This is a genomic window from Streptomyces tubbatahanensis, from assembly GCF_022699385.1.
Taxonomy (GTDB): domain Bacteria; phylum Actinomycetota; class Actinomycetes; order Streptomycetales; family Streptomycetaceae; genus Streptomyces; species Streptomyces diacarni.
Window position 1 is genome coordinate 7,653,546 of record NZ_CP093846.1, and the last position, 57,319, is coordinate 7,710,864.

A 57,319-nucleotide genomic window follows, 5' to 3' on the forward strand; every position below is an offset into this window, starting at 1 on the left:
GCGGGCACGACGGCGAGGCCGAGCATCCACCGCCACGCGCCCGCGCCCGACAGCGCGTACGAGGTCAGGTACGAGACGAAGATGCCTATCGCGATCATCATCTGGTTGAGCGTGGACACCCGGCCGCGGATCCGCGTCGGAGCCAGCTCGGAGAGGTAGCTGGGGATCACGGCGGAGGCGGCGCCGACACCGACACCTGTCGCGACCCGGAAAGCGATCAATGTCCATGGGTCGGTGGCCAGGGCCATCCCCAGCGCACCCGCGCCGAAGAGGACCGCGGTCGCCAGCATCACCGGCCGGCGCCCCAGGCGGTCGGTGGCCGGTCCTGCGCCGAAGCAGCCGGCGATGGCGCCGACCATCAGCGAACTGACGAAGGCCCCCTGCATCCAGGAGCTCAGGCCGAGATCGCGGGTGAGGAACAGCTGGGCCCCGGCGACGATGCCCATGTCGTATCCGGACAGCAGTCCGCCGAACGCCCCGCACAGGTACAGCAGGAAGGTGCGGCGGGACCGGGCGCGTGCGTCGGGTGCGGTGTGCGTCGTGGCCGGGACGGCGGCAGGCATGACGGGCTCCCTTGCTTGACGACTGCGCCTCATTAGCGTCAAGTCTTCGTCGAAAATCAAGACGTCGGTGCCCAGTTCACAGGCTTGTGTCGAAGTGTTGACGAAAATAGCGGCCGTGGGCAGCATGGTCGCCATGGCAGTGGTCAAGAACCCCACCGTGCTGCGCCAGTTGCGCTACGGAAACATGGAGCGCGTACTGGAGGTTCTCCGGCGTAAGGGCCCCAGCAGCCGGGCCGACGTGGCCACGGCCACCGGACTCTCCCGTACCACCCTGTCCGGCATCGTGGGCCGGCTCCTCGCCGACAACGTGCTGCTGGAGGAGCCCGCCCCCCTGGACGGTGCTCGCGCGGGCCGTGGCCGACCCGTGCACCGGCTCACGCTCAACCCGAGCTCGGCGCAGGCTGTCGGCATCGAGATGGGCCGCGAACGTCTCAGGGTCGCGATCGCCAACGCGGCGCACGAGGTCACCGCGTCCGGCGGTGTCCACCGGCCGAAGCGCGGCAGCGCCCGCGAACAGGCCGACGCCGCCCTCGCGCTGCTTTGTGGCCTCGCCGAGCGTGAGGGCATCGACCTCGCGGGTCTCAGCGGTGTCGGTATCGGCACACCGGGCCCCGGGGAGACGACCGGCGGGGGCAGGGGGCCGGTCGGCGACGCTGGGGTGCCCCGGCACCGGCAGTCCGTCGCGGACCGCCTCGCCGCATCCCTCGACGTCCCCGTGCTCGCCGACAACAACACGCGCCTGGCCGCACTCGGCGAGGCCATCTGGGGCGCGGCGCGAGGCGCGGGTGACGCCCTGCACGTGACGTTGTCGTACGGCGTCGGCGGCGGGCTCGTCGCGCAGGGACGGCTGTTCAGGGGAGCTCAGGGGGCGGCGGGCGAGATCGGCCACATCAGCGTTGACCCCGAGGGCGCCCGCTGCTGGTGCGGAGGCCACGGCTGCCTGGAGCAGGCCGCGTCCGTGCCCGCGCTGCTGCGGGCCGCGGGCCGGCGCAGCTGGAGCCGGTTCACCGAGGCGCTGGCCGCCGGCGAGGAGCGCGAGTGCGCGGCCCTCGAACACGCCGCCTGGGCCGTTGGCCGGGCCCTCGCGGCCGCGTGCAGCACGGCGAACCCGCAGCGCGTCGTCCTGGGCGGTGAGATCGCGGAACTGGGCCCCCTCTTTCTCGACCCGGCCGAAGCCGCCTTCCGCCGCTACACGGCCGCGCGGGTCAACCGCGGTGTGCGCTTCGTCCCCGCGGCCCTGGCCGACCGGGCGGGGGCCCTCGGGGCGCTCGCCCTCGTCTTCCACGAATCGCCCCTGCTCGCCGGCTATGCGACACGAGGCGCAGCGGCCCCGGGCGTGGCGGGCGCAGCCTCGGCCGTCGTCGCGTCGTGATCCCGGCTCCGGCCAAAGGGCACTCGAACGACCGGAAAGGCACCGCCGTGCGCACCAACATGCTCTTCCTCATGACCGACCAGCACCGGGTCGACACCCTCGGCGCCTACGGCAACCCGCACGTGCGTACGCCGAACCTGGACCGCCTCGCCGCGGAAGGCACCCGTTTCGACAGCTGTTACACCCCCACGGCCATCTGCACGCCGGCCCGGGCCAGCCTGCTCACCGGAGCCGCGCCCTTCCGGCACAAACTCCTCGCCAACTACGAGCGCAACGTGGGGTATCTGGAAGACCTCGCCGACGACCAGTTCACCTTCGCCGGGCACCTACGGAGCCAGGGCTACCACCTGGGCCTGCTGGGCAAGTGGCACGGCGGCGTGCGGCGCACCGCGGCCGACTACGGCTTCGAGGGCCCTGACCTCGCGGGCTGGCACAACCCCGTCGACCACCCCGACTACCTCGCCTATCTCGAAGAACACGGCCTTCCCGGTTACGCCATCAGCGACCGGATGCGCGGCACCACCCCCAACGGGAGCCCCGGGAACCTCCTCGCGGCCCGGCTCCACCAGCCCGTCGAAGCGACCTTCGAGTACTACCTGGCCAGCCGCACCATCGAGATGCTCCACCGGTTCACCGAGGACGAGCGCGGCGGAGAAGGCGACCCCTTCTTCCTCGCCACCCACTTCTTCGGCCCCCACCTGCCGTACATCCTCCCCGACGCGTACTTCGACCTGTACGACCCGGACGTGGTCGACCTGCCGGCATCCGTGGGGGAGACGTTCGGGGGCAAGCCGCCCGTCCAGAGCAACTACAGCAAGCTGTGGGCGTTCGACACCATGCCGATCGAGGAAAGCCGCAAACTGATCGCCGTCTACTGGGGCTACGTCACCCTCATCGACGAGCAGATCGGCCGCATCCTCGACTGCGTACGGGAGCTGGGCCTGGATGAGCGCACAGCGGTGTGCTTCACCGCTGACCACGGCGAGTTCACCGGCGCCCACCGGCTGCACGACAAGGGCCCGGCCATGTACGAGGACATCTACCGCATCCCCGGGCTGCTGCGGGTGCCGGGCGGGCCGACGGGACAGGTACGCGACGAGTTCGTCTCGCTGACCGACTTCACGGCGACGATCCTGGAGCTCGCCGGCAGCGACCCCGCCCCGGCCGTCGACAGCCGCAGCCTCCTGCCGCTGGCGCGTGGTGAGCACCCCGAATGGGACGAGCACCACCTGGCCGAATACCACGGCCACCACTTCCCGTACCCGCAGCGTATGCTGCGCACGCGGCGCTACAAGCTCGTCGTCAACCCCGAGTCGCACAACGAGCTCTACGATCTCCACACCGACCCGGACGAACTCCTCAACCGCTACGAGCACCCGGAACTACGCGGCGTACGCCGAGAGTTGACCCACCGCCTGTATCACCTGCTGCGCGAGCGGGGCGACAACTTCTTCCACTGGATGACGCCCATGTACGACGTCCCGACCGACTACGACACCACCCTGTCCTCCTTCGAGAAGGAGGACACCGACCCGCCGCGGCCGGCAGGCGAGACCCGATGAGCGGGTTCACCAACGGAGGCCACTTTCCGTCGCTTGAGGTTCCCGAGTTCTTCGTCGAGGACCTGCGAGAGGGCCTCGCGGCGGTGCTGGCCGCTCGCCGGTGAACGCGGGCCGGGCACGGCGCTCGGTCAGCGGCGGCCCGTACCGCACAGAGCGCCGGTCACCCGTGCCTGCCACCTCCGTCTGCGTCAGGGGCAGGGTCAGGGTCAGGCCGTGGTGCCGGGGAGCTTGTCGATCAGAGCCGAGAGTTCGTCGCACTCCTGCGGGGTGAGATCGGTGAGCGGGGGCCGGACCGGGCCCGCGGTGTGTCCGGTGGCGGTCATGCCGGCCTTGACGATGCTGACCGCGTAACCGGCCTGGCGATTGCGGATCTCCGTGTAGGGCAGGACGAAGTCGGACAGCATGCGGGTCACGTCGGCCTGGCGCAGTTCGCGCACGGCGGCGTGGAAGTCGAGGGCGAACTCGGGCAGGAAGTTGAAGATGGCCGAGGAGTAGGTCGTCACACCCAGCTGAAGGTACGGCAGCGCGTACGTTTCCGCGGTCGGCAGCCCGCCGATGCAGGTGAGGCGTTCGCCGAGGCGGGCGTGGATGCGGGTCACGGTGTCGATGTCGCCGACGCCGTCCTTGTAGCCGATCAGGTTGGGGCACGTGTCGGCGAGACGGGCGACGGTCTCCGCGGAGTACACCGCGTTGGCGCGGCTGTAGATGACGACACCCAGCGACGTGGCGCGACACACCGCCTCGACGTGCTGGGCCAGCCCTTCCTGGCCGACTTCGGTCAGGTAGGGAGGGAAGAGGAGGATGCCGTCGGCGCCGCAGCGTTCGGCGGCAGCCGCGAACTCGACCGCGGTGGCCGTCCCGTAGCCGGCCGGGGCCAGGATCGGGGTGGTGCCGGGGGCGCTGTCGGTGGCGGCGGCGACGACCCGCTCGACCTCCGCCGGCGTGAGGGAGAAGAACTCGCCTGTGCCGCCTGCGGCGAAGAGCCCGCCGACGTCGTACCGGCCGAGACGGACGATGTTCCGGCGGTAGGTGTCCTCGTCGAAGGACAGGTCGTCCTTGAAGTGGGTCACGGGGAAGGACAGCAGCCCTGAGCCGATACGGCGGCCGAGTTCTGCCGGGGTGAAGGACGTCATGGGACTGCTTCTCCTGTAGTTGACGAGTGTGTGTCTGCTGGTCTGACGTGTCCGGGCGGGGCTCAGCGCCGCCCACCGCCGGCCGGCGCGCCCCGGGCCGGCAGTGTCACGTCAGGGACGTGTGCCGGCCTCGTGGGAGGTGACGGTCCAGGCGCGGGCCTGCTCGCTGAGGGTGAAGCCGAGGCCGGGCCGGGAGGAGACGTGCATCCGGCCGTCGCGGATCTCCAGTTGCTCGTTGAACAGCGGCTCCAGCCAGTCGAAGTGCTCCACCCAGGGCTCGATGGGGTAGGCCGCGGCGAGATGGAGGTGGATCTCCATGGCGAAGTGGGGCGCGAGCTGCAACTGGTGATGTTCGGCCAGGGCGGCCAGCTTGAGGAACTGGGTGATGCCGCCGATGCGGGGCGCGTCGGGCTGGATGATGTCGGCGGCGTCGTGGCGGATGAGCTCGACGTGCTCGGCGACGCTGGCGAGCATCTCGCCGGTGGCGACCGGGGTGTCGAGAGAGGCCGCCAGGGCGGCGTGCCCCTTGGCGTCGTAGGCGTCGAGGGGCTCCTCGATCCACACGAGGCCGTACTCCTCCATGGCACGGCCCATGCGCTGGGCGGTGGGCCGGTCCCACTGCTGGTTGGCGTCGACCATCAGCGCCACCTCGTCACCGATGTGCTCGCGCACCGCGGTCAGGCGGGCGAGGTCGTACTTCCCGTCCGGGTGGCCGACCTTGAGTTTGATTCCGCCGATCCCGCTGGCCAGGGCGGCCTCGGCGTTGTCCAGCACCTGCTCGGTCGGAGTGTGCAGGAAGCCACCGGAGGTGTTGTAGCAGCGCACCGAGTCACGGTGGGCGCCCAACAGCTTCGCCAACGGCAGTCCCGCCCGCTTGGCCTTGAGGTCCCACAGGGCGACGTCGAAGGCCGCGATGGCCTGGGTGGCCAGACCGCTGCGGCCCACGGAGGCGCCGGCCCACACGAGCTTGGTCCAGATCTTCCCGATGTCGCTGGGGTCCTCGCCGATCACCGTCTCGGCGATCTCCTTGGCGTGGGCGAACTGACCTGGTCCACCGGCCCGCTTGGAATAGCTGAAGCCTATGCCTTCGTGTCCCTGCTCGGTCGCCAGCTCCACGAACAGGAAGGCCACCTCGGTCATCGGCTTCTGTCGACCGGTGAAGACCTTCGCGTCGCTGATCGGAGCCGCCAGCGGCAGCGTCACCGAGGACAGACGCAACCAGGCGATCCGATCGAGTGTCGCCTCGCCCTCGGTGCGCGCGGCATGGCAGGTCGTGTGCGTCGTGGTCACCACTTCGTGTCCCTGGGGTCGGCGGCGGGTGCGGAATCGTCGGGGGCGGGAAATCGTGCGGGCCGGTGCGGATCGTGGCAGCGCGGTGCCGGATGACGCATGGTGGGCGTGTACTCCTGTGGCTCTCCCACCGCCGCGTGAAGCGGTGCGCGGCCGTGGAGCGCTCCGTGCGATGAGTTCGACGCTAGGCGCGGTCACGATTTACGTCCAACATAAGTTTTGGATGCGCTCATTCAGGAAGAGCATCGTGCCGCACTCGTGTGGCTCCCACGAGCGGGCCCGGAACAGCCCCGTCCGACATGTGCCCGGCATACGCGCGTCACGAAGGCGTCATTCAAGCACTGTATTGCAACCAACAAAATTGGACATGGACGTGCATCGTGCGGGTCCCTACGGTCAACTCAGCCACCGGTTCTGTGGCTCGGACCACACGCGGCAGCGCAGCCGCATCACCCAGGTCTAGGAGTTGTGACCATGCCCGCTGTCGACCGGCAGGACGAGCCGACGACCGCCGTCCCCACCGCAACCCCCAGGACAGGCCGCGTCAGACACCTGATCCTGGCCATGCTCTTCGTCGTCACCACAATCAACTACGCGGACCGCTCCACCCTCTCCATCGCCGGCGACTCCATGCAGGAGGACCTGCACATCAGCTCCGGCGAGCTGGGTGTCCTCTTCTCCGCCTTCTCCTGGTCCTACCTCATCGCCCAGATACCCGGCGGCTGGCTGCTGGACCGATTCGGATCGAAGAAGGTCTACGGCCTGGCCATCTTCGTCTGGTCTGTCTTCACCATGCTTCAGGGCGCCATCGGCTTCTTCGCCGGAGCCGCGGTCGTCCTGCTGTTCATCCTCCGCTTCGCTGTCGGCTTCGCCGAAGCACCCTCGTTCCCCGGCAACTCGCGCATCGTCGCCGCCTGGTTCCCCACCAAAGAGCGGGGCTTCGCCTCCGCCCTGTTCAACTCCGCCCAGTACTTCGCCACCGTCGCCTTCGCCCCGCTGATGGGTTGGCTCGTCACCGCCATGGGCTGGGAGCACGTCTTCACCGTCATCGGCGGCATCGGTGTGGTCCTCGCCCTGGTGTGGACGAAGGTCATCTACGCTCCCCGCAGCCACCCCCGTCTCCACAAGAGCGAACTCGACCACATCTCCTCCGGCGGCGCACTGGTCGACCTGGACGCCCCCACCCTCGAGGAGGGGGCGCAGGCCGAGGAGTCCAAGGGAGCCAAGGAGGCCAGGGAAACCGCGGCCGGCAAGGAGAATCTGCGGCACATCGGGACGCTGCTGAGGAACCGCATCACACTCGGTGTCTTCATCGGCCAGTACTTCATCAACACCATCACCTGGTTCTTCCTGACCTGGTTCCCCGTGTACCTGGTGCAGGAGCGCGGCATGAGCATCCTCGAAGCCGGGTTCGTCTCCTCGCTGCCGGCCCTGTGCGGGTTCGTCGGCGGCGTTTTGGGCGGCTGGCTATCCGACCGCCTGGCCCGGCGGGGCATCAGCCTGACCGCCGCCCGCAAGATACCCATCGTCACCGGCTTGCTGCTGTCGACCAGCATCATCATCTGCAACTACGTGACCGCCTCCTGGCTGGTCGTCCTGATCATGTCTCTGTCCTTCTTCGGCAAGGGGATGGGCGCCCTCGGCTGGGCCGTCATGTCCGACGTCGCACCCAAGCAGATCGCGGGCCTCGCCGGCGGTGTCTTCAACACCTTCGGTGCCGTCGCCGGCATCGTCACGCCGCTCGTCATCGGCTGGCTCCTCGACGCCACCGGCTCCTTCGACCTGGCCCTGGCCTTCGTCAGCGCCTGCGCGGCCATGGCCGTGGTCAGCTACCTCGTCATCGTCCGCGAGATCAAGCGCGTCGAGCTGCCCGGGCACCCACGCGCCACCGCATAAGCCGGCAGCCGATCACGTGCTCCACCTGACGTGCCTTCGAGCCACCTGGTTCGAAGGTCTCGTCATTTCCACCGCGCCGCACACGACCCCCGTGCCGCACACGACCCCCGTGCCGCACACGACCCCGGTGAGGGGATCACCGCCTGTTGCGCCGTGCGCGCTTCGTGAGGCGCAGGGCGTTCGCCAGCAGGGCGACGAGTCGGTGACCGGTAAGAAAGAGCAGTGCGATGCCGGCAACCACGGCAGAGGCGATCCACGAACCGGCGGACCAGCCGCGTGCGCCTCCCGAGCCGCTGCCGGAGCCCTCGCCGGTAGCACCGCTCGTACTGCTCGCGCTGCTCGTTCCGCCCATGCCGTTCATACCGCCCACGCTGCTCGTGGTGGTCATCCCGCTCGGGCCGCTCACGCCGTTCATCCCGCTCGTGACGTAGCGGCCCCCCGCGCTGCTCATGCTGCCCACACTGCCGCTCGATGCCCCGGACGCCCCCGAGACGGCGAAAGTACGGGCCGGAGCGAGCGCGTCCGCTCCGGCGGGGCCTCCCGCGGCGTCGGACGCGTACGCGGGGCCGCGTACGGCAGCCGCAGCGGTGGCATACGCGGCGATGAACGTACCCCCGAGCAGGGCGACGAGTAAGGCGAGGACGGTCGTGATGCGCATGGTTCCCCTGTGGAGCGCAAGTGGTTCCCCTTGTGGAGCGCAAGGAAGCGGAGTGCAACGGCTGCGAACAGACGACAGCCGTACCAGCACCCGACAAAACCCGAGCCCCGCCTTCTTCCTTCTTCCCGCCGGAGAGGGGATTCCCACAAGGTCGAGCCACCTACCCGCTGCCTTCCCCGGCAAGCAGCGCACGGTCCGGTGTCTGTCGTGCCGCGCGCATCCCTTGGCGCCGGTCGAGCCGGCTGGATGAGGGGGAGGGGAGCGCGGGGGCGGCTACGCGCGCACGCCCCCGGGACCCGAGACCCGACGCAGTGAGACAGCCCTCCCGCGGCGGTGCTCCGAGCCGGAGCCGCACCTTGGTGGACGTCGCCCTCGTGGACATCGCAGCGCGCTGTGGCCATGATGACGGCCGTGTACGAGCCGAGTGGCATTGCGTAGCCGACCACGACCCGAGCCCGGTACGCGAACCTCAAGCGGGCGGTCGTCGACGCCGGTACGCCACCGGCTGGGTACGCGCGAGCGAAGACGGCGCTGGTGCAGGAGCTCACCGACCGCGCTCGCGCGCAACTCGGTCTGCCCCCAGTGCCTGTGTGGGAGAAGCGGTGAGTCTGTTGAACTCGGTGCCTCCGGCCCGGCGAAGCGCCACCGGCCCGGCCCGGGTGCGGCCGGGGCCTGCGGAGGCCGTCGAGTGTGCTCGGCGGCCTCCTCCCCCTCCAGCTCAGTCGCCCGGCAGCGCAAGGGTGTTGAACGAGATCCAGACGTCGGGAGGCACGTCGGGCCGGCCTGGCACCGGTCTGCGTTCCTCTGTCCATGCGTCGTCGGCGATCTCCGTGGCGACGCGTCGCCAGAAGCGCACAGCGGAGCTGTTGGCATCCTGGAACGCGACTTCCCATGGTCCCGGGTGCTTGGCCACGATCTCCTGAACAGCGTGCAGCCCGATGCCCGTCCGCCGTGCGCCGCGCACCACGAAGAAGCTGTTCAGCACGCGTGTCGGGGCGCTCACGCCGCGGACGAACGCGAACCCGGCAGGACTCTCACCACTCGTGAGGAGGTAGGGCGCCCAGCCGGATTCGGAGAAGGCCGTCTGGAGCCGGTCACTGCGGAAGGTTCCGTCGGCGTTGGGCAACCGACCGTCGAATTCCGAGATGTCGTGGCTGAACATCAGCCAGAGCCGCTCCACGACGGCACGGTCGGCATCGCCTGCGAGGCGAACGGATACGTCTGGCATGAGACTCATTGTGCCGCGTGCGCTCAGCCCACGCGGCCCGCGGGCGCCGGCCCCGCGTTCGCTCACACCTCGCAGGGGTTGCGCGTCACGTCGGCGGGCACGTGAGTTTGGCCGCCACGGAGTCGAGGACCCAGTCCAGACCCGTTGCGAAGGACGTCTCGGCGTCCACGTCCGTGCCGTCGTACACGGCCTTGGCCAGTGCCGGGAAGCGGCCCGTGGCGAGCATCCTCGTCACATGCGGGCCGTGGGCGCGCTGCCAGTCGCGCTTGGACAGGCCCGTGGCGCGCTCGGCACGCGCATGCGTGATCTCGCGCCTGATCGCGCCGTTGAGGTAGGCGCTGTAGGTTTCCGCGGCGCGCATGACGGTGTCGAGATCGGCGAGGCCGTCGAGTGCGGCCAGCGTAGCCTCGGTCACGGCGAGGCCGTTGGGGCCCAGGGTCGGGCGTCCGCCGAGCAGGTCGGCCAGCCACTCGTGCCGGAGGGCGGCCTGCCTGGTGCGGTGGGCGAGGACGCGCAGCGCCTCCCGCCAGTCGCCGGGCGGCTCCTCGGGGAGGATCTCGGCGTGGACCTCGTCCACCAAGAGGTCGAGCAGTTCCTCCTTGGTGGAGATGTAGCCGTACAGCCGCATCGGCCCCGCGCCCAGCCGAGCGGCGACCTTGCGCAAGGACACCGCTTCCAGCCCGCCCTCGTCGGCCAGCGCGATCGCGGCGGCGACGATCCGCTCCCGGTCGAGCGGCACGGGGCGAGCAGGCGGCTCCGGACGGTCCCAGACAGTCATGGATCACACCGTACTGTTGCGATGCGTCGTCCCGTGAAAATACAGTGTATCGCTATGAGACACCGCATCGCCGTGGTCGGAAGCGGCCCCGCCGGCCTGAGCCTCGCCCGCGTCCTGCACCGTCACGACCATCCCGTCGCGGTCCTCGAACGCGATCCCGCCCCGGACGCCCGGCCTCCGGGCGGCACGCTGGACCTGCACGAAGGGCTGGGCCAACTCGCGCTGGACAAGGCCGGGCTGCTGGCTCGGTTCCGGGCGCTGGCCCGTCCCGAGGGGCAGGCCATGCGCATCCTGGACACGGACGGGATCGTCCTGCGCGACTGGCAACCCCGTCCGGATGACACGGCCAATCCCGAGATCGACCGCGGGCAACTCCGCGACCTGCTGCTCGGTCCTCTCGACGTCCGGTGGGGGCAGGGCGTCACGCAGGTGGTGCCGGGGGCCGGGGGCGGCGTCCTGGTTCGTTTCGCGGACGGGCGGCAGGAGACGTTCGACCTCGTGGTCGGTGCGGACGGCGCCTGGTCGCGGGTCCGCCAGGCGGTCTCCTCGGTGACACCGCACTACGCCGGCGTCACCCTGGTCGAGACCTCCCTGGACGACGTCGACACCCGCCACCCCGACCTCGCCCGATTGGTCGGCGACGGTTCCCTGGCGGTGTACGGCGTGAACCGCGCGCTCGTCGCCCAGCGCAACAGCGGCGGCCACGTCAAGGTCTACGCCCAGTTCCGCGCGCCACTGGACTGGCACAGGAACCTGGACCTGGCCGACGCAGAGGCCGTGCGATCACGCCTGCTGGCTCTGTTCGAGGGCTGGGCCGCTCCCGCCCTCGACCTCCTCCGCCACGGCACCGCCTTCGTCCACCGTCCCCTCCACGTCCTGCCCGTGTCCCACACCTGGACGCATGTTCCCGGAGTGACGCTGCTGGGCGACGCCGCCCATCTGATGCCCCCGCTGGGGGCGGGCGCGAACTTGGCGATGCTCGAAGGCGCCGAACTCGCCGAGTCCCTCGCCGCCGCGCGGCCTGCGGATACGGACGAGGTCGTCCGCGTCTTCGAGGAAAAGATGTGGGCGCGCGCCGGCAGGTGGGCGGAGATCACCACGGCCGGTCTGGAACGCCTGGTGAGCCCGGACCCCGCCGAAGCCCTCGCCCTCTTCGACGAACTCCAGCCGTCCTGACCGTCGCCTGGAGACGCACGGCTGTCACCGCGAGGGCGTCACGGGCAGGCCGTTCGGCGGGGCGAGGGGCCGGGCGGGTGACGACACGAACGGATGCGCTGGGGATCCACGCCCAGGACACGTAGACAAGAGGGGGCGCTCGACCCACGCCCGCCTGTGGGGATGTCCTGATGCGGGAGCGAACCGACTCCGCGCGGCGCCTGCCGCCACGCGCCGGCCTGCGAGCGCGTGGTAACGCTCCGACCAGCTTTGACCAGCAGGGAGAACGACCATTGACTGTGGGGGTATGCAGGACGCGGACCGTCGCGCAGGTCCGGAGGGTCCACGCCGTCCGCACCTGCACAGTGCGCCGGCCGCCGCGTGGTGAGACCGCACCCGGGGTGAGAGCGCCGGAGTCGGCGGCGGCCGCCCCATGACGGCCCGCCTCCGCCAGGGAGTCGCCGACCTGCACCCGGCCTACGCCGCCTTGGTGATGGCGACCGGCATCGTCTCCACCGGGCTCGCCTCCTTCGACTGGCAGGTGCTCTCCGACATCCTCCTGGCGGTGGCCGCCCTCGCCTTCGTTCTGCTCCTGGTGGCCTATGTCTGGCGTGCGGTCGCCTTTCCCGGGCGGGTGCGGGCGGATTGCCGGGACCCGGGGCGGGCGTTCGGCTATTTCTCTCTCGTAGCGGCTCCCAACGTGCTGGCCAGCCGACTGGCTCTCGACGGTCACACGCCGGCCACCGCAGCTCTCGCCGCGGCGAGTGTTCCGGTCTGGTTGCTCCTCACCTACGCGATCCCGGGCGCCATGGTGGTCGGACGCCGCCGGGGACCGGTGCTGCCGAGAACGAACGGCAGCTGGTTCATGTGGGTGGTCGGCACCCAGTCGATGGCCGGCGTGACAGCCGCCCTCGCCGCGGCAGAGCCCGGCCTGACGGCGGCCTTCGCCCCGCTGGCCGTTGCGTTCTGGGGGATCGGGGTGGTGCTGTACCTGATGTTGGTCGGCCTCGTCACCGTCCGCCTCCTCGACGACCCGGTCACCCCGCACGCGCTGAGCCCGACCTACTGGGTCTACATGGGCGCCACGGCCATCAGCGTGCTCGCCGCTGCCGGCCTCCTCGCCCTGCCCGCCTCCCTGCCTGTCATGGCACAGACCCGGCAGGTGATCTCCGGGCTGGCGTTCCTGCTGTGGGCCTTCGGCACCTGGTGGATTCCGTTCCTGCTGTCGTTCGGCGTGCGGCGCCACCTGATCGAGCGGGAGCGGGTGGGGTACGAGCCCACGCTGTGGAGCATGGTCTTCCCCCTCGGCATGTACGGCGCGGCGAGCGCGGGTTACGGCCGTGTGACGGGCTTGGGCTTCATGGTCGACATCGCCCGGGTGGAGGTGTGGATCGGCTTCGCCGCATGGGCTGCCGTGGCTATCGCCATGGGCAAGACACTCCTGTTCCCGGGGAAGGGAGACGCTGCCCCCGCACAGTACGAGGCACACGAGGCCCGGTGAGGTGCGGGCAGAGCCGTCGAAAGGCGATACGAAGGGGGCGCTGCGCGGTAGGCGGGCGGTCGCCGGTACCCCTCCGCAGCAGCGAGACAAACGGTGGTGACCCTCCGCAGCAGTGGGATGAAAGGGACGGTGGAACATGAGCGGCGAGCGTGTCGCGGACATCTGGGGGCCGCGTACCCCCTTCGCCACAGGGGCCTCGTGGCCCAGGCGAGTGGACCAGTACCTCGTCGACGGAGTCGCCGAGGCCGACGTGCAGGAGTGGGTGCGGGGCGCCTGCCTGCTGTGCTCGAACGGGTGCGGGCTCGAAGTGGCCGTCAGCGACGGGCGGATGGTCGGTGTGCGGGGGCGGGCCGAGGACCGCGTCAACCACGGACGGCTCGGCCCGAAGGGACTGTACGGGTGGCAGGGCCAGCAGCACGACCGGCTGGCCACCCCGCTGATCCGCGAGGGCGGCCGGCTGGTGGAGACCGACTGGGACACGGCCATGGCAGCGGTGGTGGAGCGCTCCCGGTCCCTGCTGAAGAGCAAGGGGCCGCTCAGCCACGCCTTCTACACCTCAGGGCAGTTGATGCTCGAGGAGTACTACACGCTCTGCGTCATCGGGAAGGCCGGGATCGGCACCCCGCACATGGACGGCAACACCCGCCTGTGCACCGCCACCGCTGCCTCCGCTTTCCAGGAGTCCTTCGGCTCCGACGGCCAGCCCGGTTCCTACACCGACGTCGACAGCTGCGACGCCCTGTTCCTGTTCGGGCACAACGTCGCCGAGACGCAGACCGTGCTGTGGACCCGCATGCTCGACCGCCTCGACGCGGGAGACCCGCCACGGCTGGTGTGTGTGGACCCGCGGCGCACCAAGGTGGCCGAACGTGCCACGGTGCACCTGCCTGTCCGCAACGGCACCAACCTCGCGGTGATGAACGCTCTGGTGCACGAGCTGATCGCTCGCGGCTGGGTGAACGAGGACTACGTGCGGGCGCACACCGTGGGCTTCGACGAACTCGACCGGCTCACCCGTGAGACAACCCCTGAATGGGCGGCGGAGATCTGCGGGGTGCCCGCGCGCGACATCCGGGCGGCAGCAGAGATCTTCGGCACCAGTGAGCGGGTGGTCTCCACCTGCTCGATGGGCTTCTACCAGTCCCATCAGGCCACCGCGGCCTCCTGCCAGGTCAACAACCTCCACCTGTTGCGGGGCATGCTCGGCCGCCCCGGTGCCGGGATCCTGCAGATGAACGGCCAGCCCTCGGCGGAGAACAACCGGGAGGCCGGCTGCGGGCCCGCCCTGCCGGGCTTCCGCAACTGGGACAACCCCGACCACGTGCGCGAGTTGGCCGAACTGTGGAACGTGGACCCGCTGGTGATCCCGCACTGGTCCGCACCCACCGACGCCAACGCCATCCTCCGCTTCGCCGAGCAGGGCTCGATCGGTTTCCTGTGGATCGCCGGCACGAACCCGGCCGTCTCCCAGACCGACCTCGCCCGCATCCGCCGCATCCTCTCCGGCGACCAGTGCTTCGTCGTGGTCTCCGACGGCTACCGCACGGAGACCACCGAGCTGGCGGACGTGGTACTGCCGGCGGCGCTGTGGGCGGAGAAGACGGGCACGTTCACCAACGTCGACCGCACGGTGCACCTCCAGGAGAAGGCCGTCGAACCGCCCGGCCAGGCCCGCGGCGACCAGGCCATCTGGACCGACTACGCCCGCCGTATGGGATTCGCCGACAAGGACGGACACCCGCTTCCCGCCTGGGACACCTCCGAGCAGGCCTTCGAGGCGTGGAAGGCGGCGAGCGCGGGGCGGCCCTGCGACTACTCGGGCCTCACGTACCAGAAACTCCACGACGTCGGCGGCGTGCAGTGGCCGTGCACGAGCGAGGCGCCCAACGGCACCGAACGCCTCTTCACCGACGGCGTCTTCAACACCGCCGTGGAGACGTGTGAGACCTATGGACACCATCTGGCGACCGGAGCCCCAATCGGCGAGACGGCCTACCGGGCCCGCGGGGTCGACGGCCGGGCCATCCTCAAGACCACCGCCTACGATCACCCCTACGAGGAGCCCGACGCGACCTACCCGATGCGGCTGACCACCGGCCGCACCGTCTACCACTGGCACACCCGCACCAAGACGAAGCGGAGCCGCCGGCTGAACGAGGCAGCCCCCGCCATGTGGGTCGAGATCTCCGCCCCCGACGCGCAGCGGCTCGGCATCGCCGAGGGCGACATCGTGCGGGTCGCCTCTCGCCGCGGCAGCATCGAGGCACCCGCCCGGATCTCCCACGTGCGCGAGGGCGTGGTCTTCGCTCCCTGGCACTACGGGGAGCCCGAAACCGCCGCCAACGAACTCACGCTCAACGGCTGGGACCCGGTCTCCAAACAGCCCGAACTCAAAGTCGCCGCGGTCTCCGTCACTCGGATCCGGCCCGGAGACGGGCCCGCGCCCGCCCCCATCACCACGGCCTCCGCGCCCGTGCGTCCTTTCGCCGACACCGGCAGGGAGTGAGAACAACCCCATGCACCTGGTCACCTACCTGCACTTCCTCCACGCGACGGAAGAAGCGCTCAGCGCCGGCTACCGGACGGTCTCCGACGGACACGTCGCAGACGGAGACGTGCACTGGACCACCGCACGCTTCGCCCGCCAGTGCACCGCACACGCCCAAGCGCTGGCACCCGTCCTGGAACGCTGCGCACCAGCGGACGAACCCGTCCCGGACCGGCTGCACGCCCAGGGACTGTCCTCGGCCCGCAACGGTCCTGCCGGCCTGCTGCGCGACCTGCTGGACCTCTATCAGCTCACCAACCTGGTCGACATCACCTGGACACTCATCCGGCAAGCAGCCAGTGCCGCCCGCGACCGCGACCTGATCCACCTCACCCAGCAGTACGGCGAGGAGACGGGGGACCAGCTCGACTGGCTCCGCATGCGTATGAAAGCCGTGGCACCGCAGACCCTGATTGTCGCCCCCTGAGCCGACGTCGGCACGAAGCGGCGGGAGAGCGCGGAGGCTGCCTGTTGGCCTGCTCTCGGCGGTCTCTGAACCGAGGCTGGAGGGTGCCCCATGGTTCACCGAGTTCTCAGATCCTTGGCCGAGGACGTGTGGGACGTCGTCCGTGCGGCGAGCCCGACACACCTGAGCCTGCGTACCAGGCTCGTGAAGGCCTTCGTACTCACCGTGATCGTCGACGTCCTCGCCGGTGTCTGCATCTACTTCGCGGAGCGGCACGCCCCCACGACCGGGGTGCACAACTTCGGCGACGCCCTGTTCTGGACGACGGCACAGATGACGACGCTCTCCTCGTCGCTGACGAACCCACTCACCGGCGTCGGCAAAGCGATCTCCGTCCTCGTCGACATCTATGCCATCACGGTGGTCAGCACTCTGGCAGGCATCTTCAGCGCCTTCTTCTACCACCGCGGAGAGGAAAGCGAACAGCGCGACCACCGCGACTGACCACCCGGCCCGCGCGCAACGCGGTGTGCTTCAGCGGGGCCCGCCGATGAGTCCCGCACATACGCGTCACCTCGCCTCGCTCCGCCGGGCAGGCGAGGGCTGGGGGGCTCGACCGAACCGCGCCGGACAGCGGCGAGGGGCACACCGGTGTACGTGGCGAAGGCCGGGAACTTGGTGATGCCGTGTACCCAGCCGGGCAACGTCGGGTCCGCCGTCCCCTGGCTGCCGATCGGGTTCCCCACATGCGGGTCGGCGACGAAGACGCCTTGAAGGATCAGGCAGACGCCGAGAAGCCCGGTGAGCAGGAGAATGGCGGCAGACTGGGAGCGCCGCGCCCACGCAGCACGCGTCGCAGGCCGACGGCGAAGACGGGGTCATCACGCCCGACGGGATTCGCCTGGAGGAGCAGGCCCCGCACAGGCGGCACGGCGAGCACGTTCCGGCGACGCCGCCCCCCGCGTGTCCGGCCGCGGCGCGGCCGGACACCTCGCCGAGACCCGGTCAGTCCCGTTGCACCGCAGCCGCCTTGGGCAGCGCGAGCATCAAGGCAGCAGCCAGCAGAGAGGCGCCGATCTGCCAGGGCATGACCTCGGCCAGTGCGTGCCCGAACACCGTGTGCGGGTTTTCCGAGGAGGTGGGGGAGGAGGGCAGCGCGTTGAAGAAGACGGTGCCCAGCGAGGCGACGCCGACCGCGCCGCCGATCTGGTTCACCGTGGACAGGACGCCGCCGGCCGCGCCGGCCTGCCGCCGGGGAACGCCCGCGAGAACGACGTTGACCAGGATCGGAGCCCCGAGCCCGAGCCCGAGTCCGCCGACGAACATCGCCGCAGCGAGGGGCCAGGCGCCGGGAGCGGCTCCGTCACGGACGAGGAAGAACAGCAGCGCCTGTGAGGCGGCAAGCGTCAGCGCCCCGGTGACCAGCAGCGCCCGGCCGGCCTTGCCCGCCAACGCGACGCCCGCACCGGACGTGAGCATCGACCCGATCGCGTACGGCAGGATGACCACACCCGTCTCCCACGCCGAACGTCCCGTACCGGCCTGTAGGTAGAGGGACAGGACCAGGAAGAACGGCGCGAGGGCCCCGAAGAACAGCAACGAAGCCCCCAGCCCGGCGCTGAACGAACGGATCGACAGCAGCCCCGGGTCCAGAACGGGATGCCCACCGCGTGCCGCGAGGGAACGCTCATGAGCGACGAACGCGCCCAGCAGGGCGAACCCGGCCGCGAGCAGTGCCCAGCCCCACCAGGGCCAGCCCCAGTCCCGGCCCTGCGTCAGGGGCACCAGGATCAGCAGCACCGCGACCGCCGCCACAAAGGCGCCTGTCACGTCGAGACGGGACCGCCCGACGCCGACGGACTCGGGCAGTACCCGTACCCCCGCGACCAGCGCGACGACGGCCACAGGCACGTTGATCCAGAAGATCGTCCGCCAGCCCAGTCCCCATAGGTCCGCGTCCACCAGCACGCCACCCAGCAGGGGACCGGCGACCGATGCCAGGCCCTGGACCGCGCCGTACGCGCCGAAGGCCTTGGCCCGGGCCCTCGGCGCGAAAGACGAGCGGATGATGCCGAAGACCTGCGGAACCATGAAACCGCCTGCCAGGCCCTGCACGGACCGAACCGCGATCAGCGCCCCGGCGGTGGGCGCCAACGCGCACGCCGCGGAGGCCACCGCGAAGCATGCCAGGCTTACGAGGAACACCCGACGGCGGCCGTGGTCGTCGCCCACCCGTCCACCGGTGACCAGGCCGGAGCCCAGGGCGAGGGTGTATGCCGCGAGCATCCACTGCAGTTGCGCCTCGCCGGCGTGCAGGTCGCCCGCGATGTCGGGGGCGGCGACAGTGACGATCGTGACATCCAGCAGATCCATAAACGACGCGAACAAGACGATCAGAAGCACGAACGAAGCGTGACGGCCCGCGACCGCCGACTCACCGGCAGAGGACCGGGCCGATGGCGCGGAAGCTGACGTGTTGGTGTCCATGCACGCACCGTGACACTGGTGACGGCCGTCAAATGACCGCTATTTCTGGGACTGTAGAAGCCATGCCTGACACGTCCGCCCGGATCCTGCGCTTGCTTTCCCTGCTCGAGGCGCGCGTCGCGTGGCCCGGCGCGGAACTCGCGAACCGCCTCGAGGTGAGCGCCCGGACCCTGCGCCGCGACATCGACACCCTCCGCGAGCTCGGTTACCCCGTGGACGCGCTCAAGGGCCCGGGCGGGGGCTACCGCCTCGGCGCGGGCGGCAAGCTGCCGCCTCTCGTGCTGGACGACGACCAGGCCATCGCGATCGCCCTCGCCCTGCAGACCGCTCCCGCGACCGTCACCGGCATCGACGACGCCGTCGCCAGGGCGTTCACCACCCTCCGGCAGGTGATGCCTGCTCGGCTGCGGGCCGCAACCGAATCCTTCGATGTGACGGTGTTGCGCAACTACTGGGAGTTCGCCGCCCCGCCCGTCGATGTCACCATCCTGCAAGCCGTCGGGTCGGCCATCCGTACCACGCGCGTGCTGCGGTTCGACTACCGCACACACGACGGCAGGATTCCCGCACCCGGGGCACCCGACTTCCACCCACCGCGCGAGGTCGAGCCTCATCACCTGGTCGTCTGGGCCGGCCGTTGGTACCTCGTCGCCCGCGAGCACCACCACGACGCGTGGCACACCTACCGCATCGACCGCATCGCCCCCCGGACACCCGCAGGAGCAGTCTTCCGCCCCCGGCCACTCACTCAGGAAGACCTCACCCGGCTCGTCGTGCAGAACCCCCAACGCGGTGACACCGCAGGGCAGTGGCAATGCGTCGGATCGGCCACCATCGAGCTGCCCGCACATCTCGTGGCACGCTGGGCCCCCGGCGGATCCCACGTGGAACCCGTCGACTCCCACCGCTGCAGGTTCACTATCGGCGGCTGGTCCTGGGCCGGCATCGCTGGCCTGTTCGTCACCTTCGACGCGGACCTGAGCGACGTGCGGCCGGCCGAACTCCGCGACGCCATGGCGCGGATCACCTCGCGCCTGCACCGAGCACAACAGGTCGCCGAAGCGGACGGGCCTCGCTCGTCCTCCAACGCCTGAGCGCACCCTGACCAGTTGATTCCGCCACTGCGAACCGAAACTCACCATCGGTCGGCCGCCGCCGGTGTCGGGGATTCGTTTCCGCGACGGAGGAGCCCGGCTCGGGCTCATCGCGACGCCCGCGTCGGGAACGTGGCCACAGAAGCTCCGGTGCCACGGTTGCGGCCGGGGGGAGTCGTGAACAGGGCTATCCCGGCCAGGAACAGGTGGCGTCGGCCCTCTCGGGCGCGCGCATGTGCGTCCCGTGGAGGCCGCACGTCAGTGGTCGCCCTTGGCGGCAGACCGAGGCAATGGTCTGCGACGCGCAGTGTCCCTACCGGACGACGTCGTCCGCGTCGCGCCGTGTGACGAGACGCCATGCGCGTCTCCCGGTCAGGGCGTCGCAGAAGGGCGGCTCTTCCGGAGCTCGTCGGAGTAGCGGCCCTCTTTATATGCGGCCCTGCGACCACGTGGCCCTGCGGCCTGCGGCCGCTTCTTCGCCGCCATACCTCTCGCCTGTTCTGGGCCGGGGCTCCGCGGACGGCGGCCTACCTCTGAGCAAGCCCAACTGTGGAGTTCCGCCAGTGTCCACCAAGCGCCAGAGGGAGTCAGCACGAAACGCGAGCGCGGGTGTCGGCATGCGAGATGGCCAAGTGGTACGAACCAATATCCCGAACGAGGTTGGTAGTTCCTGCGCAAGGCTCTTGACTGGCCGAATTGGAGCGGACCAAAATCGGCCGCCTGCCTTCTCGCCGCCCAGGAGAAACCGTGCACATCGCTTTGTTGCCTCTCGACGAGCGCCCCGTCAACACGCATCTGCCTCAACTGGTGGGGGCTCTCGCGGGGGCACACGTCCACCTGCCACCGGCCGGGGACCTCAGCCGCAAGAAGTACCCCGCCGCGACCGGTGCTCTCGTCCGATGGCTGGAGGCCGCCGTCGACGGCCGGACCCCGCTGGACGCCCTCGTCGTCTCGCTCGACATGCTCGGATACGGAGGCCTGATCGCCTCACGCACGACGCAGGAACCCGCCGTGGCCGTGCTGGAGCGCTGGGAAGTGCTCCGACACATCCGTCGGGTCTCACCCGCCAGCGCCGTCCACGCCGTCTCTTTGGTCACCCGCGCGCCCAACTCCTACAACCGCGACGAGGAACCGGACTACTGGGCGGACATCGGTGCGGACCTGCACCGCTACGGGGCAGCCCTGCACCGCGCCTACCTCGAGGAGCCGCAAGCCGACGACGAGTCCGTCGACGCCTTCCGAGAGCGCCTGCCCGCGACACACGTGGCCGACTTCAGCAGGCGGCGCCTCCGCAACCACACCGTGAACCTCGGCGCGCTCTCCCTCGCTGCCGACGGCGTCCTCGACACTCTCCTGGTCACGGCCGATGACACCGCGGAGCGTTCAGCGGGAAGCCTCGAACAGCACTGGCTCGCGCACTGGAAACAGACGGCCCTCCCGGCCGCGTCCGGGGTCTCGATGCACCCCGGTGCCGACGAGGTGGGCGCAGTCCTGGTGGCGAGGGCGGTGCTGGCGCAACTGCGCTCGGAGCCGCTGTCCGTCGCCGTCACGTGCGGTGTCGAGCACGGCCTGGAGCGGGTGGCCCCGTACGAGAACCTCCCGATCGGCCAAGGCGCGGACGGCCACCTGCGCGGTGTCGGAGGCCGTAAGGTGCCGGCCGAGGAAGCCGAACTGATCGTGGTCGTGCACCCGCCCGACCCGGCCGGTGGTGACTGGGCCCACCAGCATCCGACGGTCCGCGACCCCGAGCACCCTGAAGTGCGCGCCACCGCGGAGACGGTGGCCGGCCACGTTTGGGCCGGTACCCCCGTCGTGGTGGCCGACTGCGCCTACCCCAACGGGTCCGATCCCGCGCTGGTGTCCGCCCTCGCACGTCGGATGCCGCTCACCGGCCTCGCCGGATACGCCGGATGGAACACCGCGGGCAACACCGTGGGCAGCGCCCTGGCACACGGAGCGGTCCACACGGCCGCCCGCGAACACGGCGTGGCGGACACGGCCGCACATCATCGTCTGCTCCTGCACCGCCTCGTGGAGGACTGCGCCTACATGACCGACATCCGGGGCGCGGCACTCGCACGCTTCACCGATCAGGTGCGGCACAGCACGCTGCCCGAGGAGAAGGTCGAGACGGTCCGGGCCTGGATCGCCGAGCAACTGGCCTCCGCGGCAGGCCGGTTCCTCGGCTTCGAGGGGTGGGCCGTCGAGCCCCGCTCCCTGCTGCTGCCGTGGGAGCGCACCTTCGAGATCGACTTCGAACTGCTCCGCCCTCAGGAGAGATGAGATCGGTATGCGCCCGCCCCACAACCTGCTGCGCCGTCTTCTTCTGCCCGTACTCCTGTGCTGCGCCCTCCTCACCGGCTGCGGCGTGGCAGCCCCTGACGTCCCCTTGGACCAGCCGGGCCGCGAGCCGGTGACGATCACCGTGTGGAGCGCCTACAGCGGCCGGGAACTCGACGTCTTCAACAAGGTCCTGCAACGCTTCGAGCAGGAACACCCTTGGATCACCGTGCGCAGCGTCGGTTCGCAGAACAACGACCGCATGGTGGCCGCCCTCCGCGGTGGCCCCGCCCCCGATGTGCAGTGGGCGCCGCAGAGCGATCTGGCCGGGGTGTACTGTCCGAGCGGCGGCTGGCGCGACCTGTCGCACTACATCGAGCGCGACGGCCTCGATCCCGGGGTGTTCGTCCCCGCAGCGTGGAAAGCCACCTCCGCGGGCGGCAAGCGATGTGCTCTGCCGGTGCTGGGAGACATCTACGGCCTCTACTACAACAAGAAGAAGCTCGCCGAGGCAGGTTTCACCGAGCCGCCCCGCACCATGAGCCAACTCGACGCCTACGCACGCAAGCTGACCCGACGCGACGGTCAGGGCGACATCCGCGTCGCCGGCTACGCGCCACTGACCCTGTTCTACGCCAACCGCCCCACGTACGAGGCCCAGCTGTGGGGCGCCGAGTGGTTCGACAAGGACGGTGGCTCCGCGGTCGCCGCCGACCCCGACTGGCGCCGGCTGCTGGCCTGGCGCAAGAAGCTCATCGACTGGTACGGCTACGACAAGCTGCGCGCCTTCACCGCGGGAGCGGGCGCCCAGTACAGCGCCTCGAACGCCTTCCAGACGGGGCAACTGGCCATGATGCTGGACGGGGAGTTCCGCACGGCCTTCGTCGAGAACGAGGCGAAGGACCTCGACTACGGCACAGCGCCCTTCCCCGCTCCGGACGACCGCCCCCAGCAGTACGGCGCGGGCGCCTGGACCGTGCATCTCGCCGGAGTGACGCACCGCAGCGCCCACCCGGACGCGGCATGGCGTCTGGTCAGATGGCTCGCCACCAGCCCGAGGGCGCAGGTCGCCCTCGCCGAAGGACTGCACAACGTTCCCACGACGAAGGCGGCTTTGCGGTCACCGAAGCTGGCGGCGATACCGCACTTCAAGCCGTTCCTCGACATGGCGGCCGACCCGCACAGCAAGGTGCCGCCCAGCACACCTGCCGGAGTCAGCTACCAGGACTCGATGGCCGCCTTCTTCCAGCAGTGGGAATCCGGCGAAGTCCAGGACGCGGACAAGGGCCTGGCCGAGCAGGCACGCACGATCGACAGCTTTCTTGACCAGGTCACCATCGGGATGGAGCGCTGATGACGACACTCCCTCCGCGCCCCCGGAACCGTACGAGACCGTCGACGAGGAGCGCCGGCCGACCGAGACGCGTCAACTGGGCCGTCGTCGGCCTCATGGCCCCCTGGGCCCTCGGCTTCACCGTCTTCTTCGCCTACCCCCTGCTCGCGAATGTCTACCTCTCCCTGACGCGCTACGACCTCATCTCCCCGGCCACGTACATCGGTCTGGACAACTGGGCGTTCCTCCTCCACGACGAGGCCCTTCTCACCGGGGTCCGCAACAGCGCGTGGATCCTGCTGATCGGAGTCCCCGTCAAGCTGATGTTCGCCTTCTTCGTCGCCCTGCTCATCTCCCGGGCGAGGCGCGGCGGCGGGCTGCTGCGCACCGTCTTCTACCTTCCGCACCTCATGCCGCTGGTGGCCGCGGCCCTCGCCTTCGTCGTGCTGCTCAACCCGTCCTCGGGCCCGGTCAACACGCTGCTCTCGTCGGTGGGCATCGACGGCCCCCTGTGGTTCGACGACCCGCGGTGGGCCAAGCCGTCCTTGCTGATGCTCGACTCCTGGATGGTGGGCAACCTCATGGTCATCTTCCTGGCGGCGGTGCTCGACGTGCCGCAGCAGCTCTACGAGGCGGCCGACCTGGACGGCGCGGGCAAGCTGCGCAAGCTGTGGCACGTGACTCTGCCCGCCGTCCGCCCGGTCCTCGTCTTCGCGGCCGTCACAGCCGCCATCGACGCGCTGCAGTACTTCACACAGGCCTACGTCGTGGCGACCTCACTCTCCGGAGGCGCCACGACCGGGGCCGAGTCACTGGGATACCCGAACGACTCCACGCTGTTCTTCCCCGTCCTGCTGTACAAGCAGGGGTTCCGCTACTTCAACATGGGCTACGCCTCGGTGCTGGCGCTCTTGTTGTTCGCGGTGTCCTTCTGCGTCGCATTCGTCACGCTCCGGCGGGCCAGCCGCTGGGCCTCGGACATGTGAGGAGCCGGCCGATGTCCGTACTCGCCCCTTCCCGCCGCCCCACCGCCGTCGCCCCCGAAACCCGGCCGCGGAAGCCGCGCGGCCGCGGTCGCCGCCGACGGTGGCTGGAGAGCGTGGCCGAACGCTCGCTGCTGATCGCGCTGGCCTTCATCGTGCTGATGCCGTTCGCCCTGATCCTGCTCACCTCGCTGATGACCAACGCACAGACACTCTCGCCCCGCCTGTGGCCCGAGGACTTCCAGTGGCACAACTTCGCTGACGTCTTCACCCGCATCCCCCTGGCGCGGTACGCCGCGAACACCTTCCTGTACGCGGGGCTCGGCACCGTGGGCACGTTGCTCTCCAGCGTCCCGGCCGCGTACGCCATGGCCAAGCTGCGATGGCGGGGACGTCACGTGTGGCTGCTGCTGACCGTCGCCGTCATGATGTTGCCGGCTCAGGTCACGCTCGTACCGCTGTACTCCATGTGGGCCTCCCTCGGCCTGGTGGGCACACTGGCGCCGCTGATCGTGCCCTTCTTCTTCGGCCACGCGTTCTCCATCTTCCTGCTGCGCCAGTTCTTCCTCACCATCCCCCAGGAGTACCTGGAAGCGGCACGTATCGACGGCTGCGGGGAGCTGCGCACGCTGCTGCGCGTGGTGCTTCCGCTCACCCGCCCCGCGCTCGCGGCGGTCGCCGTCTTCCAGTTCACCTTCTGCTGGAACGACTTCATGGGCCCCCTGCTGTACGTCGGCAACAACGACAGCAACTGGACCATCCCCGTGGGCCTGGCCCAGTTCCGCTCCACCTACCAGGTCGAATGGAACCTGACCATGGCCGCGTCCCTCCTGGCCGCCGTCCCGGTGGTCGTGCTGTTCTTCTTCGCCCAGAAGACCTTCGTGCGGGGCATCGCGCTGACCGGAGTCAAGGGATGACGCCCGCACCCGGCAGCCCAGGGGAGAGGACGGGCGAGCGTCGGCCGGTCGACGAGTACGGCCGGCTGTCTAAACACGAGGTCCTGCGCCGGCGGCTGAGGAGGGAGATCGGCCACCGCGAACCCCACTCCCTGCTCCCGACGGAGAGGGAGTTGGCCGCGCGGTACCAGGTCAGCCGCTCCACCGTCCGCCAGGCCCTCGACGCACTGGCGGAGGCGGGAGCCGTCTACCGGGTGCACGGCGCGGGCACCTTCGTCGCGGCACCCACCATCTCCAAGTCGCACATGCTCACCTCCTTCACCGAGGACATGCAGGCCAGGGGCCTGCAAGCCAGCACCCGGGTCCTGGCTTCCGACGAGACGGAGGCAGGCCGCCGGACGGCCGAGGATCTCGGGACGGAACCGACGGAGAAGGTCACCCGGCTCGTCCGGCTGCGGATGGCCGACGCGCGCCCCATGTGCCTGGAGACAGCGCACCTGCGCAGCGCGCGCGTCCCCGGGCTGCTTGCCCGCGACGACCTCGACGGGTCGCTCTACCGCGTCCTCGAACGCGACTACGGGCTCCACCTGGTGCGCGCTGAACAAGCATGGAGCGCCGTCACTCTGGACGAGCGCAGCGCCGCGCTCCTGGGCGTTCCCTCCGGCTCCGCGGCCTTTCACGTACGCAGGGTCGGGATGAACGAGCGGGACCGGCCCCAGGAAGCCACGACGAGCCTGTACCGCGCCGACCGCTACGACGTCCGCCTGACCGTCCGGCGAACCCACTCCCGAGACCGGAGCGGCCCTCCGCGAAGCCCGCGGGTCTGAGGTGACCCCTCCGCTTGTGGGGGTGCTCCACACAAGGACGAGCCGAGGAACCGGCGAAGCCCGACCGAGCTCAGGGCGACCAGACATACGGTGTCGTCGCGGTGACGGCGTGCAGGCCAAGGCGGGTGAGGATCGGGGCGCTGTCGACGGAGGCATCGACGTAGACGTAGGGGACACGGCGGGCAGCCGCGAGTTGGGCCCGGCGCGCGACCAGGGCCCGGTAGATGCCCTGTCCGCGCCATTCCTTGAGCGTCGAGCCGCCCCAGAGGCCTCCGAAGTCGACACCGTCGTTGAGCACCAGCCAGGCCGCACTGACGACCTCACTGCGTGCCTCGGCGATGAGGACGATGGTGTTTTCCGAGGCATTCTCGACCCGGGCGGCCAGGTCGTCGGCGAGCCAACTCCAGTCCTCGCCCCAGACAGCGCTCTCCATGGTGGCGATGCGTCGCAGGTCTGATCTGGCGGTGACACGGCGGAGGGTCACGCCGTCGGGCAGTACGGGATCGACGACGAGGTCCGCGGACTTGAATACAAACGCGGCAGGACCGGCCCCGCCCAGACGGCGTTCTCGGGGCAACGTCCTGCGTGTAGGGGGCGGAGCCGGAGAGGCACGGCAGCGGCGGTCACGATGCGGTGAGAAGCGCTGATCCGGTTTCAGGGCTACTGAGCGGGGCTCGTCGGCCGATCCGGGCTTGTCGATTATCGATATGGTCCTCTACCGTGGTCATATCGAAAGTCGATAGGGGGAGATGTGATGCACACCCGACTCACCAAGAACCTGGCCTCGGTGGCCTTCGCGCTGGCAGTGCTCTGCGGGCTCGCCTTCCTCGGCACGGGAGTCACGCACATGTTCGACGACGGGGACGTCTGCGTGGAGACGGACTTCTGGCAGAACGCCAGGCTGGCGGACCGTCTGCCGGAGGACGCGGCAGTGAAGGCGGCCAGCAGCGCCACGCGTATGTGCCAGGAGGGCCCTTCCGCGGGGCAGCGCGCTGCCGACCTCGGGGGCCAACTGCCCTGGCTGCTGTTCGGCGCGCTCGCACTCCTGCTGTTCTCCCGTATGCTCAAGGCCGTCTGGCTGCAGGGGCCGTTCACCGAGGCGGTGGCGCGACGGCTCTCGGTTCTGGGCTGGTGCGTCACCGTGGGCACGCCGCTGGCCGGCCTCATCGTCGGATGGTCGCACTCCTGGCTCGTCGGGAGCATGGCGCCGATCGTGGGTTCCGGCCCGACGGTCACCGGACCCATGGTGCTCATCCTCGCCGGGCTCGCAGCGGTGATCATGGGGAAGATCATGCGTGAGGGTGTGCGCATGCGGGAGGACGTCGAAGGGACGATCTGATGGCCGAAGAGGAACCTCACGGCATCAGGATTCACCTCGACCATCTTCTCGCCGCGCGCGGTATGACACTGACCGAGCTGTCCGCGCAGGTGGGGATCACCGTCGTCAACCTGTCCGTACTGAAGAACGGGCGGGCCAAGGCCATCCGATTCTCCACCCTCTCCAGGATCTGCGAGGTCCTGGAGTGTCAGCCGGGAGACTTGATCACCCACCACCCCACCGAGCCGGCCCAGGGGTGACCGGCCTGAGCGGTGACCTGCCCCGCGGAGTGCGCAGGGTGCACACCGCGCTGCGGTGCGCGGCCCACCCGCTCGGGCCCGCTACGCCTCGCGGTCGTCGCCGAGGTTCCGCAAAGCCTCCTCGACCTGCGCTCGAGTGAGGTGGTCCGCGGGCAAGGAACTGCGGGCCGCCTCGGTGCGCAGACCGTCGAGGAGGAAGGCGGCTTGGCGCCGCCAGGCGTCCGGGGCCGCCTCGGCGGTCGCCCGGGCCAGCAGCGCGTTGGCGGCGAAGGCGAACACCAGGTCCGCGTTGGTGAAGTCGGGACGGAGGGCGCCGGCCTCATGGGCCCGCCGGACGATCTGCTGTGCGGCGTCCATCGTGCGGTCGCAGACGGTCATGAGGCGCTCCGCGCCCGGGTAACGTCCGCTGATCACGTCGGCGACGGCAGGGTCGGTGGCCTGGAGCGCGCAGAGCATCTCGACGTAGTAGGTGAATCCCTCCCAGGCGTCCTCGAAGGCCAGAGCCCGCTGGGTGATCTCGTCCAGGTGCCGCGCCGCGCGATCGGTCACCACCTCGTCGATGAGGGCCTCACGGGTGCCGAAAAGGTTGTATAGCGTGCCGTGGCTCACGCCTGCCCGCCGTGCGATCTCCTTCAGCGGTACCCGCAGGCCGCGCTCCTGGAAGAGCTCGGCGGCCGCCGACCGTAGCTTCTCCGCGTTCCGCTGCGCGTCGGCCCGCATCTGCTCTCCCTCTCCGGCTCCGGCCTGCCTGGCGTCCCACTCGCCGAGTCCACCCGACGAGAGAAGTTGACCCCCTGGTCAATCTACATGTTACCGTCGGAGCATAAGTTGACCCCCGGGTCAGAATACCTGGAGCAAGGAGGATTCCTCGTGTCGAAAGTGATCGCTGTCTTCGGGGCGGGTACAGGACTCGGCGCTTCCGTGGCCCGTCGCTTCGGCCGTGAAGGCTTCCGCGTCGCCCTGGTCGCGCGCCGTCGTGAGCGTCTGGACGCCCTCGTCGAGCAGCTGGCGGGGGAGGGGGTGGAAGCGGCCGGATTCACCGCTGACCTGTCCAGGACCGACGCAGTGCCGGCGCTGATCGGGAGCATCCGCGACCGCTTCGGACGCATCGATGTGATCGAGTACGGGCCGTTCAGCACCGAGCAGGGTCTCGCCCCGGCCACCCGGACGGATGCCGCCGTCCTGGAGCAGGGCCTCGCGATGTTCTTGCTGACACCCGTGGAGGTCGTCCGTGCCGTACTGCCCGAGTGGACCGAGCGGGGAGACGGAGCCTTCCTCCTGACCACCGGTGTCACGGCGGTCCACCCCATGCCCGGTCTCAGCGGGTTGGCTCCCCTTGGCGCCGCCGCCCGCAACTACCTCTACTCGCTCCACGGCGAGCTCGCCGACGCGGGTGTCTACGCCGGAACCCTTTCGGTCGGTGCGACGATCGACCGAAGCGAGATGAGCGCACTCATCGCCCAAGCCGGTACCCGAGTGGGGGAGACAGCGGAGTTTCCGGTCGTCGACCCCGACGACCTCGCCGAGCAGTACTGGGACATGTACACCAAGCGCGACCGGATCGAGCAGCTGTACCCCCAGCCCCGGAGCCTGTAGCGCTCCGGCCAGAATGACGCCGGTTGTGACGCCGCTGTGCGCCGGTTGCGGGGGTCGGCGCGCGCGCAAGCTCCTGGCAGGACGGCGGTGGGTGCGCCCACCCCGCCTGCCAGGAGCTTTCTCACGTCCGCACACCGCCTCCAAGCGTGCACGTGACCGAACGGCTATGCGGGTCCGGCGCGCTCTCGCGGGGCGGCTGCCCACCGCCACCCCGTCAGGCATCATCTGCGTCAGACATCACCTGACGGGTCCGCGGCCGCGGGCCGGGCCGGGCCGGGCCGGGCCGGACGAACCGTACGCCTCGGCCAGTCGGCCGAGGTCCTCAGATGATGGGGCTCGTGTAGACCTTCGTGGAGGACTGGCTGCCGATGAAGGGCTTGTTGGCGGCCCACAGGTCGGCCCACTGGTATTCCGGCACGTCGAAACTGCACTTCACCCAGCCACCGGCAGCGCCACGGGTGTTGAAGCACTCGCGGCCCCAGTTCGCCGGAAGCCGCGACTTGAGCGTTCCCGCGACGGAGTCTCCGTTCGCCTTGGTGTCCTTGACGTAGACCGCGTCTCCGTTCGCGACGAAGCACGCCTTCGCGCCGGATGTCGACACGCACGGGGCGCTCGACGGAGGCGCGCCACTGGGGGTTCCGGTCGTGGCGGCTGCCGCGGTCGCCGTCCCTGCGGTGATGAGTACCGCCGCGGGAACCGCGATCAGCGCGCGTCCAAGTCTCTTCATGTGCTCTCCCGTTGTGAGAATTCCTCGTGCCGAGTCGGCCTGTGACATTGAACCTCATGCGGTGGGTGTGATCGCCGTGACCCCCGTGGCGCGCAGCGCCCCAGCCGGTGGCAGGTGTCGGGCGTGGAGCGGTCCGGCAGGGCCTCCCAAGTCAGGACAGATCCCTTTCGGACGTTTTTGCCGAGTTGTGACGTATCGAGATCATCCACTGGTCTCTACTGCGTAACGAAACCCCGTGGATCGCAGACGTGATGCTGCAAACAAACTTCCGCGGCGGGTCAGGCCGGAGGGGCACAATATGAGACAAACCCGTAGCGTCAAGACTGGCCCATCCCGCATAGCAGGCAAAATAGACGTCTCTTTACCTTGACTCCCGGTGCCTGCTCGCGAGCTGACGCACTCCCCGATCCTGTTACGGTCCATAGCAGTTTGCGCGCTCAAAGTAGCCCGCTTTTTAGCTGACACTCGGCAGCGACAGAACGAGGCTGCCGGACCGGAGCTTTCGCGCCGCGTAAGGCGCCAAGAGGTCCGCGAGACACCGGGCGTGAAGCCGGGGACCGCCGCGGACCGGATCGGGCTCCACGACTCGAAGGAGGTGACGTGTGGACGGAACGGAGACAGCACAGTTCGGCGCCTTGGCCGTGGTGGGCTTGTTGGTCCTCTTCTACGGAGGAACCTTCCTGATCTCGACACGCATCGGTAAGAAGGACGAGAACGCCGACGGCTACATGACCGGCGGCAACAACATCGGCTTCGGGATCTCCGCCGCCAGCATGACGGCAACATGGATCTGGGCCTCGTCGATGTACGCATCAGCGACCTCGGGCTACACCTACGGCATCTCGGGGCCCATCCACTACGGGCTCTGGGGCGCGCTGATGATCCTGTTCATCTACCCCTTCGGGAAGCGCATCCGCGCCGTGGCTCCGAGGGCTCACACGCTCGCCGAGGTCATGTTCGCGCGGCACGGCCGCTCGAGTCAGCTGATGCTCGCGGGGTCCAACGTCGTCGGCAGCCTGATCAGCCTGATGTCCAACTTCATCGCCGGCGGCGTGCTGATCTCGCTGCTTTCGCCCTTCACCTTCACGCAGGGGGTCTTCGCAGTCGCCGCCGGCGTTTTGCTGTACACCCTGTGGTCCGGGTTCCGCGCCTCCGTGCTGACCGACTTCGTGCAGGTCGTCGCGATGCTGGGCGCGGTCGCCGTGATCGTCCCGTTCATCTTCTTCGCGGCGGACTTCCCCGCGGCGTTCGAGAGTGGTGCGCACCACCTCACCGCGCAGCAGGGTGACTTCTTCTCCAGCGAGGCGTTCATGCAGCAGGGCGCCCCGTACATCGCCGCGGTACTGGCGTACGCCATCGGGAACCAGACCATCGCCCAGCGGCTCTTCGCCGTGAAGGAAAGCCTGATCAAGCCGACGTTCATCACCGCGACCGTCGGCTACGGCGCCATGGTGATCGGTGTCGGTATGCTCGGCGTGCTCGCGCTCTATCTGGGGTTCGAGCCCACCGGTGGCGATCTGAACAACCTCATTCCCGAGATGGCCGCCGCGTACCTGCCGCCCGTGCTGCTGGCGCTCTTCTTCATCATGATCATTGGCGCGCTGTCCTCCACGGCGGACTCCGACCTCGCGGCTCTCTCGTCGATCGTGATGACCGATGTCTACGGCCAGAACGTGACCGGCAAGGAGAAGGCCAACCCCAAGACGATGCTGCTGATCGGGCGTCTCACCATGGTGGTGGCGACCGCGGCGGCAGTTGCCTTCGCCAGCCTGCAACTGAGCATCCTCGACCTGCTGGTGTTCGTCGGCGCGCTGTGGGGGGCTCTCGTCTTCCCAGTCCTGGCCAGCTTCTACTGGGAAAAGGTCACCAACAAGGCGTTCACCACCTCGGTACTCGTCGCGCTCGCGGTGTTCCTGCCGGTGCGCTTCAGCTGGATCCCCGTCGACGGTGCCTTCGGTGTCGTGGTGGATGTCCTGTCCGTCGCCGGTATCGGTGTCGTACTCGGACTGATGGCTTTCGGCTTCTTCGGCCTCAAACCCGCCAAGGTCGTCGGCGTGGTGGCGGTCGTGGCGTCCGCCCCGTTCGCCATCGGCTCCCTGCACGAGTACGCCACACTGTGCGGCTCCCTCGTCGCCTACTCGGTGTCCACCCTCGTCTGCTGGGCCATGTCCGCGCGGCGGGACGAACGCTTCGACTTCGCCGTCATCGCCGAGCGGACGGGGGACTTCGACGACGGGGCCGGTCCGTCGGCCGCCGAAGCGGACGGTGCCGGCGCGGAACCGGGAAGCGGCCTCCCGCACCGGTCCGGGGACTCGGACGGCGGCCGCGAGCCCGCCGGCAGCGCGAAGTGACAACGGAAGGAGACACCATGAGTACGCTCGCACTGAGCGTGTACATCCTGATGTGGCCCGCCATCGTGGCTGTCGTGCTGGTCGTCATCAGCAGCGGCTTCTTCCGCGAGTGGGCGGAGGCCCGCCGCAAGGGCCGACGCATGATCTGAGTCCGCCGCGGACGCGCTGTTCCGCCCGGCGACTCCGCGGCCTGGCGTGCCACGTTGTCCGTGCCGCTGCTGGGGTCGAGCACCGGCATCCCGCTGCTCGACCCCACGGAGGTGAACCGTCTCCGTGGGGTCGAGCATCTCGCGCACGAACGTCGGCGGGTAGGCAGGTCGGCGGATCAGGGGCCCGCGTAGCGCAGACGTCCGTCGTTGTCCCGCCGGCTGTCGCCGGCCTGAGTCTCCCCGTGCGCTCCCACGTCACACACCACCGCCCGGCCCGCCCCCGATCTCGTCCGGTGGCGCGAGAGTGCCCGTACCCGGTGCGCCGCCGTTGTCGTCCGGGCTGGTGGTGTGGGTGTGGACGTGGCCGTCGCGGGGATGTGCCGCGGCGGCCGCGGTGGTGAGCCGGAGGACGGCTTGTGCGAGCACGGCTGCCCGAGCCCCGTCACCGATTCCTCCCGGGCAGGCAATCTCCCTTCGCTTCGTCACCGGTGCGTCCACGTCTCCATACTCGTCCGCGTGGCGCGGAGTCGGCGAGGTGTTTCGGGCACGTCCGAAAGCCCCGTGCTGCGTTGGAGGGCCCGCGGAAGCTCAGGTGGTCAGTTTGTGGGAGAAGCGACCAGGCGAGGCGTTGCCGGTCACCCGGAACGGGGGGTCGGCACCAGAGGGCGGTGGACCTCAGCCGCGCCACCGGTGGTGACCGGCGGCGTCGTCGCGGAGGCGGCGTACGGCCTCGGTGAAGGTCGGCGAGTGTGCCGGAGAGCGGTCACAGGCTTGGCGGGCGGCGGCGTCCGGGGTGGGGCCGGCGGGCTGGGGAGAGGCTCCGCGCCCGTCGGGGGACGGGGCGAAGGGGAGCCCGGTGGCGAGAGCGCGGGCGCCCAGGGTGACGGCCTCACCGAGCATGCCGAGGCCGATGGAGAGCATGACGGGGCGGGTCTCTTCGTGCATGCCCAGGATGCGACCGGTCAGGGTGAGGGCCCCACCGGCGGCCAGAGAGACGAGCCAGATGCCGAGCGTGCGCCGGGTGTAGCGCTGGTGCAGGACGCCGTGCCGGGGTTCCAGGGTGGTGCTCGTGCCGCGCCAGGCGCCGAAGCCGAGGCCGACGACGACGCCCAGGACGAGTATCACGACATCGACGGCGTTCCAGTGGCCCACCGTGGTCAGGTCGTGGACGCCGATACCGGCGAGGACGAGGGGTACGACGAAGACGTCCTTGGCGATGACGGGCTCGCCCACGAAGCGGCGGACGAGGACGTACACAACGCCGGCCGCCATCAGCAGAGCGGTGGTCACGATGGGCGCTCCTTATTTAGCTCACCTATGCCAAAAACACCGTAGCACGTACGTGGCGCGAGCGTGCTATAAAAGTCGGGTGCCGAAGATCGTGGATCCCACCGAGCGCCGCCGCGAGGTGGTGGAGGCCGTCTTCCGGGTGGTCGCCCGCAGCGGTGTGGCCCAGGCGTCGCTGCGCAACGTCGCAGCCGAAGCGGGGCTCGCGCTGGGTTCGGTGCGCCACTACTTCGACAGCCACGGTCAGTTGCTGACGGCCGCGGCCCGCGAGATGGCACGCCGGGTCGAGGCCCGGCTGCTGCGGCGCAGGGATCAGGTGCGGCCGAGTGACGACCCGCTCCAGGTCGCACAGGAAGTGGCCGGGGAGTTCCTGCCCCTCGACGCGGCGCGCGCGGATGAGACCGCGGTGTGGCTGGAGTTCGTGATCGCGGCTCGCACCGAGCCCGCGCTGCGCGAGGTCGCCGTCGAACTGCACGACGGCCTGCGCACGGTGGCCGGGCTGGTACTGCAACGCCTCGGCGTCGACGACCCCGTGGAGACCGAGCGCCTGGCAGCTCTCATCGACGGCCTCACCCTGGGCGGCACGCTCCATCCAGGGCGTCTGCGACCGCCCACGATCCGGGCAGTGGTGCTCAGGCACCTTGAGGACCTGTGCCCGAAGGACACGTGCGCCCGTCGGAAGCGTGGTTGCTGACCTGGTCAGAGCCGAGACCGGCCCCCACCCCGTCCAGCGGGCCCTGCCATCGAACACCCCCGTACCCCTCGACTCCTCGGGGCGGCGGGGGAGCCGTCAAAGAAGCCCGCCGCTCCCGGGCTCGCCGCTCCCAGGCTCGCCACTCTCGGGCTGGACGCGGCGCTCGGGAGTGAGGGCCGCGGACACGAGCCCCGACTCGTAGGCGCTGATCACCAGTTGAGCGCGGTCACGTGCGCGCAGCTTGCTCAGGAGGCGGCCGATGTGGGTTTTGACGGTGCCGTGGCTGAGGCGGAGGTACTCGGCGATGTCGGTGTTGGACAGGCCTCGGGCCACCAGAAGCAGAACCTCTCGCTCGCGCTTCGTCAGGCACTCCAGCGAGGAGCCGGATACCGGGTGTGCGCGGGGGAGTCGTGCGAACTCGGCGATCAGACGCCGGGTCACCGACGGGGCGAGGAGCGACTCCCCGGCGGCGACCGTGCGGATGCCCGCGAGCAGGACGTCGGGAGAGGTGTCCTTGAGGAGGAACCCCGCGGCTCCGGCCCGCAACGCACCGTAGACGTACTCGTCGAGGTCGAACGTGGTCAGGATGAGAACGCGCGTGTCCGCCGTCTCTGGCGCGTGTGCTATCCGTTGTGTCGCCTCGATGCCGTCCATACCGGGCATCCGGATGTCCATGAGCACCACGTCAGGGCGCAGGCGGTACGCGCTCTCGACGGCTTCCGCGCCGCTGCCGGCCTCGCCGACAGCTGTCAGCCCCGGGGCGGTGTCGACGAGGACCCGGAAGCTGCCCCTGAGCAGTGGCTGGTCGTCGGCGACGAGTACCCGGATCGGGTCGGTCACGCGGTGGTCTCCGTTCGGCTCGGTGGGGCGGGCTGGGTGCCGTGCGCGGGTTCGGCCGGCAGCCGAGCCGACACGGCGAACCCGCCGCCGGGCTGTGGTCCGGCCTCCAGCGTGCCCCCGTACATCATCACGCGTTCCCGCATCCCCAGGAGTCCGTGGCCGCCCCGAAGGCCCGCCCGGCCGGGCATGACGGCGTTCCCGGCTCCGTCGTCCACCACCTCGACGCGCACGCCTTCGCGGGAGTCCCCGGTGAGGGTGACCTCGCAGCGCGTTCCGCCGCCGGAGTGCTTGACCACGTTGGTCAGCGCTTCCTGCACGATCCGGTAGACGGTCAGGGCCAACCCCGCGGGGAGGTCGGCCGCCAGCCGGGTACGCAGTCCGGTCCGGACCCCCGCCTCCTGCGCCCGCTGAACGAGACAGGGCAGGTCGTCCAGGCCGGGCGCGGGTGCCGTCCCGGCAAGGTCCTCACCTGGCGCGTGCTTCCCGGCGTCGTCGCCGCGCAGCATCCCCAGGGCGCGCCGCATCTCGGTCAGCGCCTCCCGGCCGGTCCGCTCGATGGCGCGGACGGCGTCGCGGGTTTCCTCGGGGCGGGCCCGCGCCACATGGTTGGCGACCGCCGCCTTGACGACGATCACACTGAGGCTGTGCGAGACGACGTCGTGCACCTCACGGGCGATGCGCAGTCGTTCCTCAACCAGCGCCTCTTCGGCCAGGCGCCGCTGCCGCCGTGCCGCCCGGGCCCGCCGCTCCCGCACGACGCGGCCCGCGGCCCAGGCGGCCCCCAGCACCAGCCAGACGAGTGCCGTGGTCCCGACGGCATCCGACCACGGCCCTGACGGGGTCAGCACGGCTTCTCCGGCCAGGACCGCAGCCGAGGAGACGGACAGAGTCAGGACCAGCCCCCCGGCAGCCCAGCGGGCCGGCTGGACGAGCGCCGCCGTGTAGAGCGTCAGGGCCGTGGAAACGTAAGGATCGCGGGTGATGTCGAGAAGCGTCGCCGCTGCCGTGGCACCCAGCACCACCGCCAGGACAGGCAGGGCCCACAGCCGCCGTACGGCCAGCGGCGCTCCCACGCACGCGGCCACCAGCCAGCCCACCCACGGCGGGCCGGAGAACCGAGGCAGCCCGTCGGACGCGCCCTGCCCGGCCAGCGCGACGTACGCGGCCACCGCGACACCGGCCGTGGCGGCGTCGAGCAACAACAGGTGGGATCTGGTCCGCAGAGGCTGCGGCATTGTGTCCATGGCATGACCATACCGACGCGCACTCATCCGGCCTGCCCGAAGAGGAACATCGCCGCGCCCACGGCGCCGACCAGCACGAGTCTGCCCACGACCGTGGCAGGGCGCGGGGCCGGACCGGTGCGCCACGCGGTGACGCCCAGCGGAAGAAGCGCGACGCACAGGCCCACAGCGGCCGCGACCGACCAGATGGTGGTTCCCTTCAGCACCCCCAGTGGCATCGCCGATGCCAGCGCCAGGGCGGTCGCACGCACGGGTCCCAGCACCCGCGCGCGGTAGGCGCCGAAGGCCAGCAGGACCCAGCCGCCCATGAGGGCGGCGTTCAATGTGCTGAAGACGTGGAACGCGCCATAGGCCTCGCCCACCGACCGCGTCGCCGACACCGCGCCCTGAGAGGTCACCAGTTGGAAGTGCGCGTGGTCCACACCGGCGTGGAACGCCCGGGCGAACAGGCCCAGCGCGGCGAAGGCGCCGCCCCACACGGCCAGTTCGCGGTGGCGCGCGCCGATGTCGGCGGCGAGGAGCGCGACGCCCGGCCAGAGCAGCACCCAGCCCGCCGCCACCAGGCTGTAGGAGGTCGTCATGAGGGCTGGATGATGCTCGTACGCGCTCAGCTGGGCGGGGAAGAAGAAGTCGAAGCGCGCCCGCAGGAGCACACCCGCGAGCACCAGCGGGGGGCCGACGACGAGGGATGCGCTGCCCACCCAGCGTCCCGGGAAGACGGAGCGGGACGCGGTGTTCGGCGGGGCCGGCAAGACAGTGGTAGGCATGGCGCTACGATGCTGCGGCCGCACCCACCGCGTCGTCGGAGCAGGGGCCACACTTCCGCCTCGGACCGTGGTCCTACCCGTGGCTCACCCTCGGTATCGCGCGCTTCTGGGGGCGCTCGCCGCCCTGTGCTTCCGGCTCCACGGGCCGGACCCTGCCCCACTTCGACGGGGCTCCTCCAACTGCCGGACCCGGTGCCCGCGTCGGTCCGGGAGACGAAGGCCCCTGGGATGCGTCACCGGCCTCCACGTGGGCCGTCGTCTTGCGGACGAGCGGACAGTTCCGCTCCACCGCACGCCGTGAGCGCGTCCCCATGGGAGGCCGCTCGAGCGGCCTCGGCCACGCGCGGGGTCCGGCCCGGGGCGAGCGCCCCGCCTGGCAGTCGCCGTACGGTCCGCCGCCGCTCCGGGCGCACCGGGGCCGGTGGACATCCGCGCCCGTCACGGTGTGCTCCCGGCATCGCGACTTCGCCCGCACCCCCAAGCGCTGAGTCCTCCCGGCGAGGGGGGCAGGCGCCGGTCGGGCCGCGCTCAGACAGTCGCCACGGCTTGCGCACGCAGAAAGTCGCCGCGGGGTTCACACCCTGAGCAGGCGGGTGAACCCCGCGGCGACCGTGTTACGACCGCAAGGTGGTCAGAGGATCGTGTCGTGGCAGTGTGAGCCCGTGGTGGTGCAGCTCGCGATCACCTGCGGCGGCTCCTCGATCTCCTCGATCTCGAAGACCTCGGCTTCCAGCGTCTCCAGCTCGTCAGCGAGCACGTGCCTCAACTCCCTCTCACAACACACGAGTTACTCGGATGCCCGCCATTGTGGAGACGTGCGTTCGTCATGGTCAAGAGCCGCCGTCAGGTCGCCTGAATACTTCCTTCGGGTGCCCGTCATCCACGTGCCTCCAGGTATCCGTCACCCACGTTCGGCCAGGGCGCGGCGCAGCATGGAGGCCAGGTAGTCCTCGCTGCTCGCGGTCACCCCGAGCCGGTTGCACAGCATGTGCGTGAAGAGGGCCAGCAGCACGTTCCGCGCCGCGTCGGGGTCCACCGGACGGGGTGTACCGCAGCCCGTGTCGGAGACCAGCTCACCGCGCCGGGCGGCCTCGTCGATGCGGGTCCGCAGAGCGTCGCCATGCTCGGCCCAGCGGCGGACGTATCCGGGCAGGCGCTCGGATTGTCCGTCGAGTATGCCCGCGCACAGCGCCGTCACCCGGGCGCTCAGCGGGCCCGCCATGCGCTGGTAGGCGGCGTCGTAGCTGCTGTAGCGCTCGTGGAACAGCGTCCGCCAGGCGGCCATGCGGTCGTCGAAGAAGGTGACCGCACTGTCGGTGTCCCGGAGCACCGACAGTGCGAGAGCCGTCATGAGCTGTGCGGCGGTGCCCAGTCGTGCGCTGCCGCTGCGGGTGCCGGCGGAGGCCAGCAGGCCGAGGACGCCGAGGACGAGGTCGCTGGAGTACTGTGCGTGCCATTCGGCCAACGCGACGCCCTCGGGGCCGCGGTAGCGTGCCAGTTCGGGTTCGTAGTCGACGTAGGCGAGTGTGTTGTCGGGGCGGCGCGGCATGCGCGTGGTGTCCGGACCGTAGCGGGCGTTCCACTGGGCCTCGGAGAATTCGAGGTGGAAGCGCTCACGGTAGAGCGTGTCGCTCAGTTCGGTGCGGGGATCGTGGACCGCGGGGTGGTGGTGCAGGTACGCGCCGACGTCTTCTTCGACGATGCGGGTGAGGTCGGGCACGGCCGCCAGCTCGGCGGGCAGTATCCGCAGCCGCAGGTGGGCGCCCTCCAGCCAGTGCCGCAGGAAGTAGCAGCCTCGGGCAAGGCCTTCGCGCCGCAGCCGGGCGAAGAGGGGCCGGACGCAGCCGGACAGCAGCGGGTCGCGGTCGGCGGAGTAGTAGACGTGTACGGACAGCCACTGTCCGGGCCCCAGTTCGGTGGGTGACCGGTCGTCGACGTTCAAAGGCGTGACACGCCGGTGCTGGCGGACGGGCGCCTCATGACCGGTAGAGCCGCCCCGGCCGCCGCTCCCGGCAGTGTGAGCGGTGGCGCGCTGGGGGAGCCGCTCCGGCACGTTCTCGGTCATCGGAACAGATCCTTCCCGGGTGCGGGTGCGGGTGCGGGTGCGGGTGCGGGTGCGGGTGCGGGTGCGGGCGCCGGTGTCGGGGTGGTGGCGTACGGGCGGGTGGCCGCGGCGTCCAGTTCGGCGCACACTTCCGAGACGTGGCTGCCGTCGTCCAGGCGCAGGGCCGCCTCGTCCACGTCGGGGAGCAGCTCGGTGAAGACCGCCTGGGAGCAGCCGCGCAGCCGGTGGTCGAGCAGGGCGAGGGACAGCGGGCTGTCGGCGTCCACAGGTTGCGGTTTGACGTCGGTGTCCGTACGGGCCATCACCCGCGTCGGCAGCCCGGCCGCCTTCCACCAGCGCCGCCGGGCCAGGAGCCCGTGCGCGCTGTCCACCGGAGGCTGTGCGTGCGGCAGTCCGGCCCGCTCGAAGTGCCAGGAGCGGCGCGTCAGCACCAGGGACCCGCAGCGCACGCGCGGGCGGCGGGCCGGCACCGTGGCGCGGTCCAGACACTGCCACACGTCGGCGGCCATCGGCATGGACGCGGGTGAAAGCGTCAGCAGCGTGCGCTGGACGCACGGAAGTGCCATGGGCACCAGGCCGCCCAGCCACAGGGGAACGACCCGCTTGCCCAGATGCGGCGAGCGCAGTTGGAGTTCCCCGCTCTCCTCGTCGTCGACCAGGACCAGATCCTCGACCAGGAGGTGTGCCGACGCGGGCCCGTGCCCGGTGTCCGCCGGACCGACCAGGCGGTAGGGAGCCAGGGCGGGGCGCAGCGTGACGTTCGAGGTGTCGTAGCCACCGCTCAGGTCCGCGAAGACGGCGTCGGGCGGCAACAACCCCTCGTGCCGTGCGCGCAATGCCTCGGTCACCGCGTGCTCGGTCTGCGGCCGGGGCGTGAAGGAGCGGGCGAAGCGGGCGAGTGGCTGCCCGAGGCCGGTGTGTGCCCAGTTGAGCACCGCGCGCGGTGCTCGCTCGGGCGAGGCGGTCCTGACCCACTGGAGGTAGCACGCGTAGCTTCGCGGCAGGGTGCCGTACTCGGGCGGCAGCAGTGCCGCCGCCCGCTCCAGCGCGTCGACGGGCAGGACGATTTCGGGCGCGTCGGGCGACCGTGTCTCGAGGGCGGTACGCACGGTGCGGGCGAACTCCTCGTGGGCCGCGCTCAGCGCCGCGATGCCCGGGTCCGCGAACGGATTGGCGCGCGGCTGGTAGGCGCCGTCCGCCGCGAGCGTGCCCAGCGGTGTGCGGAGGTCCGAGAGCAGGTGGCCGCACGTCCGGTACAGGTCGTGTGCGAAGCCCGGCACGTCGTGGCAGGTTCCGCCGGGGCCGTGGCGGGACCGGAAGTGTGCGCGGGCCGTCAACCGGTCGCCGAGCAGCAGATCGAACGCCGGAAGCAGCCGGGCGAACCGCCGCAGCGCGGGCAGCGGTCCGTCCTCCCACGCGGCGCGTCCGGCGGCCCCCGACCCGGCGAGGGCAGCGTCTTCGTAGACGGCCGTGCGGGGCACGACGGGCTCCGCACGGCCCAGCCTGCGCTGTGCTTCGGCGGTCGCGGCGCGGAGCGCTGCCGTGCGGCGGGACCGTTCCTCGGGCGGTTCCAGGGGGTGTGCGTGGGTGAGGGTCACGAGACGGCCGAGGTCGTCGGCGAGCAGGGCCGGTGCACCGGGCGGCCGTTCCGGGCCGGGGGCCGGTCCTTCCAGGTCGCGGGTGCGTCCTGGCAAGTCGCGCAGTCGGGAGGCCAGCGCCGCCACCGGGTCCGGATCGTGGACGTCGAGGGCGAGTGCCGGGGTGACCAGCAGGCCACACTCGACCAGCTTGTCCAGGTAGCGGAAGAGCTGGTCGCGGGGCCTGCGGTCGGGGTCGGCCCGGTGCAGGGTCCCGGCAAGCTCAGGGAGAGTGAGGCCGTCGCCGGGAGCGGCGTCGAGGAGTCCCAGCGCTTCCTCCAGCACCGGGCCAACCGGGAGTTGGAACGGCTCCTCGCGCAGGATCCCCGGGGCGGCCAGGGCGACGCCCGGGCCGGCCTCGCGGTAGCGGCGGCGCGTGTAGTGGAGCCGCCCGTCGGCCCTGCGCCGCCCGCCCACCGCGCGGAAGGGCAGCGCGGCACGCGTGGCCGGATCGCCGAGTGCCGCGACGGTGATCTCATGGACGGCGGTGAGGTTGGGCCGGGCCCGCAGCAGCGGCCGCACGCCTTCCTCTCCCGCCGGCAGGCTGAGCCGCAGGGGCTCCTCCGACTCGTCGAAGCGGCCGTGGGCGAGTGAGGTGAAGGTGCTGAAGGGGCTGGTCTTGAGGGCCGCCCGGTAGACGTAGGAGACCAGCGCGCGCTCCGCCTTCCTGCGCCGCTTGTCCGGGGAAGCAGCGGCGGCCTCGGCCGCCAGATATCCGGGCAGAGCGGCGTCGAGGGAGGGGGAGGCCGCTTGGAGACCGGCGCGGAGGACGGGCCCACGGGCGAGGGTGCGCAGCCAGGAGCGGGCCGCGGCGAGGTCGGTGGCCAGGGTCCGTTCGGCCGCGGCGAGCGCGTCGTCGTAGCGGCGGCGCACGGACAGCCACCGGGTGACGGGCGGCGGTACGGGACCGGCGATCCGCTCCGTTCGGGGTGCGGGGGTGCGGGTGTTGTGGATGTCGCGGCGCAGCGCGAGCAGGCCGCGCCTGACGGCTGCCTGGCCGGCCCGGGCTACGGCCGTGGCGAGGGCGTCCTCCGCCTCGGGCGCCAGCGCCGCCGCCTCGTCCTCCAGCGCGAGCGCGCGCCGCACCCACGCCGTGGTGTCCCGGGCGCGCAGGGGGTCGAGGGCCGAGAGGGGCAGCCCGGCGACGCGGAGGACGAAGTCGGGGGCGAGCGCGAAGGAAGCGGGGGAGGGGTGGCCGGTCGTCACAGCGTCGGTCGTCACAGGTCCGTCCCGTCCGTACGGGGGCTGGGGGCGCGAGGGATGACGGACGCGTCGAATCGGGCCCTGCCGGGCCGCTCGTGCCCTGCCATCAGGAGCAGCAGCGGCCAGGTGCCGGCGCCTACGGCGGGTGCGAGAGCCGCCTGTACGGCCTCGTAGTCGAAGCCGAGCGCCGCACCGCAGCCGGTGCCGAGCGCGGCCGCGGCGAGGTAGACGGCCTGCGCGACGGCGCCCGCCTCGGCGTTGAACAGCCGGTAGCCGCGCGGTCCCGCCGCGGTGACGACAGCGTGCGGGCGGGCCAGCACGAACAGGGCGACGGCGGCCTGTTCGAGGTTGTAGTTGGTGAGCGTGTAGACCCGCTGCAAGAACGGGTGCGGCGCAGGTCCGGGCAGCGGGACGAGGGCGTGGGCGGCAGGCTCGTACAGGTAGGGGCCGGCCGGTACGCCCGCCACGTGCTGCACGAAGACCGCCAGCCGGGTCAGCGGAACCTGGCCGGTCTCCACCCGCGCTCCGGCCGCTGCCGCGCTCAGCATCGCCGACAGGTCCTCGGCGGCGAGCGGGCGGTGCGCGCAGAACCGGCCGAAGCTGCTGCGCCGCGCGGCGAGCGCCTCCGCGACGCCGCTGGTGAGGGAGGTGGGCTCGGGCAACGGGACGGTGGCGGCGGCCGGCGGGCCGGACGTGCCGCCTGTCCCGGGTCCGCCCCGGGCGAGAGTCACCCGTGCCGCCTCGGCCAGTGCCTCGGGCGCCGGGAACGGCCGCGTGTCGTACACCGCCGCGAGATGGGCCGTTTCGGCCGCGGGGAACCGCCTGACGGTACGGGACCGTTCGGCCACCGCTGCCGTGACGGGCGAAGGCCCCGGGGGCGTGACGGGCGAGGACCCCGGGGGCGCCGGGCACGGGCCCGGGCCGTCGGCGGCGGTCTCCTCGGGCACGCCGTCGGCAGCGTGCGGCCAGGGCAGCGGCACCACGGCCAGGACGCTCTCGGTGGCCGGGTCCAGGCCCAGCAGCCGGTCAAGCCGCGGTTCGTCGAAGCACAGGCGCGGCTTCAGTTCGATGCCGCAGGCGGCCGCCCAGGTCTGCCAGGTGCGCAGCAGACAGCCGAGGTCCATGGTGACGCAGTGGTAGCTGAACTCCCCGTACTTGAAGGCGTTCTGCCACAACCGGCTGGTGACCAGGAGAAAGTGCTCCCCCGCGCCCGCGCCGGAGCCCAACGCGGCGCGCACGTGGGCAGAGAGGTCGGCGGTGGCGACGCGGCTGAGGGAGTGGGTGGGCTGTGCGTAGTGGTAGACGCCCGGCAGCGGGCCGCCGTCCCGGCCGCACACCCAGTACAGCTCGCACGGGTACAGACCGCCGCCGGCCGCGCTGCCACGCGCCCACTCGGCGTGCGTGTAGGCCGTCTGGCCGCGCCGACCGGGGTTGGGGTCGACCTGGAGACGACGGGAGAGCCAGCCGTAGGAGTGCCGGAGCATGCCCGCGAGGAGCGGCACGGTGAAGACCGCCTCCCGGCCCTGACGGCGTCCTGGCCGCCGGTTCAGGAGGACCTCTCCCAGCTCCAGCGGAGGCTGTGGCGCCTGCTCGGGCAGCGGGAATCCGGGTGCTCCGCGGTAGACCTTGTGGCTTCGGGGCCTGTCCTGCCAGTCCGGCTCGAACGGCTCGGCCTCCATCGGGACCGAGGCCCGCCGCAGCACCGCGTCCAGATAGCGGGTGACGATCCCCGCACCGTCCACGGTCGTACCGGGCTCTGGGCCGCCGGGCACCATTTCCCCTTCACCCCCGTTCATCCCTCGTCACCCCTCTGCATCCCCTCTCCTCCCTCACATGAACGGGTGCGGAGCCGGGTTGAGCTCCGCCGCGGTCAGGTCGTGGTCGTGCAGCCCGGCGCTCCGCAGCGCGGTGCGGGCTCGCACCATGCCGGGCGCCCGATGCCGCCGTGCGCCGAAGTCGATCGGCAGCAGCCCGGGCACCAGGACCCGCACGACGCGTGTGCCGGCCGCCTGCTGTTCGGGCCCCGTTTGGTCGAGAACGATCGTGTCGAAGCCGCGGGCCGCGAGCAGGTCCCGGCAGTGGCGCACGGCGGCGGACAGATCGATGGCGGGCGGCGCACCACCGTCGTCGTCCGCGCGCCCCGCGTCGTGCCTGCCGTCCTGGAAGACCTCGGTCCAGTGCCGTGGCCGGTCGGTGGAGTCGAGGAGGAACGCGGCGTGCCGCGTCATCTCGGGGAGTCCGTAGAGCGCGGCGTGGTCGGTGAGTTCGCGCACCAGGCCGAAGTCCCGCGCCATGGTGCGCAGCCTGTCCTGGTCGGCGACGGTGCGCTCGGCGAAGCCCGACAGGTGGCTGGCGACCTCACGCGCCGCCGACTCGGCCGCCCGCTCGGGTTCGAGCGCGGCGGCGCTGGACAGGCACAGCGCGCCCGGCCCGCCGTCCTCGCGGATCGCGACCGCGGTCACGACGGGCACCGGCAGGTCGATCCGGTTGTCGAGGATCCTGAGCAGGTAGCCGCCGCGCCGCATCCGCTCGGCGAGGAAGCGGAGCGGGCGGGAGCGGCAGCTCTCCACCGCGATCGCGGGCAGCCTCGCACGCCCGAGCCACGCCGCCAGGAAGGCGTCCCGCTCCACCACCTCCAACAGCCCGTGCAGCACCGCCTCCTCCAGGCAGGAGCCGCCCGCACACCCGCTGGAGGTCTCGACCGCGAAGTACGGACCGGGACCGGCCAGCCGGTAGCGGACCATCTGCTCGGGCACCAGCACCGGCCGCTCGTCCCGCAGCGACCAACCCCACACCCACGGCAGGACGAGTTCCTCGTCGTACGGGACGAACTGCGCGGACGCGCCCTCGAAGAAGGCCGCCGGAGGCAGGCCGCACGCCCGCGGATCCACCGAAGGGTGCCGCAGCCGGGACCGGGCGGCGCGGACCGGTGCGCTGCCGCCCTCGCGCAGTCCCGCCAGCCGCTCCAGCCCCTCGCACAGAGCGAGGGCGCTGCTGTCCCGGTAGGTGTCGGCGTGTCCGCTCCAGTGCACGTCGAGGAGGCGGCCCCCGCCGCGTACCGCGAACCTGCCGCTCGCCGGGGCCGTGTTGGTGGCTTCGCGATCCGGCCGCACACCGGTCCCCAGAGCCCCGCACACCGGGTTGGCGAGCGCGTCGGCAGCCCACTCCGGTACCGCCTGCGCGGGGCTGAGCAACCGGGAGGAGCCGGGCGGCGGCAGGAGGCCGGGTCTCAGCAGGACGGCGGCGCTTCGCGCGGGATCCGGGGCAGCGGCCTCGCGCCCCCCGCACCAGGGGCAGGCGGGGTCGGCCAGCAACCGGGCCCGCTCCACCCCGAGGGTGTCCAGTGCGAGCCGGTGCACAGTGCCGGCACCGGCGTCGGCGCCGGTGCCGGACGGCTCTCGGTGTCCGGTGGTGAGCGCGGACGCGGCCAGGTGGGCGAGCATGTCGAGCGCGAAGGAGGTCAGATACGGGTTCGGGGCGGCCGCGTGGAGGGGAGCCCGGGGGCCGCGCTCGACGGCGTCGCGTTCCACGGCGGGGCGCAGCGCCTGCCAACGGGTGGCCACGCAGCGGAAACAGGGGCGTCCCGGAGCCGGCCGCACCGGACCGAGGGGGCCGACGAGCGCATACCTGCCGTGCAGGTGCACTGGGACGAGGGTGGTCCCGGGAACGGGGCCGGGGGGATCGTCGGGGGCGCCGAAGGCATCGGACACGCCCAACAGCCGTACGTGCACGGCCCAGGGCCGGACGCCGAGGTCCGCCCTGCGCAGCCGAAGCGCCACCTCCTCCTCGACGCGCAGTCGGTCGCACTCCGGCGGAGCCCCGGCCGAAGCCCTCACTCCGGCGCCTTCGGGGCTTCGCGCAGCAGCACCCGCACGGTCTCCACACCGCCCGCGCGCAGGTCCGGCGGTGTCGTCACCGCGACGAGCACGTCCCGGCCCGGCACGGCACGCGGCCACATGGGCTCCTGCCAGGACGTCGGGGTCTCGTCGGGGCCCGGCCGGGAGGCCGGCGATGCGGCTTGTGCGGCCGGTGTCCGCAGGGCTTCCGCGTCGAACCCGGGCACCAGGGGATCGCCGAGGTCCGCCTCTCGCCCCTCGCAGGCCAGTTGCAGCGTGCCGAGCAGGTCGCGCAGGGCGCGCACGACGGCCTCTGCGCGGGTGGCGCCGTAGCCCAGCGCCTGAGCGGCGCGGTGGCCCGACGCTGGGGCGGTGCCGGCAGGGAGCGGGCCGGTGGCGGTAGGCCGGGCGCTGGCGAGTGCGACCACGGCGTGCGCGGGAGCGGCGCCGGGGAGTTCCAGGAGGGTGACCGGCTGGCCCAGGTGCGCGAGCGAACGGAGCAGAAAGCCCACGTCGCCGTCCGTTGCGGTGCCAACCGGCAGTATGCGCGCGGCGTCCCTACCACGCAGCGCCGCCACGACGCCCTCGTAGGCGAGGGCCGACAGCAGCCCCGCCCGCGCGGCGGCCTCGACGGTGGAGCCCGCTCCCGCGCCGGCGCCGCCCGGCTCGAAGTGGCGATCGCGGTTGAGGGCACCGCCGGGGTGCACCGCCGCGGCCGGCACGGCGACGATCCGCCCGGACGCGGTCCAGGCCTTCCCGGCGGCGGGCTCCCATGTCCACGCGCGCAGCCACGGAGTCTGCCCAGTGCCGCCGTCCGGTCCGCCCGGCTGAGCCGTGCCGCTCCAGGTGCCCGTCCCGCCCCACGTGCCCGTGCCGCTCCACGTGCCCGTCCCGCCCCACGTGCCCGTCCCGCTCCACGTGCTCAGTTCGTGGCCGGGGACGGACACGCAGGAGGAGTCCGCGAGATACGGTGCGGCGCTCCGCGGCATGCCGTGCGCGTGCAGCAGCGACTCGTACACCAGCGCGGCCGAGGTACGGGCCGCCGCCCGCGCGTCGGTCTGGGCGCCGAGAGCGAACGCGGTGACGGCCCGCGCCGGGATGGCGGACGGGCCGGGCGTGGCCACCTCCACGGCGGCGGCGCGCAGCGGGGACTGCGCAAGGGTGTCGTCGGCGTACCGCCGGAACACCCCCGCGTACGTACCGAACAGCACCTTCTCCTCCCCGGCGCGTGATTCCCCCGGAGGGTGCGGTCCCACGGAGTTGCTGCCGCCGCGCCGGGGGACGGGCGGCTCGCCGCACGCCTCGCAGTCGGGATGGGCGAGCAGGGTCTGCCGGGAGGTCTCCAAGGTCGCGCAGTCCTGGAGGAGGAGGGAGCCCGCGCTCTCCGCGGGCAGGGCCCCGGTGCGGTACCGGAAGACGTCGAAGGCGAGCGTCGTACCGAGCATGCGCCCGAGCTGCGCGTCGGGCCCCTCCGCGGAGCGTCCCGTGTACGCGGCCCGCAGGAACGCCGCGGCGGCCGCCGGTTCCAGGCCGGCGGCGAGCCGCAGCACGGCGCACTGCCAGCAGCCCGTGGCCCGCTCCAGGTCGCCCGCCGCCTCGTAGTGACCGGCGCCGGACACCAGCGGTCCGATCACCGCTGTGCCGTCCAGCACGGTCAGCGGCAGCAGAGCGGGGCCGCCGCCGAGTGCCGCGCGGTTGCGGTCGAAGAGCTGTCCGTGTCCCACACCGCACGCCACGACCACGTCCGCGTCCCGGTTGGCGTCGTTCGCCCCCTCGCCGCCCTCCCGGGCCGGACACAGCTCGACCTGGGCCTCGCACCCGGCGGCGTGCAGCTCCTCCAGTTCCGGCCTCAGCCGCGCCGACAGCTCGGGGCCTCCGGTGAGCGTGACGCTGCGCAACCCGTTGCGCAGCAGGGTCGCAGCGCAGCTCTCGGCGGCCTCGCCGTGGCCCGCGATCAGCACCCGGGTGTCGCGGAAGCGGGCGAAGGCGGCGGCTGCCGGACCGCCGAGCTGGTGGTCGAGGTAGGCGAGTTGGTCGCCGAAGCGGGCCACAACCTTCTCGGCCGGCGGCCCGCCCCCGTCACCTCCAGCCGGCTCCGGGGGACGCAGATCGTGCACGACGCCGCGCTCGAGCAGTGTCCGCACGATTCCGACGACGGCGTCCGCACGCTCCTTGGGCAGGCCGTCACACAGTTCGGCGACCGTGTGCGCCCCGGTCAGGTGCGGCGCCAGACGGCACATCCACGAGTAGGCGGTACGCCCCTTGAGTACGAACTGACCCTCGGGATACTGGAGGAGCACTCCATGGTCGGTCGCCGTGAACAGCGCGTCCGCCCGCAGCCTGGGGCGTATGTCGTGGAGGGCGTCCACCTGGCGGCTCCGGTGTCCTGTTGCCCGCACCCGCCCTTCTCGCGGGCCAGTGCGTGCGTGGTCGAACGGAAGAGTGATCAGGGACGGTACCCGGTCCCCGGGCACGGTGTCAGCGGAGATCGAAAACCCGTACCCGGGAGACCAGGCGAGTGCACGGCCCGGATGTCCTTACCGCAGCCGCAGCCGCAGCCGCAGCCGCAGCCGCAGCCGCAGCCGCTGCGCCACTGGCCGCGGCGGCCCCGATCGTGGTGGCTGCCCGCGGTCATGCGTGATCACAGCGCGGGTGCCACAGCAGGTACAGCGAGACGGCGGGCGCGAGTGCTCCGAGGGCGCCACCCGTTTCCTCGGGGAGGCGGGGGCCTGCTCCTCGGCATGGTCCCCGGCCCACCCAGGCCCGCAGCCCGAGACCTCGTGCGTCCAGTCGCTGGAGGGAGGCGCTCGCCCGTCGGCAAGCTCACCTGAACGGAGCAGTCGATGCGGTCCGTACGGCATTGCGTGTGGCGCACGCTGCCGCCGCAGTCGCGGGTGGCCGGTCCGTGCCGCACCACCTGCGTGGCGACCCACCGCCCCAGGTCGTGGCCACCGGCCCCTGATCTCCCGCCGCCGCGTCCCACCCGGCGGCCGAACCGCTTGCGCGGAGGATCCCACGATGCCGCAAGCTGCGGTCCCCTCTCCGCCGTCGGACGATGACGTCAGCGCGACACCAGACGAGACACGGCACCAGGACGGCATGCGACCCCGTGACGGGACGCGACACCGGGACGGGAGGAGCCTCGATGGGCCGGGAGCGGTTCGAGGACGAGTCGGAAGAGGTCAGGCAGGTGGAGGCCCTCAACGACTTGTCCACCGCGGCGCGCATCCGCCGCGCGCCGCCCACAGCCGACCCCCGGCCCCCGCAACGGCCCGCACACGCCCGCACCGCCCCCCGCCGCCGGGATGCCGCCTTGTTGGAAGCCGGCTACGGCATGTCCGGGGCCACCTCGATGCACCACGTACTGCAGCTGGCCTCCCAACTGCACGACGAGGGGTTTCCCCTGGACGGCCAGATGGTTTTCAGCGTCACCGAGGACGCACTGTGTTCCATGGGCCGGCACAACATGCCGCTGAACCACGCCGAGGAACCCTTCCGGATGCGGCTCGACTCCGCACACCCGGCAGCCGAAGCGGCCCGCACCGCCGAACCGGTCTATCTGGCCTCATTGGACGAGTACGCGGCTCGCTTCCCCGCCACCTACCAGCTCGCCGCCCGCGCGGGACACGAGGCGTGGGCCTGCTTGCCCCTCACCGTCAGGGGAGAGCTGGTCGGGGTGTGGCTCGCCGCCTTCAGCAAGCCCGTCGCCTTCGCCGCGGACGAACAGGATCTGCTGGCACTGACCGCGGAACTGCTCACCGCGGCCGTGGAAGACATGCAGGCGGCCGCCGCCGAATACACCCTCTCCCAACGCCTCCGGCACAGCATGGACCAGTCCGTCGCCCCGCAGGGCTTGACCGTGGCCGCCCGATATGTTCCCACCGGTGGCGGTCTCCTGGTGGGCGGCGACTGGTACGACTGCATCCGGCTGCACAACGGCAACCTCGCGCTGGTCATCGGCGACGTCGAAGGCAGCGACGTCCACGCCGCCGGCGTCATGTCCCAGCTGCGCACAGCCGTGCACGCCTACGCCCTCGAAGGCCACGGGCCCGACTCCGTTCTGACCCGTGCCTCCCGCTTTCTCAGCGGCCAGAACAGCGAGCGGTTCGCGACGTGCCTCTACGCCGAAGCCGACCCGGCCAGCGGCAAGCTCCACCTCGCCCGCGCCGGTCACCCTCACCCGGTCCTGCGCCTGCCGGACGGAACCTGCCTGCTCAAACACATCCCCGGCGGCCTGCCCCTGGGGCTCATGCCCGAGGCAGACGACTACCCCGTCACCACACTCGCCCTGGCCCGCGACGAGATCCTGATGCTGTGCACCGACGGGCTGATCGAATCCGGTGGACACGACATGTACACCGGCTGGGTGCGCCTCCGCGACGTCATGTCACCCGCACCGGCCGGCGATCTGGAGGGCATGGCCGAACGTCTGCTCCGCGTCGTGACCGATTCCCTGCCGCCACATGCCGACCGGCGCAGAGAGGCCCGTGCCGACGACATGGCCCTGCTGCTCGTGCGCCGCGATCCGGCCGACCACACAGCGGAACCCCCGCTGCGCCATCTCGCCCTGACCGTCACGCAGGAACGCGCCGACGGAGTCGCCTTGGCGCGTCAGGAGATCAGCGGCCTCCTGCACGACTGGACAGACGCCGACCGAGTGGACAGCGCCGTCCTGCTCACCACGGAACTCATCGGCAACGTCATGGTGCACACCGACGCGCCTGCCAGCATCCACGCCGACCTCACCTCGCAACACAGCCTGTACGTGGGCGTCACGGACGGCGGTGATGACATGCCACACCAACTCGCCCCCGGCGAACTGGCACCCGGCGGACGGGGACTGATGCTGCTGGACGCGCTTGCCGCCCAGTGGGGCGTACGCCCTGAAGCAGAAGGCAAGACGGTCTGGTTCGTCATCAGCGACACGGAGACCGTCCCTTCGTGACCTCGGCCACGGACCTGAGCCACTCCTTTGTGACGGCGGCGGCCATACCCGTTGAGTGTCCATGTGAAGTGCGCTTTCTGACTTGCCTCCTGGCCGGCGGACGGTCGCCGAGGAGCACATGCGTCACCCCCTCGCGCCGGCAGCGAGCGAGGCCATCGCGCAGGTCGGGGCCCCTTCGTCACCCACCCGAGTGATCTGTGACTGGATGTCCAATACGGCACATGATGTCGGGTAGTCCCGTTCCGGGCAGGCGACCGCCTGCCGGGGAGAGGGGAGGGTCATTCATGGGCAAAGTGCTCACTGTGTGCTTCAGCGGGACGGCTTGCACGCGAGACGAAGGCGAGGTGTCGCGCGAGGGCAGCGACAAGAGGATCTACAGTCCCGGGACGGGTTATATCCCGGTCCGTATCCACAAGGAGATCACCGGCGACCTGGCCGCCACCGATCCCAGCGTGACGGTGCGCGGCGTGGGCGAGAACGACTGGGCGGTGCCTCGGGACACCAGCGAGCCGCTGGTTCTGACCGGCCCGCTGACCGTTCCCCGGGACCTGCTGGTCAACACGCAGGCGTACTCCGGCGGCGATCGGTGGTCGACGATGTCGCAGGCGGCGGGCCAGGAGGCCGCCGCTCTCGCCCTGCACGGCGCGAACCTCTCGGCGCGCAGCGACGCGGAGGCGTACAACTTCATCGGGCACAGCAGGGGCGGCATGGAATGCATCATGGCTGCTTGGTTTCTCTACGCGTACGGCCGCAAGGACGTGCCGGTGCGCATTTTTGCGATCGACCCTGTTCCCGGCCCCGGGGACTGGTACGGGATCATCACCCAGCTGCCGCCGAACGTCGCCGAGTATGTCGGCGTCACGGCCTGGGACCACCTCGACAGCGGCTTCAACGGGCTGGTGCCGCGGCCCAACGCCAAGATGGCCGGCAGCTCCGCGACCATGAACCTGGGGAAGACCTGGAGCACACTGGCGGACGACTGCCAACTCGCGGATCCGTTGGAGGCGAGCGAGCCGAGCGCGGCGCAGCCCACCGGCTACCGGCTGTTCGTCTCCCGAGGGAGGCACGGGACGGTCGCCGGCAACATGACCAGCGACGGCAAGTACGACCCGATCAACGTCAGCGAGAGCGCCGCGCGGGTGCCGGAGCTGATCTACGGGCTGGCCCGGGCCCATCTCACCGCTTGGGGGACGGAGTTCCTGGTGCGGTCGGAGGCCGACTCCGCCGCGCTGTCGCAGCGGCAGGAGAGCAACCTCGACCACGCGCTGTTCGACACGATGGGCGGCGGGACGCCACGTGACAGCTACCTGCTGGGGCGCCCCTACGTGCGGCGGGTCTCGTCGATTTCCGGGCTGGACCCGTCCAGCTACTACTACCTCGAAGACGTGGTGGGGAACCCGCCGCATCAGCAGCCGTATCCCGTGACCGCCGCCCGCGCGGGCTCCGGCTGGGTGCACTGGAACTTTCTTTAGGCGAGGGGCAACCGGGAAAGCCCCGGCAACGAGTGAATCGAGGACCACGGACGGCGGAGCAAGAGCGAGCCACTCTGCGGCCTCCTGTTCCCCCTGGCGCCAGTGAGTTCTTGTTCAACGCAATGGTCTTTGCCGTGCCCGAGGCAGGTGGCGGGGTTCGACCGGCTGCCGAGCCCCGGTTGCTGGGGCCACCCCAGGGGGGTGGCCCCAGCGCCGCGTCACGCCGGCGCCAGTACGTCGAACTCGTTGCCCTCCGGGTCGACGAGGCACGTCCACGGCACGTCCTCGCCCTGGCCGAGGTCGATGTCGGTGGCGCCGAGGGCCCGCACCCGGGCCACTTCTGCCGCTCGGTCGCCACCGGGGTACGGGCGCAGGTCGAGATGGACCCGGTTCTTCACGGTCTTGACGTCGGGCGTGCGCACGAGCCGGAGGTACGGGCCGACGCCTTTGCCGGAGCGCAGCACCGCATGGTCGTCGGTCACCTCGTGCAGGGTCCAGTCCATCGCCTCGTCCCAGAACCGCGCCATGGCCCGCGGGTCCGTGCAGTCGGCCACGATCGCGGCGATCGGCCCGGTGTCGCGGTAGCTCTCCCGAGGCTCCGCCACGCAGAACTCGTTGCCCTCCGGGTCCGCGAGAACCGTCCACGGAACGTCGCCCTGTCCCACGTCGACCCGCGTCGCGCCGAGTCCCTCAAGACGCGCGACGAGCTCGGCGTGCTGTGCCGCAGACGTGGTGGCGAGGTCGACGTGCACACGGTTCTTCACCGTCTTGGGCTCCGGGACGGTGATGACATCGATGTAGACGGTGGCCGGGTCGGGATAGACGAGCCCCTCGGGTTCGAGGTTGGTCACCACGCCGGGCACCTCGACGGAGGAACCCCAGCCGAGCGCCTCCGCCCAGAACCGGCCGAGTGTGGCGTCATCCTGAGCGTTCATCGCAATCTGCACCAGCCGCATCGTCATGGCCGTGATCCTACGTACGACGCCGCACCGGTGGCACGCGCATTTACCGCTGGCGGGGCCCGAGCCTGCCGGCTCAGACCCCGCATGCCGTGCAGCCGCCACACATCCCGCTCGCCACGGCGTGGCGGCGACGTATGCCGGGCCGTCAGCCGCAGGTCACCTGCCGGCCCGTCAGCCCACCATCAGCGCGGACGCGCGAGGTGCGAGGAAGTGATCCACCACCAGTTCGGCGGCGCCCTGCGCGGCCACGCGGTCGCCCACGGAGGACCCCCGCACCTGGATGTTGTCGCGTGCTCCCACGAGTTCGCGCTCGACGACGCCGGGGAGGACGGGGAGGAACGCGGGGCTGAGCCGGTCCCACAGCGGGCCGCCGATCACCACCCGCGGTACGTCCAACAGGTTCACCAGCACCCCGAGGCCCACGGCTACTCGGCGTGCCGCGTGGTCGAGGATGCGGGCTGCGCCGCCGTCTCCCGCGGAGGCCAGGGCGCACAGTGAGGAGCAGGCGTCGTCGATGGCGACGTAGTCGCTGAGGTTGGGGAGCGGCACAAGACCCACGCGGGCGGCCTGGAGGACGAGCGCCTCGGGAACGCACGCCGCGGCCAGACCGCCGCGCCGGCCGCTCCACTCCAGCCTTTCGGCATCGGGGTCGACGATCAGGTCACCGATCTCGCCGATGTTGTTCGTCGTGCCGCGCAGGACCTGGTTGTCCAGCACGACCGAGGCGCCGACGCCCGACCCGAGGTAGAGGAAGAGGAAGGTGTTCGACGCCTCAGGGGAAGAGCGGAGTTCGGCTGTGGCGGCGGCCGTGACGTCCTTGTCGAGGAGGACGGGCAGCCCGGTCGCTTCGTGCAGGTCGGAGCGCAGCCGGACGTTGCGCCAGTTGGGCAGCTGGGGCGGATCGAGCAACAGCCCCGCGTCGACGTCGAGCGGGCCGGGAGCGGCGATGCCCAGTCCGAGTACCCGCGGGCGGGCGATGGCGGCCTTGGTGATCAGACCGTCGACGGCGTCGGCGATGAAGGCGGTCACCTCGGACGGGTTCGTGGCCTGTGGCGTGCGTTCCTGGCGTGCGAGCCGGACCTCGCCGTCGAGATCGAGGAGGACGATGGTCAGCCGGGCCGGGTCGATGTGCACACCGACGGAGTAGGCTCCGTCCGGATCGGTGACCAGCGGTATGCTCGGCCGCCCGCGCGTGTTGCCGCCCGGTGCGCTTTCGCGGACCAGACGGTCGTCGATCAGCCGGCGCGTGATGTTGGTGATGGTCTGGGAGCTCAGACCCGTCGCGCGCTGCAGGTCGGCTCGGCTCACCCCACGCGACCTGCGGACCACCTCCAGCACCACCGACTGGTTGTAGTCCGCCAGCCGGAGCTGGTTGCTGCCTCGCCGCATTCGAACCTCCCTGCCTTCTCCGGAAACCCTCGCACGCCCTCCCCGAAGGCCCCTGCGCTCCGCCTTCCCTCAACTCCCTCGGAACGGCGCGTGCCCCGCGGGCCCCGCAGAAGTTTCCCAGGCGGATGGGGAATCGCACTCCGCCGTGCTGCCCCGGCGGGGCACGGGACACGCTACGGGACTTCGCGTCATCTCTTGACGGCGGTTGAGCCCGCTCCATAGCATCACCGAACTTTATCCAATCCGATTGATTAAAGCAGGGATCGAACCACGGCCAGGAGAGGTGACCATGCGGCGCAACCGTGTCCTTGCCGCTGTCGCGGCCGGACTGCTGCTCACCGGAGCGCTCACGGCCTGTTCGGCCACCGGTGAGGACGGCCCGGTGACCGTCAAGTTGTTGCAGTTCCAGGAGGCTCGCGCCGATGTCGTCAAGGACCTCATACCGGAGTTCGAGAAGGCGATGGCCAAAAAAGGACGCCACATCAAGGTGGAGCTGGTCACGGACATCCTCACCGACGACCAGTTCCGGACCAAGATCACGCAGCAGTTCTACTCCGGCACGGCACCGGACGTCGTGGACATGGGCGGCAGCAACGTGACCGGCATGGCGGGCGCCGGCTACCTGCTGAAACTCGACCCGTACCTGCGCGCCTGGGACGGCTGGGACGCGTACTACCCGTCCGTCAAGAAGGGCGCACGGCAGCGCGACGGCAGCTACTACTCCGTCCCGCACGAAGCGAGTGTGCAAAGCCTCTTCTACCGCAAGGACGTGCTGCAGCAGCTGGGCATCGACACCGCGCAGCCGCGCACCTGGAACGAGCTGATCGCCAGGCTCAAGAAGGTCCGCGCCAAAACCGGTGAGGCTCCCCTCGTCATCCCCGCCGGGACCGCCTGGGGCGGCGGATCGTGGACGGAGGGCCTCCTGCCCATCGTCGCCGGTACAGGCAGCACCCTGTACGACGAGAAGTCGGGGAAGTGGAAGCTCAGGAGCAAGGGCCTCTCGGCCACCTTCGACCTGTACGCGGACCTCGTCGAGGCCGGCCTGCTTCCGGTACGCGACCTGCAGAACCCGAACCCGTGGGAGCCGACGAAGTACGAGAAGTTCCCCCAGGGCACCCTCCCGGTGGCCGCCCAGGGCAGCTGGGGGTGGAAGTACGACTGGGGCCCCGAAGGGGCGGCACCGATCAAGAACTCCCGCGAGAAGATCGGCACATGGGACTACCCGGCTCTGGTGCCGGGCACCGAACCCGCCCCGATCAGCGGTGGCGGTTTCGGCTACAGCGTCAACGCCGACGCCGCCCACCCCGACGCCGCCGTCGAGCTCGCGAAGTGGCTGAGCTCGGGCAAGGCGCTGGCCAGGCAACTGGCCGCGGTGGGCGCCGTCTCGCCGCGTGCAGGGCTCGCAGGAACCGCCCCCTACAGCGACGAGCCCTCCTTGCTCCAGGCGGAGGGCAAGCTGAAGTCCAGCATCCAGCCACCGCTCGGTGACGGAGAGGACCGCATCTCCCAGGCGGTCCAGAGCGCGACAGCGAAGATCCTGGCCGGTGAGGCGAACGGCAGCCAGGCCGCCGACGCCTTCGCCGAAGAGGCCGAGCAGCTGCTCGGCAGCACTCGGGTGGCCGAATGACCACGGCGAAGAATCCCGCCGCCCGGCCGACACGGCGCCGGCGTGAGCGTTCCGCGCTGCCCCTGCTGCTCGGCCCCTCGGTCCTCCTGATCGCGGTCTTCGTGATCGCCCCGGCCGCTTACGGCGTCTATCTCGGCCTCACCAACACGCAGTTGACCGGGTTCGCCGCGCGCGATCCGCAGTTCGTCGGGCTGGAGAACTTCCGCAATCTCCTCGGGTCCGCGGACTTTCTCGAATCGCTGGGCCGCACGGGGGAGTTCGTGCTCTGGTCGGCGATCATCGGCCAGACGGTGCTCGGCATGCTCGCCGCACTGCTGCTGCGCCAGAAGTGGTTGCGCGGTAAGGGCCTGTTCGGCGCGCTGATGCTCCTGCCGATGGTGGTGCCCGAGGTCGTCGCGTCGTTGACCTGGGCGAGCGTGCTCTCCTCGGAGAGCGACGGCACGTTCAACCGGCTGCTCGGGCTGTTCGGTTCGGGCGCCGCGGCGCCGTTGCAGGAGTACCCGATGGCCTCGGTGATCCTCATCAACGTGTGGCGCGGTATCGCATTCGCCATGATCATGTTCCAGGCCGCGCTGGAGGACGTGCCCGACGAGCTGATCGAGGCCTCGCGGATGGACGGCGCGAGCGCACTGCAGGTCTTCCGGCACATCACCCTGCCCCTGATCCGCGGTCCGGTCTTCCTCTACCTGCTGCTGACCACCATCACCACGGTCGGCGTCTTCGGCCTGGTCTACTTCCTCACCCAGGGCGGCCCGGGTCAGGACACGGAGATCACCTCCATCTACATCTTCCAGAGCGCCTTCAAGTACTCCCAGATCGGTCTGGGCAGCGCCGCCTCCGTGATCCTGCTCATCCTGCTGACGATCCTGGGCATGACCTACGCCCGGCTGGCCAAGGTGGAGGTCTGATGGCGGCCACGACAACCATCGAGCCGAGGACGGCCCCGAAAGCGGTCGGTCC

Annotated in this window: 47 protein-coding genes and 2 pseudogenes (2 of these 49 only partly in view); 26 read left to right on the forward strand and 23 right to left on the reverse strand. The window is 70.9% G+C overall.

Features of this window, described 5'->3' with window-relative positions; genetic code table 11:
* Window positions 1–563: the beginning of a sugar porter family MFS transporter gene (locus MMF93_RS32845; protein ID WP_242756997.1), read on the reverse strand. 820 nt of this gene lie to the left of the window's left edge; 563 of the gene's 1,383 nt are visible here — the first part of the coding sequence; it begins with the start codon at window positions 561–563; the stop codon falls past the left edge of the window.
* 133 nt (window positions 564–696) lie between these two features.
* Between MMF93_RS32845 and MMF93_RS32850 the strand changes: the two genes are divergently transcribed.
* The 3 genes and pseudogenes from MMF93_RS32850 to MMF93_RS32860 all read left to right on the forward strand — a co-directional run.
* Window positions 697–1,935 carry an ROK family transcriptional regulator gene (locus MMF93_RS32850; protein ID WP_242756999.1) on the forward strand — a complete coding sequence of 413 codons (1,239 nt, stop codon included), beginning with the start codon at window positions 697–699 and terminating at the stop codon, window positions 1,933–1,935.
* 59 nt (window positions 1,936–1,994) lie between these two features.
* Entirely contained in the window at window positions 1,995–3,497 is a 1,503-nt protein-coding gene (locus MMF93_RS32855) for a sulfatase family protein (protein ID WP_242757888.1), read from the forward strand.
* Window positions 3,498–3,511: 14 nt separating this feature from the next.
* A pseudogene (locus tag MMF93_RS32860) lies at window positions 3,512–3,601 on the forward strand (epoxide hydrolase); the annotation flags it as partial.
* Window positions 3,602–3,703: 102 nt separating this feature from the next.
* Here MMF93_RS32860 and kdgD read toward each other — a convergent pair.
* Entirely contained in the window at window positions 3,704–4,630 is a 927-nt protein-coding gene (gene kdgD / locus MMF93_RS32865; protein ID WP_242757001.1) for a 5-dehydro-4-deoxyglucarate dehydratase, read from the reverse strand.
* 111 nt (window positions 4,631–4,741) lie between these two features.
* Window positions 4,742–5,923, reverse strand: coding sequence for an L-talarate/galactarate dehydratase (locus MMF93_RS32870; RefSeq protein ID WP_242757003.1), 1,182 nt, complete (start codon window positions 5,921–5,923; stop codon window positions 4,742–4,744).
* Between the two features lie 471 nt (window positions 5,924–6,394).
* On the opposite strand from MMF93_RS32870, the gene MMF93_RS32875 reads away from it, so the two are divergent.
* Complete coding sequence (locus MMF93_RS32875) at window positions 6,395–7,816, forward strand: MFS transporter (protein WP_242757005.1); 1,422 nt, start codon at window positions 6,395–6,397, stop codon at window positions 7,814–7,816.
* Window positions 7,817–7,952: 136 nt separating this feature from the next.
* Here MMF93_RS32875 and MMF93_RS32880 read toward each other — a convergent pair whose 3' ends face one another.
* The 3 genes from MMF93_RS32880 to MMF93_RS32890 all read right to left on the reverse strand — a co-directional run bounded on the left by MMF93_RS32880 (window position 7,953) and on the right by MMF93_RS32890 (window position 10,480).
* Window positions 7,953–8,474 (reverse strand): hypothetical protein, encoded by a 522-nt coding sequence (locus tag MMF93_RS32880; RefSeq protein ID WP_242757007.1) that lies wholly within the window; start codon window positions 8,472–8,474, stop codon window positions 7,953–7,955.
* A 718-nt stretch (window positions 8,475–9,192) separates the two neighbouring features.
* Window positions 9,193–9,702 (reverse strand): GNAT family N-acetyltransferase, encoded by a 510-nt coding sequence (locus MMF93_RS32885; RefSeq protein ID WP_242757009.1) that lies wholly within the window; start codon window positions 9,700–9,702, stop codon window positions 9,193–9,195.
* An 85-nt stretch (window positions 9,703–9,787) separates the two neighbouring features.
* Window positions 9,788–10,480: a TetR/AcrR family transcriptional regulator gene (locus tag MMF93_RS32890; RefSeq protein WP_242757010.1), complete on the reverse strand. Its 693-nt coding sequence runs from the start codon at window positions 10,478–10,480 to the stop codon at window positions 9,788–9,790.
* Window positions 10,481–10,534: 54 nt separating this feature from the next.
* On the opposite strand from MMF93_RS32890, the gene MMF93_RS32895 reads away from it, so the two are divergent.
* The 5 genes from MMF93_RS32895 to MMF93_RS32915 all read left to right on the forward strand — a co-directional run bounded on the left by MMF93_RS32895 (window position 10,535) and on the right by MMF93_RS32915 (window position 16,594).
* A complete protein-coding gene (locus MMF93_RS32895; RefSeq protein WP_242757012.1) occupies window positions 10,535–11,656 on the forward strand; it encodes an FAD-dependent oxidoreductase in 1,122 nt (373 codons plus the stop codon).
* A 412-nt stretch (window positions 11,657–12,068) separates the two neighbouring features.
* Window positions 12,069–13,136 carry a tellurite resistance/C4-dicarboxylate transporter family protein gene (locus MMF93_RS32900; protein ID WP_242757014.1) on the forward strand — a complete coding sequence of 356 codons (1,068 nt, stop codon included), beginning with the start codon at window positions 12,069–12,071 and terminating at the stop codon, window positions 13,134–13,136.
* Window positions 13,137–13,272: 136 nt separating this feature from the next.
* Window positions 13,273–15,642: a molybdopterin oxidoreductase family protein gene (locus MMF93_RS32905; RefSeq protein WP_242757016.1), complete on the forward strand. Its 2,370-nt coding sequence runs from the start codon at window positions 13,273–13,275 to the stop codon at window positions 15,640–15,642.
* A 10-nt stretch (window positions 15,643–15,652) separates the two neighbouring features.
* Complete coding sequence (locus MMF93_RS32910; RefSeq protein WP_242757018.1) at window positions 15,653–16,111, forward strand: hypothetical protein; 459 nt, start codon at window positions 15,653–15,655, stop codon at window positions 16,109–16,111.
* Window positions 16,112–16,201: 90 nt separating this feature from the next.
* Complete coding sequence (locus tag MMF93_RS32915; protein ID WP_242757020.1) at window positions 16,202–16,594, forward strand: hypothetical protein; 393 nt, start codon at window positions 16,202–16,204, stop codon at window positions 16,592–16,594.
* A gap of 501 nt (window positions 16,595–17,095) precedes the next feature.
* Here the strand turns inward: MMF93_RS32915 and MMF93_RS32920 are convergent.
* A complete protein-coding gene (locus MMF93_RS32920; RefSeq protein ID WP_242757022.1) occupies window positions 17,096–18,493 on the reverse strand; it encodes an MFS transporter in 1,398 nt (465 codons plus the stop codon).
* A gap of 146 nt (window positions 18,494–18,639) precedes the next feature.
* On the opposite strand from MMF93_RS32920, the gene MMF93_RS32925 reads away from it, so the two are divergent.
* The 6 genes from MMF93_RS32925 to MMF93_RS32950 all read left to right on the forward strand — a co-directional run bounded on the left by MMF93_RS32925 (window position 18,640) and on the right by MMF93_RS32950 (window position 25,990).
* Entirely contained in the window at window positions 18,640–19,671 is a 1,032-nt protein-coding gene (locus MMF93_RS32925) for a helix-turn-helix transcriptional regulator (protein ID WP_242757024.1), read from the forward strand.
* 747 nt (window positions 19,672–20,418) lie between these two features.
* Entirely contained in the window at window positions 20,419–21,954 is a 1,536-nt protein-coding gene (locus tag MMF93_RS32930) for a DUF4127 family protein (protein ID WP_242757026.1), read from the forward strand.
* Between the two features lie 7 nt (window positions 21,955–21,961).
* On the forward strand, window positions 21,962–23,305 hold the full coding sequence (locus tag MMF93_RS32935) for an extracellular solute-binding protein (RefSeq protein ID WP_242757028.1): 1,344 nt from the start codon (window positions 21,962–21,964) through the stop codon (window positions 23,303–23,305).
* Window positions 23,306–23,400: 95 nt separating this feature from the next.
* Window positions 23,401–24,270, forward strand: a complete 870-nt coding sequence (locus MMF93_RS32940; protein WP_242757030.1) for a carbohydrate ABC transporter permease — start codon at window positions 23,401–23,403, stop codon at window positions 24,268–24,270.
* A gap of 11 nt (window positions 24,271–24,281) precedes the next feature.
* Window positions 24,282–25,184: a carbohydrate ABC transporter permease gene (locus MMF93_RS32945; protein WP_242757032.1), complete on the forward strand. Its 903-nt coding sequence runs from the start codon at window positions 24,282–24,284 to the stop codon at window positions 25,182–25,184.
* Complete coding sequence (locus tag MMF93_RS32950) at window positions 25,181–25,990, forward strand: GntR family transcriptional regulator (RefSeq protein ID WP_242757034.1); 810 nt, start codon at window positions 25,181–25,183, stop codon at window positions 25,988–25,990. The genes MMF93_RS32945 and MMF93_RS32950 overlap by 4 nt, the downstream gene beginning before the upstream one ends.
* Before the next feature lie 70 nt (window positions 25,991–26,060).
* On the opposite strand, the pseudogene MMF93_RS32955 reads toward MMF93_RS32950, so the two are convergent.
* Window positions 26,061–26,516: pseudogene (locus MMF93_RS32955) on the reverse strand (GNAT family N-acetyltransferase); the annotation flags it as partial.
* A gap of 228 nt (window positions 26,517–26,744) precedes the next feature.
* Between MMF93_RS32955 and MMF93_RS32960 the strand changes: the two are divergent.
* Window positions 26,745–27,329: a DUF2975 domain-containing protein gene (locus tag MMF93_RS32960; protein ID WP_242757036.1), complete on the forward strand. Its 585-nt coding sequence runs from the start codon at window positions 26,745–26,747 to the stop codon at window positions 27,327–27,329.
* A complete protein-coding gene (locus MMF93_RS32965) occupies window positions 27,329–27,568 on the forward strand; it encodes a helix-turn-helix domain-containing protein (protein WP_242757038.1) in 240 nt (79 codons plus the stop codon). The genes MMF93_RS32960 and MMF93_RS32965 overlap by 1 nt, the downstream gene beginning before the upstream one ends.
* Before the next feature lie 81 nt (window positions 27,569–27,649).
* Here MMF93_RS32965 and MMF93_RS32970 read toward each other — a convergent pair whose 3' ends face one another.
* Window positions 27,650–28,288 carry a TetR/AcrR family transcriptional regulator gene (locus MMF93_RS32970; protein WP_242757040.1) on the reverse strand — a complete coding sequence of 213 codons (639 nt, stop codon included), beginning with the start codon at window positions 28,286–28,288 and terminating at the stop codon, window positions 27,650–27,652.
* Window positions 28,289–28,438: 150 nt separating this feature from the next.
* Between MMF93_RS32970 and MMF93_RS32975 the strand changes: the two genes are divergently transcribed.
* Window positions 28,439–29,164, forward strand: coding sequence for an SDR family NAD(P)-dependent oxidoreductase (locus tag MMF93_RS32975; RefSeq protein ID WP_242757042.1), 726 nt, complete (start codon window positions 28,439–28,441; stop codon window positions 29,162–29,164).
* 322 nt (window positions 29,165–29,486) lie between these two features.
* Here MMF93_RS32975 and MMF93_RS32980 read toward each other — a convergent pair whose 3' ends face one another.
* Window positions 29,487–29,891: a hypothetical protein gene (locus MMF93_RS32980; RefSeq protein WP_242757044.1), complete on the reverse strand. Its 405-nt coding sequence runs from the start codon at window positions 29,889–29,891 to the stop codon at window positions 29,487–29,489.
* 602 nt (window positions 29,892–30,493) lie between these two features.
* On the opposite strand from MMF93_RS32980, the gene MMF93_RS32985 reads away from it, so the two are divergent.
* Window positions 30,494–32,242 (forward strand): sodium:solute symporter family protein, encoded by a 1,749-nt coding sequence (locus MMF93_RS32985; protein WP_242757046.1) that lies wholly within the window; start codon window positions 30,494–30,496, stop codon window positions 32,240–32,242.
* Between the two features lie 17 nt (window positions 32,243–32,259).
* The gene (locus MMF93_RS32990; protein ID WP_242757048.1) at window positions 32,260–32,391 is read left to right on the forward strand and encodes a putative transporter small subunit; all 132 of its coding nucleotides are present in this window, start codon (window positions 32,260–32,262) and stop codon (window positions 32,389–32,391) included.
* 255 nt (window positions 32,392–32,646) lie between these two features.
* Here MMF93_RS32990 and MMF93_RS32995 read toward each other — a convergent pair whose 3' ends face one another.
* Window positions 32,647–32,817 carry a hypothetical protein gene (locus MMF93_RS32995; protein ID WP_242757050.1) on the reverse strand — a complete coding sequence of 57 codons (171 nt, stop codon included), beginning with the start codon at window positions 32,815–32,817 and terminating at the stop codon, window positions 32,647–32,649.
* Window positions 32,818–33,066: 249 nt separating this feature from the next.
* Window positions 33,067–33,681, reverse strand: a complete 615-nt coding sequence (locus MMF93_RS33000) for a DUF1453 domain-containing protein (protein ID WP_242757052.1) — start codon at window positions 33,679–33,681, stop codon at window positions 33,067–33,069.
* A 79-nt stretch (window positions 33,682–33,760) separates the two neighbouring features.
* On the opposite strand from MMF93_RS33000, the gene MMF93_RS33005 reads away from it, so the two are divergent.
* Window positions 33,761–34,372: a TetR/AcrR family transcriptional regulator gene (locus MMF93_RS33005; RefSeq protein ID WP_242757054.1), complete on the forward strand. Its 612-nt coding sequence runs from the start codon at window positions 33,761–33,763 to the stop codon at window positions 34,370–34,372.
* A 96-nt stretch (window positions 34,373–34,468) separates the two neighbouring features.
* Here MMF93_RS33005 and MMF93_RS33010 read toward each other — a convergent pair whose 3' ends face one another.
* The 9 genes from MMF93_RS33010 to MMF93_RS33045 all read right to left on the reverse strand — a co-directional run bounded on the left by MMF93_RS33010 (window position 34,469) and on the right by MMF93_RS33045 (window position 48,333).
* Window positions 34,469–35,212: a response regulator gene (locus MMF93_RS33010; RefSeq protein ID WP_242757056.1), complete on the reverse strand. Its 744-nt coding sequence runs from the start codon at window positions 35,210–35,212 to the stop codon at window positions 34,469–34,471.
* Window positions 35,209–36,456: a sensor histidine kinase gene (locus MMF93_RS33015; RefSeq protein WP_242757058.1), complete on the reverse strand. Its 1,248-nt coding sequence runs from the start codon at window positions 36,454–36,456 to the stop codon at window positions 35,209–35,211. Before MMF93_RS33015 ends, MMF93_RS33010 begins: the two co-directional genes overlap by 4 nt.
* Window positions 36,457–36,479: 23 nt before the next feature.
* Window positions 36,480–37,223, reverse strand: coding sequence for a hypothetical protein (locus MMF93_RS33020; protein ID WP_242757060.1), 744 nt, complete (start codon window positions 37,221–37,223; stop codon window positions 36,480–36,482).
* A 631-nt stretch (window positions 37,224–37,854) separates the two neighbouring features.
* The gene (locus MMF93_RS33465) at window positions 37,855–37,980 is read right to left on the reverse strand and encodes a hypothetical protein (RefSeq protein ID WP_274709526.1); all 126 of its coding nucleotides are present in this window, start codon (window positions 37,978–37,980) and stop codon (window positions 37,855–37,857) included.
* Between the two features lie 144 nt (window positions 37,981–38,124).
* Window positions 38,125–39,288: a lantibiotic dehydratase C-terminal domain-containing protein gene (locus MMF93_RS33025; protein ID WP_242757062.1), complete on the reverse strand. Its 1,164-nt coding sequence runs from the start codon at window positions 39,286–39,288 to the stop codon at window positions 38,125–38,127.
* Window positions 39,285–42,146, reverse strand: coding sequence for a lantibiotic dehydratase (locus tag MMF93_RS33030; protein ID WP_242757064.1), 2,862 nt, complete (start codon window positions 42,144–42,146; stop codon window positions 39,285–39,287). The genes MMF93_RS33025 and MMF93_RS33030 overlap by 4 nt, the downstream gene beginning before the upstream one ends.
* Window positions 42,143–43,924, reverse strand: a complete 1,782-nt coding sequence (locus MMF93_RS33035; protein WP_242757066.1) for a SagB family peptide dehydrogenase — start codon at window positions 43,922–43,924, stop codon at window positions 42,143–42,145. Before MMF93_RS33035 ends, MMF93_RS33030 begins: the two co-directional genes overlap by 4 nt.
* Window positions 43,925–43,957: 33 nt before the next feature.
* On the reverse strand, window positions 43,958–45,964 hold the full coding sequence (locus tag MMF93_RS33040; protein ID WP_242757068.1) for a TOMM precursor leader peptide-binding protein: 2,007 nt from the start codon (window positions 45,962–45,964) through the stop codon (window positions 43,958–43,960).
* Window positions 45,961–48,333: a hypothetical protein gene (locus tag MMF93_RS33045; protein ID WP_242757070.1), complete on the reverse strand. Its 2,373-nt coding sequence runs from the start codon at window positions 48,331–48,333 to the stop codon at window positions 45,961–45,963. Before MMF93_RS33045 ends, MMF93_RS33040 begins: the two co-directional genes overlap by 4 nt.
* A 776-nt stretch (window positions 48,334–49,109) precedes the next feature.
* Here MMF93_RS33045 and MMF93_RS33050 point away from each other — a divergent pair.
* Window positions 49,110–50,909: an ATP-binding SpoIIE family protein phosphatase gene (locus MMF93_RS33050; RefSeq protein ID WP_242757072.1), complete on the forward strand. Its 1,800-nt coding sequence runs from the start codon at window positions 49,110–49,112 to the stop codon at window positions 50,907–50,909.
* A 344-nt stretch (window positions 50,910–51,253) separates the two neighbouring features.
* On the forward strand, window positions 51,254–52,381 hold the full coding sequence (locus MMF93_RS33055; RefSeq protein ID WP_242757074.1) for a hypothetical protein: 1,128 nt from the start codon (window positions 51,254–51,256) through the stop codon (window positions 52,379–52,381).
* A 218-nt stretch (window positions 52,382–52,599) separates the two neighbouring features.
* On the opposite strand, the gene MMF93_RS33060 is transcribed toward MMF93_RS33055, so the two are convergent.
* Together MMF93_RS33060 and MMF93_RS33065 are read right to left on the reverse strand one after the other, a co-directional pair.
* Window positions 52,600–53,343, reverse strand: a complete 744-nt coding sequence (locus tag MMF93_RS33060; protein ID WP_242757076.1) for a VOC family protein — start codon at window positions 53,341–53,343, stop codon at window positions 52,600–52,602.
* A gap of 171 nt (window positions 53,344–53,514) precedes the next feature.
* Entirely contained in the window at window positions 53,515–54,732 is a 1,218-nt protein-coding gene (locus MMF93_RS33065) for an ROK family transcriptional regulator (protein WP_242757078.1), read from the reverse strand.
* Between the two features lie 289 nt (window positions 54,733–55,021).
* Here MMF93_RS33065 and MMF93_RS33070 point away from each other — a divergent pair, with 289 nt between their 5' ends.
* The 3 genes in view from MMF93_RS33070 to MMF93_RS33080 are tightly spaced (each overlapping or abutting the next) and all read left to right on the forward strand, a layout consistent with a single transcriptional unit that may run on beyond the window.
* Entirely contained in the window at window positions 55,022–56,359 is a 1,338-nt protein-coding gene (locus MMF93_RS33070; RefSeq protein WP_242757080.1) for an ABC transporter substrate-binding protein, read from the forward strand.
* Complete coding sequence (locus MMF93_RS33075; protein WP_242757082.1) at window positions 56,356–57,267, forward strand: carbohydrate ABC transporter permease; 912 nt, start codon at window positions 56,356–56,358, stop codon at window positions 57,265–57,267. The genes MMF93_RS33070 and MMF93_RS33075 overlap by 4 nt, the downstream gene beginning before the upstream one ends.
* A protein-coding gene (locus tag MMF93_RS33080) for a carbohydrate ABC transporter permease (RefSeq protein ID WP_242757084.1) crosses the window boundary here: on the forward strand, window positions 57,267–57,319 show its beginning. Its footprint extends 832 nt past the window's final position; only the first 53 of its 885 coding nucleotides appear in the window; the start codon lies at window positions 57,267–57,269; the stop codon falls past the right edge of the window. The genes MMF93_RS33075 and MMF93_RS33080 overlap by 1 nt, the downstream gene beginning before the upstream one ends.

What these genes read in the sequence shown, in the direction of transcription:
- MMF93_RS32850 (WP_242756999.1), top strand. Translation starts at nt 697, where the DNA reads ATGGCAGTGGTCAAGAACCCCACCGTGCTGCGCCAGTTGCGCTACGGA.
- MMF93_RS32855 (WP_242757888.1), top strand. Translation starts at nt 1,995, where the DNA reads ATGCTCTTCCTCATGACCGACCAGCACCGGGTCGACACCCTCGGCGCC.
- kdgD (WP_242757001.1), bottom strand. Translation starts at nt 4,630, where the DNA reads ATGACGTCCTTCACCCCGGCAGAACTCGGCCGCCGTATCGGCTCAGGG.
- MMF93_RS32875 (WP_242757005.1), top strand. Translation starts at nt 6,395, where the DNA reads ATGCCCGCTGTCGACCGGCAGGACGAGCCGACGACCGCCGTCCCCACC.
- MMF93_RS32880 (WP_242757007.1), bottom strand. Translation starts at nt 8,474, where the DNA reads ATGCGCATCACGACCGTCCTCGCCTTACTCGTCGCCCTGCTCGGGGGT.
- MMF93_RS32885 (WP_242757009.1), bottom strand. Translation starts at nt 9,702, where the DNA reads ATGCCAGACGTATCCGTTCGCCTCGCAGGCGATGCCGACCGTGCCGTC.
- MMF93_RS32890 (WP_242757010.1), bottom strand. Translation starts at nt 10,480, where the DNA reads ATGACTGTCTGGGACCGTCCGGAGCCGCCTGCTCGCCCCGTGCCGCTC.
- MMF93_RS32895 (WP_242757012.1), top strand. Translation starts at nt 10,535, where the DNA reads ATGAGACACCGCATCGCCGTGGTCGGAAGCGGCCCCGCCGGCCTGAGC.
- MMF93_RS32900 (WP_242757014.1), top strand. Translation starts at nt 12,069, where the DNA reads ATGACGGCCCGCCTCCGCCAGGGAGTCGCCGACCTGCACCCGGCCTAC.
- MMF93_RS32905 (WP_242757016.1), top strand. Translation starts at nt 13,273, where the DNA reads ATGAGCGGCGAGCGTGTCGCGGACATCTGGGGGCCGCGTACCCCCTTC.
- MMF93_RS32910 (WP_242757018.1), top strand. Translation starts at nt 15,653, where the DNA reads ATGCACCTGGTCACCTACCTGCACTTCCTCCACGCGACGGAAGAAGCG.
- MMF93_RS32915 (WP_242757020.1), top strand. Translation starts at nt 16,202, where the DNA reads ATGGTTCACCGAGTTCTCAGATCCTTGGCCGAGGACGTGTGGGACGTC.
- MMF93_RS32925 (WP_242757024.1), top strand. Translation starts at nt 18,640, where the DNA reads ATGCCTGACACGTCCGCCCGGATCCTGCGCTTGCTTTCCCTGCTCGAG.
- MMF93_RS32935 (WP_242757028.1), top strand. Translation starts at nt 21,962, where the DNA reads ATGCGCCCGCCCCACAACCTGCTGCGCCGTCTTCTTCTGCCCGTACTC.
- MMF93_RS32940 (WP_242757030.1), top strand. Translation starts at nt 23,401, where the DNA reads ATGGCCCCCTGGGCCCTCGGCTTCACCGTCTTCTTCGCCTACCCCCTG.
- MMF93_RS32945 (WP_242757032.1), top strand. Translation starts at nt 24,282, where the DNA reads ATGTCCGTACTCGCCCCTTCCCGCCGCCCCACCGCCGTCGCCCCCGAA.
- MMF93_RS32950 (WP_242757034.1), top strand. Translation starts at nt 25,181, where the DNA reads ATGACGCCCGCACCCGGCAGCCCAGGGGAGAGGACGGGCGAGCGTCGG.
- MMF93_RS32960 (WP_242757036.1), top strand. Translation starts at nt 26,745, where the DNA reads ATGCACACCCGACTCACCAAGAACCTGGCCTCGGTGGCCTTCGCGCTG.
- MMF93_RS32965 (WP_242757038.1), top strand. Translation starts at nt 27,329, where the DNA reads ATGGCCGAAGAGGAACCTCACGGCATCAGGATTCACCTCGACCATCTT.
- MMF93_RS32970 (WP_242757040.1), bottom strand. Translation starts at nt 28,288, where the DNA reads ATGCGGGCCGACGCGCAGCGGAACGCGGAGAAGCTACGGTCGGCGGCC.
- MMF93_RS32980 (WP_242757044.1), bottom strand. Translation starts at nt 29,891, where the DNA reads ATGAAGAGACTTGGACGCGCGCTGATCGCGGTTCCCGCGGCGGTACTC.
- MMF93_RS32990 (WP_242757048.1), top strand. Translation starts at nt 32,260, where the DNA reads ATGAGTACGCTCGCACTGAGCGTGTACATCCTGATGTGGCCCGCCATC.
- MMF93_RS33015 (WP_242757058.1), bottom strand. Translation starts at nt 36,456, where the DNA reads ATGGACACAATGCCGCAGCCTCTGCGGACCAGATCCCACCTGTTGTTG.
- MMF93_RS33020 (WP_242757060.1), bottom strand. Translation starts at nt 37,223, where the DNA reads ATGCCTACCACTGTCTTGCCGGCCCCGCCGAACACCGCGTCCCGCTCC.
- MMF93_RS33025 (WP_242757062.1), bottom strand. Translation starts at nt 39,288, where the DNA reads ATGACCGAGAACGTGCCGGAGCGGCTCCCCCAGCGCGCCACCGCTCAC.
- MMF93_RS33035 (WP_242757066.1), bottom strand. Translation starts at nt 43,924, where the DNA reads ATGAACGGGGGTGAAGGGGAAATGGTGCCCGGCGGCCCAGAGCCCGGT.
- MMF93_RS33050 (WP_242757072.1), top strand. Translation starts at nt 49,110, where the DNA reads ATGGGCCGGGAGCGGTTCGAGGACGAGTCGGAAGAGGTCAGGCAGGTG.
- MMF93_RS33060 (WP_242757076.1), bottom strand. Translation starts at nt 53,343, where the DNA reads ATGACGATGCGGCTGGTGCAGATTGCGATGAACGCTCAGGATGACGCC.
- MMF93_RS33065 (WP_242757078.1), bottom strand. Translation starts at nt 54,732, where the DNA reads ATGCGGCGAGGCAGCAACCAGCTCCGGCTGGCGGACTACAACCAGTCG.
- MMF93_RS33070 (WP_242757080.1), top strand. Translation starts at nt 55,022, where the DNA reads ATGCGGCGCAACCGTGTCCTTGCCGCTGTCGCGGCCGGACTGCTGCTC.
- MMF93_RS33075 (WP_242757082.1), top strand. Translation starts at nt 56,356, where the DNA reads ATGACCACGGCGAAGAATCCCGCCGCCCGGCCGACACGGCGCCGGCGT.